Below are 46374 nucleotides of genomic sequence, written 5' to 3' on the forward strand. Positions count from 1 at the left end.
CGGTTTTTGTGTCAATATTAAATAGCAATACGACAGCAAATACGACAATAATTGCCACCAAAGAGGCCGGAACTGCTTTTGTAATCTTTGAAAAAAGCAATACAATACCAATGGTAAGCGCTACTAAAGCCAGCATAATATACAATTGAGATCCTTGTAACCAAGTGGTTTGCCCATTCACCACAATTTTAAATTGCTCCAGCTGCGACATAAAAATAACCACGGCAAGTCCGTTTACAAAGCCATACATAACGGGCTGCGGCACCAATCTGATAAATTTTCCGAGTTTAAAAAGTCCGATACAAATCTGGACGATGCCTCCAAGCGCCACGGCTGCAAAAACATATTCGATACCGTGCGATTTCATTAAAGCAATTAAAACAATAACAGTAGCTCCCGCTCCACCCGAAATCATCCCGGGTCTGCCTCCAAAAACCGAGGTAACCAAACCCGCAATAAAAGCAGCATATAAACCAACCAAAGGTGGAAAACCAGCCAAAATTGCAAACGATAACGATTCTGGAATCATTGTCATCGCAACTGTTAATCCCGCTAAAATTTCGTTTTTATAATTGACCTTTTGAGTAAAGTCAAAAAGAGGAGTCCTTTTTTTCATAAGCACACAAATTTAAAAAATAATGTGCACATACTTCAATAAAGCTTTCCTATACTAAAACTTAATTTAAAAACTGTTTTACCAACAGTAAAAAACAAAAAACAATAAAATTTATCATATTCTAATTATTCTAATTTTACACAAGTATATCCTAAACAATTCATATAATCGATAATATTCTCAGGCTCTAAATCAATGCCTTCTATACGCAATATTTTATCACAATCTTCTAAGTCAAAATTGATTTTATAATCCGGAAACTGGCTTTGAATAACGGCAATGACATAATTTTTATCTGCCTCTTTTTGCACATTTGTTTTAAAAACTTCAACAACCATATCTTTCTACTTTAGTGATACATAAAATGATCAACGAATTACAGAATAAAGCTGAATTATAAACCTACTATAAAATAAATCATGGAAAATCCTCAATCTAAATAATTCGGGAGCTTCCTGATAACTACAAATAACTTAGACGTTCGTTCTTAATTTCTGTTACACGTACATCTAAATTTTATAAACTCTAGCACATAAAAAACGAATAGCTGAGACATAATGCACTCTTTTCAGGCGATTTCAGGTTTAAAATCCGACTGCCTTAACATGTAGATTCTCTTGAGATTTGAGGTCCATAAATGTAAGCAAAAACTTTCTGAATTGGATTCTGCACCTGAAGAAATTATTCTTTTTTCATCAAAAAAATAAAAAAACAAAGCAGCTAAACAAGATTACGGTCAAATACCTGATACAGAAACATATTTTATATTTATGCGATAAAAAAACAAATGCTTTCTCTCGATAAAATTCCCTCAAATTCTCAAAAAAACAATCTGCTTTAAAAATAATTTTCTTACATAAAAAATTTATCTTCGCAAGACCAAACAACTTTAACCTAAATTTTCGGAAAAATGCCTTTTTTTAGTTTTCTATTTAAAAAATCAAATTCAGGATGCCCAAGATGTCTTGGGAAAGGTTTTGTAGACTGGGAAGACATACGACGTTTAAACAAACAATTAAAATGGGCACCGGGTCCTTGTGCTTATTGTAACGCTTCAGGAAAAGCTACCCCAGAAATGCTTTCGAATGTGGCCGTAGATACGACTTACCTCACTATTGATTTACCGGAATCTGAAATAGAAAAAATAAAAAATGGTGACGAAGAAACTATAGAGAAAGGCAAACTGCAAGAACTTTTTGTAGAAAGCATTATTAAATATACCGAATACCATTACGTGAATAAAAATATGGATGCACAAAGTATTGCAGATTTGTATCTGAATACGGAAGATGAAAAAGCACCATTTTCGGTAGAAAAAGAAAATCTGATACAATACATTCAAAAAATAATAGAATTAAAAAATTCCAAACCGGATTAATTTCAAACAAATACCACTTTAAATACATTAGAGAAAATAAGTCGAAAAAAAATGACTCTAAAGCAATAAAATTAAGGAAAAATACACTTTTAATCTCTGATCCTTTTGGACAAAAAAACACAAAAACAGGTATAAATACGTATTGCCAAAACTTTCTTAAGTGGTAGTTTTGCACCAAATAATTTTTATTTTAAATTGTAGTTTTCCTAAGAGAAAATTATAAAATATTGTCATTTTTTTTGGAACAATTAAGCGAGCTTTTTAATCGATGCCAACGATTAAAAGTCTCGTTTTTTTTTAAATCACAGTTTTCAATTGACGAGAAAACACACATTACTTCCTGCCAAAAACATCTACAAAGAATTCTTTCCTGATGATCATCGAACAAATTTTAAAAACCTGTTATGATCAAAACAAAATCACTTTGTATCTTTGAGCCTTAAAAAAAAATATAGCCCCTAAATATCTCTATGACACGAGAACACTATATTCCCTTCAACAAGGAATTTCTATTGGAACAACAATTAACTGCCTTTGCCGAAGATTCGAAGAAAACGGATGATTTCAGAAAACTGTTTGATATTATTGAACACTATTTCCATTACGAAGCTTTTAATCTTAATCGAAATCTGAAGCAAAACTACGCTTTGTTTGATCCTGATTTAAGTCTGAACGAACGCGAAAATTTTATAGGCAAAAGTGATTTCAACGTTTTCAAAGAAACATTACTTACGGTATTAGAACAGGGGAATTATCGTAGAATAGAGCAGGAAACACTGGACAAAGCTTTTGAGGATTCAGACTTAATCGGTTTGAAGCTTTCAATTGATTTCAACGCCTTTAAAGACTACGAATTATACGTTCGGGGACAACATAAGGCAAAAGAAAAGATTCGAAAATATTTTTTCTGGAAGAAAGAAATTGAAATTGAATATTACGATCGTGTCCTGATTTACCTTCATTACAGCGAAGCCGATTATATTAAAGAAAAAAAAGTAAAACTGGGGAAAATGCCTATCGAACCGGGTTCGGTTGCTTTAAAGATCTTTAAACGTGTTCCTAAAAATGATCTCGAAACTATATTCCCAAATGCTATTCCGAGAATGTCTACCAAAGACAAGTTGTTCTTTTGGGTTCCGGGAATTGGAGGCGGAATTTCACTTTTAAGTACAACTGTAATTCCTGCTTTGATTGGCATGTATGGTGCGTATCAATCGGGAGAAACTATCGATTTATTAAACAGCAAAGCTTCTTTAAATCAGGGTTTAATTGCACTGGGTATTTTATCCCTTTATTTGTTTCGTCAGTACAGTAACTTTGTCAATAAAAGAATCAAATACTCTAAAATACTTTCAGACAGCCTTTACTTTAAAAATCTCGGAAACAATAGCGGTGCTTTCTATTCACTGCTAAATTCCTCTGAAGAAGAAGTACTGAAAGAAACGATATTGGCTTATACCTTTTTATACAAAAATGAATATGCAATCTCAGCCGAAGAACTCGACAATCAAATTGAATCCTGGTTTACGACAGCTCTAAATACAAATCTGGACTTTGATGTACAGGATGCTTTGTTGAAATTAAAAACTATGGCGTTAGCTGTTGAATCCAATGGTAAATGGAGTGTTATCCCTTTAGATGACGCATTGGTAACCGTTGACTCATTATGGGACAATGTTTTTGACTACAATCAGAAAGTAGAAGCTTGTGAATGCAATTAATTACAGAATTTAATAATCAACAATGCTATAAATGAAAAGAAAAAAGCAAGGAGAAGAAGTATACTAAAAACTAGTTTTACAATTTCAACTCGATTTTCTGATAGATCATTTTGAATCCAAGTATCATTATATACTTTCAAACCGTCTACCGTTGTTTGACCATCGTTTTCTTTTTCATGATTGATTACATAAATCTTTACAATCTCCTCTTCTTTGTTTTCTATTTGATACATAACTATTTGTTTAATAAGTTATTTAATTATTGACAAAATTAGAAATGAAAAAAAAGACGGCACACCTAATAAAGCCATAAAACTATCATAATAAGACAAATACCCCCATTTTTTGAGTATTTAATCTAAAATTTATCCTTTTTTGATTATTTTTTCTCGAAAACGAAGTACTGCTTTATTGCTAGACTAAAAGCAGATCTACAAAGTTTTTAATTCAAATTTCATATCTGTGCCTTCTTAAAAACTAAGGTTATACATTTTTAAGAATAGCAGAAAATGATAAAACTAAATGTTTTTTTAGTAGATTTACGATACTAAACCCAAAACAATGAGAACATTAGAACAATGGTTTGATGAATATGCTGTAAGTCATCAGAACCCAAAGAATAAGGCGATACATTATATTTGTGTACCAGCGATCTACTTTTCGATAGTTGGACTGTTAATGAGTATTCCAAGTGATTTCATCTCCAATACCTTAAAACTGAATGCTCCTGTTCTGGAAAACTGGGCTGCTGTTGTTTTAATTTTTGTACTTCTTTTTTACCTTCGTCTGTCGGTAACGATGGCTTTGAAAATTGCTGTTTTTTCGGCAATTTGTTTGGTTGTAAATTACTATATCGGACAAGTTTTACCGTTATGGATCTTTTCTATTGGCGTATTTATAATTGCCTGGATTGGTCAATTCTACGGACATAATATTGAAGGAAAAAAACCTTCTTTTTTGAAAGATTTACAATTTCTAATGATTGGCCCGGCCTGGGTAGTCGAGAATTTATTTTCCAGAAAATAATTTGAAAAACGCAAAATAGCTCTTACTTTAATAGGAACACTAATTAACATACTTATAAAACATAAAAAAAATGGAAAACCAAAAAGCATCATCATTTGTCTTTTCGATTATTGCAATCATCTTAGGAGTAGTATTGTACAAACAATTTGACTTTGAAAAACTAACTTTCGAAAAACCGACTTTAGCAGTACTTTATATCATCGTGTTTTTATTCTCTGTTTTTATTTTGATCAAAAACGCAAAAAAAGGATCTGCAAAATAACGGAGACAAAATTTCGTACCTAAGATATCAAATCGTTTTCGAATGAATTATTAAAAAAGGGCCTGAGAATTGATATCCTCAGGCCTTATTTCAAATACCGTCATATGGTTTTAGAAATAATTTATTCTAAAATTAAATTGAAAACCATTAGCTGTAACAGAAAATGTGACAATAAAAGACAGTTTCATAAATTCGAATTTAGAAGTTATTAATCCTATAGTAATTTTATTGGTATATAGATATCGATAATATGAAGATTTTCAGGATGCAATTTAGGATCATTTAAATGACTCAAAAAGAAATTTCTATTATCGGGCTGATAACCATTTTCTTCAAACCAAACTTCGTATATGTAATTCCAGGTTTTAAAACACTCTGACATTGGTCCTTCTTTATGGAAAATGGCATACAACCCTCCACTAATTATGGTATTACCCACTATCCCCTCTCCTACTATTTTCTCAGGAACAGACAAACAAACATCAGCCTGAAGCATTCCTGATAAATTAGCGTTACTTCTGTAAACAGTTAATGCTTTGGTTTCAGGAAAATTCACTAAATTTCTTGGAGTAGCCCAGCTAAAAAGCTTTTTAAACATCTCTTCAAATGTTTCACTATCATGACTGTGAATATTGAGATTTCTGATGTATATAACATTAAATGCCTCAAGATTTTTAACTTCAAAATCAAGTTTCTTAATTTCACTCATTTCAATATTTTTTAAATTATTTAATTTGAGTGCAAGGTAGTTTTCGATTTCAGATTGCATTTTTCCAATATTGCTATCTATTATGCGAATATTGCTATTTTTATACTGTACCCGCCATTCGCTTGGTGTCATCTGTCTGATTTCACGAAAACTCCTTGAAAAAGAGGAAACATTCAAAAAACCACAATCATTGGCTATTTCACTAATTGTCTTTGACGGATTATTCATCAGGAAAAACAGAGCCCTCTCTATCTTTGCATTTTTAATAAATTCATTGATTGTTTTTCCTGTAACAGACTTAAAAATTCTATGAAAATGAAACTTTGAAAAGCTGGAAAGAGCTGCCAATTTTTCTAAAGAAAGCTCTTCATGAAGATTTTCCTTAATGTAATCTATACTCTTATTGATTCTAAAATAATATTCTTTAATAGACTCTTCCTTTGTCATGCTTTTAAGCTATAGTATAAACGTTAAATATCATTTACAAATGCAAACTAATATTAATACAAAGTTATGGATGTATTAGACATTTTTTTATTCTTTTAAAGTCCTTTTCTGAAGCAAAATTATTAATACATTTATCCAACAATAAAGATGAAAAAATGGGTGACAGAATATTAAAAGACATACGCTTTTATGAAAGTGAAAAGCAAAATATTGAAGGGCAAAGCATTCCTCGACAACTAGGTAAGCTTTTCGTACCAACAAAAGATACAAATTTTATAGGACAACGAATTGCCAGAAAATTAAACGAACTAAAATTCACTTATGGAGAATTTGATCATATATACATCAATTTAACAACCGTATTAAAGGAAAATGAAATTGTAGTTTCGAATAGAAACGTTGACAAAAGAATTAAATATTTGGATTTTGGAATTGACGTTGAAAAATTACAATCACTTTCTGATAGTGAAAAAAATGGCCTGATTAAATCAATAACATTCCAATCGCTGAGAAAAATAAGTAATGACTTAAATTTGGCATTAGTAGATCAAACTGAGAAGCTTATTGATGAGTTGGATACCAAAATAAAAATTCATTTTAAAACAAAAGAAACCAAGTCTTTTAAAATTGATATTTATTATCAAATTGAAGTCGAAGAAATTGGAACAATGGCTGTAATTGAATACAAAGACAAGAAGAATAATTTCTACGGTTCAATGAACTATAAGCTTCAATTCTATGAGGATATTTATACCTTGATTGATACAATTAGTATTGCAAAGGGTTTGATAACTTTAAAACCTAAAAAATCTTTTACAGCTGACATAAACAATAAAAGATACGAAACTCCAATACAATTAGAATTGAGCGATTTTACTCCTGTCATATGAACTTCATGGAATGTACAACTCAAAACGTATAAAACAGTTTAAAAAAGACATAAAAAAAACCTATTTCGTTACGAAATAGGTTTTTGTGTTTAGTGACCCCGGAGGGGTTCGAACCCCCAACCCTCAGAGCCGAAATCTGATATTCTATCCAGTTGAACTACGAGGTCAAAATATATTAAATTCTCAATTTTTTGAAATTCCAAATTCCACTTTTAAAATTGGAATTTGGAATTTCTATATTGGAATTTTATTACGAAAGTAATTTTTTTACAATAGTAGAAATGGTTTTTCCTTCAGCTGTTCCGCCTAATTGTGCAGAAGCCAATCCCATTACTTTACCCATTGAAGCAATTCCCGAAGCTCCAGTTTCAGCAATGATTTTTGCTACTACTGCTTCTACTTCTTCTTCACTTAACTGAGCCGGTAAAAACTTCTCAATTACAGCTACCTGAGCTAATTCAGGCTCTGCTAAATCAGGACGATTTTGCTCTGTAAAAATTCTGGCGCTTTCTTTACGGGTTTTCACCAATCTCTGAAGCAATTTAATTTCATCGTCTTCTGTTAATTCTTCTTTAGAACCTGAAGCCGTTGCAGCCAATAACATTTCAGACTTAATAGCTCTTAATGCTTCTAAACTTACTGTATCTTTTGCTTTCATGGCGGTTTTAATCTCGTCCATGATTAGTGTTTGTAAACTCATTTTCTAATTTTATTTAAATAAGCCAAGGCCTATAGATTGATCGATTACATTTAAAATTATATTTTCTCCTTCGCATAAACTGACCCATAAGATTCACTTTAAAAACCTGTTTATGAAGTCAAATTTCAAATTCTGTGCGAAGATAAAAAAAATAACCCGAAAATTAAATCCAATTTTCGGGTTATCCAATTATTATGATTTTAAAACTAGTCTACGTTGTCGTGCAAAAACGAATTGTTTGAACGCAATTGCAAATCGTTGTTACTGTCTGTTCCAACCGAAATTCTTGAGTTTGTGTTGTTTGCTTGTGAATTAGACAAATCAATACCTAATCTTTTGTAAGCAGGCTCTTTCTCCAATTCGTCAATTCTGGACACATTATTATGGAATTTATAATTAAATTCTTTTAATTTTTTTCTTCTTTCTTCGGCTCTTAAACGTAAAGTCTCTTCAATTGTCAATTCCATCGGAGACACATTTGCCGTTGTGGAGTAATCCGGCTCAACAGCGAAATCAGGTCTTGGTTTCATGGTGATATTTAATTCCGCAGGAATTACTTCTTCTACCACTTTTTCAACCGGTTTTGACGTCATTAAATCGTTTTCAACTTCCATGTATTCCTCTAAAGAATATTTGATAACTCCTTTATCAGAAAGCTCAGTTACCGGTACAAATGAAACCGGATCATTTACTTTAATATTACGAGTTTCGTTTGTTAATTCGAATAAAACTTTAGTTTCTTCAACAACCGGCTCTTTCCTAACTTCTGGCTCAGATCTGAAAATTGGCAAATCAAAGGAGAATGTCGTTTGTTCTTCTCTTTCGAATGTTCTTTGCTGCACTTGCTGAACTGGTTTTATATCCTGAAAAGCTTCGGCTTGCGGAGTTGTAATCGTAAAATCGATATCGGTTATAGGCGAAACAATTTCAAACGTAACATCCAGATTTTTGATAAACTCAGACATCACTACCAATTCTTCCTGATTCATTGTTGGAGTAGCTGCCACCGGAGCAACTTCAAATGGTGTTGCTGCAACTGGTACAACCGGAGCGGGAGTTACGGGAGCAACCGTGTCTTCATCGTCCATTAAATCAAAAACAATTTTTTCTTCTGATTTACTGGTTGGTGTATCAATTGTTAAATCAAAAGAAGTAACTGATTTATTGGTTAGATTATGAACACTTCTTTGCTCATCTTCCAAGGTATGAATGATTTTTTTAGGCTCTGTATTAACGATATCATTTTGCTGTTCAACGTCAAAACCTGTCGCAATAATAGTTACGGCAATAGCCTCACCAAGAGTCTCGTCTTCACCAACTCCCATGATAATATTGGCATTGTAACCTGCTTCAGCCTGAATATGATCGTTGATTTCCCCGATTTCATCCAAAGTAATTTCATTAGATCCAGAAACGATAAGCAACAATACGTTTTTGGCTCCTGTAATTTTATTATCGTTCAGCAACGGAGAGTCCAATGCTGCAATAATAGCTTCCTTAGCTCTGTTCTCGCCCTCTGCAACGGAAGATCCCATGATCGCTGTTCCACTATTCGAAAGAACAGTTTTAGCGTCACGTAAATCGATATTTTGAGTATAGTGATGCGTAATTACTTCAGCAATACCTCTTGAGGCTGTTGCCAAAACTTCATCCGCTTTAGAGAATCCGGCTTTAAAACCAAGATTTCCGTATACTTCTCTTAATTTATTATTGTTGATCACGATCAATGAATCGACCTGCTTACGCAATTTCTCAATTCCTAAAAGTGCCTGCTCCTGACGTACTTTCCCTTCAAACTGAAAAGGAATCGTCACAATACCAACGGTCAGGATCTCTCTTTCTTTAGCTAATTGTGCAATTACCGGAGCTGCACCTGTACCTGTTCCACCACCCATACCAGCGGTAATAAATACCATCTTAGTACCACGGTCTAACATTTTTTCGATATCAGCGATACTTTCTATAGCAGATTGCTGTCCTACATCAGGATTTGCTCCTGCACCAAGACCTTCTGTTAAGTTCATCCCTAACTGAATCTTATTAGGAACCGAACTGTTCTGCAGTGCCTGTGAATCGGTATTACAGACGATAAAATCTACGCCTTTAATACCTTGTTTAAACATATGATTGATAGCATTACTACCACCTCCACCTACACCTATTACTTTGATTACATTTGATTGGTTTTTTGGTAAATCAAATGAAATACTTCCAAATTCTGAGTTGCTCATCATCTTTTTGGTTTTTGAAATTCTTATTTAATACATTTTTTACTTCTTGACTTGGGGCCAATAAAGTAATCCTTTTCTTTTATTATCTTATTCAGCGTTGTCTAAAAAATCTTTGATTTTATCTACATATCGGTCAAAAAATGATCTTCTGATTTTTGTTTCTGTAGATTCTTCTTTAGAGACGCTGTTTCTAACTTCTCTGGTTTCTTCGATAGTTTCTACTCTTTCAACGTAGTTTTCTTCAACTTCGTATCGCTGTTGCACCGGCTGTTGTATCGGCGGCGGTACATTTCTGTAAACCACTTTTGGCTGATCATTTACAATCTCCATTCTAACAGCACTTTGCGTACTATTTTCGATACTGTTCATTACTAAACCAACTGCGGTTGCAAATAACGGACTGGAAATTTCTTCACTGGAATTTCCTGCCAAGTGCTCGTTTGGATATCCAATTCTCGTATCCATCCCTGTAATGTACTCTACTAATTGCTTGATGTGTTTTAGTTGAGCACCTCCACCCGTAAGCACGATACCGGCAATTAATTTTTTACGCGGATCCTCGTGTCCGTAAGCCTTGATTTCTGCAAAAACCTGCTCTACAATCTCCACCACACGGGCATGAATAATTTTAGATAAGTTTTTAAGCGAAATTTCTTTTGGCTCTCTTCCTCTTAATCCCGGAATAGAAACAATTTCATTGTCTTTATTTTCTCCCGGCCAGGCCGATCCGAATTTTATTTTTAAAAGCTCTGCTTGTTTTTCGATAATCGAACAGCCTTCTTTAATATCATCTGTAATTACATTTCCTCCAAAAGGAATCACTGCTGTGTGGCGGATAATACCATCTTTAAAAATGGCTAAGTCAGTCGTTCCACCACCAATATCAATCAACGCCACTCCGGCTTCTTTTTCTTCCTGACTTAAAACTGCATCAGCAGAAGCTAAAGGCTCTAAGGTTAATCCGGACAATTCGATTCCTGAACTCTGAATACATCTTCCCACATTTCTGATTGAAGAAGCCTGCCCCACTACAACGTGAAAACTGGATTCTAATCTTCCGCCATACATTCCGATTGGCTCTTTAATCTCAGACTGCCCGTCGATTTTAAATTCTTGTGGCAAGACGTGAATAATTTCTTCTCCCGGTAACATCGCCAGTTTATTTACCTGATCGATCAAAAGCTGAATATCTTTTTCGCCAATTACTTCTTCCGGATTATTACGGCTGATGTAATCGGTATGCTGTATACTTCTGATGTGCTGTCCGGCGATACCTACTACCACATCTTTAATTTTATAACCTGAATTATTTTCTGCTTCAAGTATTGCTTGCTGAATTGATTGAATAGTTTGCGTAATGTTGTTTACAACTCCTCTCGCCACTCCCAAACTTTTGGATTTACCAATCCCCAAAATTTCCAGTTTACCATACTCATTTTTCTTGCCTATCATGGCAACTATTTTGGTTGTTCCAATATCTAGACCTACTGCAATGTTATCTTTTTCCATTTTCTATTATTTTGTGCAAACTACTTGTTCCGTAAACCTAAGGTCAATTTTATTGTATTTGTATAACGAACTATCTAAAACCGCTTTTTGAAAAAAGGCTTTATAGTTATTAAATTTCTTATCAACATTCATCGTTCTGCCAAAATCGATGAAGTAATTATAATTTCTATTAAACATTTTTAAGCTACCATTAGGCATAATTTGTATTGCAATGATGTTTTTTTTCAAAAACGCATCGTCATAAATTGTGCGAAATAAAGCAGCTAAATCTTCGTTATTTTTTTTATTAATTGCCCCCGAAACAAGAGGAACTCTCGCAGTATAATTGTCCGACAAGGGCATTTTATTACCCTCATAGTCAATATAAAAAGATCGATCACCATCATAAACTCTTGCTATTGGTGTCTTCTGTTTTACTACTGCTTTTAGAACGCCATCGATACTTACAAAAACATCTGACTCTTCAATCATGTCTTGCGCATTGAGGGTTTTCTCTATCTTATTCAAATCTAATTCATCTTTTCTAATACTGGAAGCGTCTCTTTTATTTTCTATCAACAATTTATTAACCGTTTCAGGCTTCACAAAAAGCGTATTTTCTCCTACAAAAACAACCATGGATTTCTTTAATTTTCGATCTCCATTTCGATGTTGAGCGAAGGAATATAAAAAAATAACCAGCCCCAAAATAAGTATCAAACGAATATTTGTCCAATTAAATATTTTCATTCAGCATTTTTTTAATTGAAGGAACCATCTCACCAAGATCACCAGCTCCTATTGTTACAATTATTGGCGCATCACTGGCTTTGATCTCCGCTAATAAATCCTCTTTTGCAACAATTTTTTTGTTCGAATTTGTCATTTTTCCCAACAGCCATTCCGATGTAATCCCTTCCATCGGTAATTCACGTGCCGGATAAATATCCATTAAAAATACTTCATCAAACTGAGACAGACTTTCGGCAAATCCATCAGCAAAATCTCTGGTTCTGCTGAACAAATGCGGCTGAAAAATTGCCAGTACTTTACGTCCCGGATACAATTCAGTAACCGCCTGATGTACTGCATTTATTTCTGTTGGATGATGTGCATAATCATCTATATAAACTAAGTTTTCAGATTTAATCTGATATGAAAAACGTCTTCTGATTCCGTTGAATGAAGCAATGGCCTTTGCAATGGAGTCGGTCGGGGTGCCGAACGTTTTAGCCATCGCAATAGCCATTAGTCCATTCATTAAATTGTGTTTTCCCGGCAATCCGAAACGCAGATCTGTCATCACTTCTGATGGCGTCTGCACATCAAAAACATAACTTCCATTATCAATACGAACATTAAAAGCCTTATATACAGCCTCTTCATTTATAGCACACTGAACTCCTTCAAGAGGTAATTCTTTGGTTATAAACAGCTTATTTTTATCTTCTACTTTTGAAGCGAATTCCACAAACGAAGCCTCAATTGCATCACTGGTTCCGTAAATATCCAAATGATCTGCATCCATTGAAGTAATGCAGGCAATATTAGGATGCAAGTGTAAAAACGAACGGTCAAATTCATCTGCTTCCACTACGGTAACTGTTTTTCCTTCTCCAATTAAATTCGAATTGTAATTCTCTACAATCCCCCCCACAAAAGCAGTTACATCTGCTCCGCTTTCATACAGTATATGACCCAAAATACTTGAGGTTGTGGTTTTTCCATGTGTTCCTGCCACAGCAAAACAAAACGTATCTTTAGTGATAATCCCTAAAACTTCAGCACGTTTTTTAACCACATAATCTCTTTCTGTAAAATAATTCCATTCAGAATGTGTTTTGGGTACAGCCGGTGTAATAATCACCAGTGTGTTCTCGGTATAATAATCCTTTGGAATTAAACCAATATTATCTTCAAAATGAATATCAATACCGCTTTCAATCAACTCGCTTGTCAGCATAGATGGTGTCTTATCGTAACCGGAAACCTGTTTCCCTATATTTTTAAAATAGCGGGCCAGGGCACTCATTCCGATGCCTCCAATACCAATAAAATAAACGTTTTGTATTTGATTTAAATTCATTTCTTTTCTCGCTTTAAGCAATAGGCTTTAGGCTTTAAGCCTCCTGCTTTTATCTTTATTTTTTATACTCTTATTATTTTAAACACTTAAGCCGCTTTGTTTCACACAACAGGCTTATAGCCTATTGCTTACAGCCTACAGCTAAATCAGCTTCACAATCTCGGCTACGATATCTTGTGTTGCTTTTGGTTTTGCCAGTTTTTTGATATTTGCACTTAATTGTTTTTGCTTTCCTTCATCTTTAAGCAAGGCTTCAAAAACAATACTAAATTCATTATCTAATTCTGATTCCTTCAATAAAATAGCTCCTTTTGCATCTACAATTGCTTGCGCATTTTTTGTCTGATGATCTTCAGCAACATTCGGCGACGGAATAAATATAACCGGTTTCCCTACAATACACAATTCGGAAACCGACGAGGCTCCGGCACGTGAAATAATCACATTGGCAGCCGCATATACAAAATCCATTCTTTCAATAAAATCAACCACCTTAACATTTTGCTGATTGTATTTTTTATATTCTTCAAAATACAACTTTCCGCATTGCCAGATTATCTGAACGTCCTGCGAAAGAAAATTTTGCAATTCTTTTTCGATTAACTGATTGATTCTTCTCGCTCCTAAACTCCCTCCTAAAACCAACAATGTTTTTTTATTCGGATCTAAACCATAAAAAGCAATCGCCTCTTCATGCTTACTGTCAATATCAATCAAATCCTGACGAACCGGATTTCCGGTTAAAACAATTTTCTCTTCTGGAAAAAAACGCTCCAGATGATCATAAGCTACACAAATTGCATTGGCTTTTTTACTTAGCAATTTATTCGTAATTCCCGGAAACGAATTCTGTTCCTGAATGACTGTTGGAATTCCGGCCGAACCTGCTGCCTTTAATAAAGGTCCACTGGCAAAACCTCCGGTACCAATTACAACATTTGGCTTAAATTGTTTTATGATTCGTCGTGACTCCAGCAAACTTTTTGCCAATTTTAACGGAAACATTAAATTTTGCAACGTAAGTTTTCTTTGCAAACCTGCAATCCAAAGTCCTTTGATTTCATAACCTGCCTGCGGCACTTTCTGCATTTCCATTTTATCTTTGGCACCTACAAAAAGAAATTCAGCGTCAGGGAATTGTAATTTTAATTCATTCGCAATAGCAATTGCAGGATAGATATGCCCTCCTGTACCACCACCACTTAATATGAACTTATATTTTGTCATTTTTTTTTAGTTATGAGTTGTGAGTTATGAATTCTCTCAATACTTCTCAACCTATTTCTCAATTCTCTTTCTTCTATTATCTTGCTTCTATTCTCTCCGCTCTATACTTATTTATTTAAAACTGCATTCATTGGATTTCTGGAATTGTCTTCAATGGAATACATCCCCTCTTCTTCGTATATCTTTTCATCAGCAGGCAGATCTTCTTCTGCTAATTCTTTATCAATTAATCTTTGAAGAGCCTCTCTTCTTCTTTCTTTTTCTTCCTGTTCTTCAGCAATTTCTTCTTCTTTTTTCGTCACACTAATGATAATTCCAAGGGAGAAACAGGTCATCCAAATCGAACTACCTCCACTACTGATCAACGGAAGTGTTTGCCCTGTTACCGGAAGCAGCTCCACTGCAACAGCCATATTGATCATTGCCTGAAAGATCATTGGAAACCCGAGTCCGACGACGACGAGCTTTCCAAATAATGTATTGGCCTTATGTGAGGCGATCACAAATCGGAACAATAACAATAAGTACAAAATCAATATTGCTACCCCACCTACTAAACCGTATTCTTCTACAATAATCGCATAGATAAAATCGGAAGAAGACTGTGGCAAAAAGTTTTTCTGAACACTTTTCCCCGGACCTACTCCTCCTAATCTCCCTGATGCGATTGCAATCTTTGCTTTCTCAATCTGATAATCATCTTCATCCGGTTTATCGGTGGTAAAGTTTTCGATACGACTTCCCCAAGTACTAACCCTGCTAAAGAATCTGGAATCCGGGAATGCCTTTGCTACCAAAAGGAAGAACGCAAACATCGCAATTCCGGAACCGATAATAAAACCAATATATTTTAATGGATACCTGCCAATAAATGTCAGCATAATTACCATTGCAAAAATCAACGCTGTGGTTGAGAAGTTCGCCGGTAAAATAAGTGCCAGTGTTATAAAAACCGGCAGCCAAAGCTGTATCAGCGATACCTGAAAAGGTTCATTTTCTTCTTTCGTTTTCGACAGATAACGCGCCACAAATATGAACAATATACTGGCCGCCAAGGTCGACGTTTGAAACGTAATTCCGATAAAAGGAACCTGAATCCAACGGCTCGCATTTGCACCTGCAATAACAGTTCCTTTCAACAAGGTATAAAGCAGCAAAAACCACACAATAGGCAGTGCAATTTTCGAAATCGCCCTGAAATAGTGATACGGCACTCGATGCACCCAGTAAATGATTAGGAAACCAATACAAACGTGAGCCAAATGCTTTACTAAATAACCTAATGTATTTCCGGTTCCATGACCTATATAGGCCAGATTACTACTCGCACTAAAAACAGGCATAAACGAAAACAATGCCAATAAAGCCACGAATGACCATATTACTCTGTCTCCTTTTAATTTGTTCACCAGCTCTTTCATAATCTTTTGTTTCAGGTTTCTCTCGTTTCAGGTTTCAAGCTTCAGAATTCAAACCTGAAACCTGAAACTTGAAACATTTTTTTTTACAAATTGTGAACGGCTTGCTTAAACTGTCTTCCTCTGTCTTCGTAGCTTTCGAATAAATCGAAACTTGCGCAGGCCGGAGACAATAAAACTGCATCACCTTTTTCTGTTAAACGCTGTGCTGTTTTTACAGCATCGTTCATATTATTTACTTCAACCATGATGTCAACCACATTTCCGAAGGCGTTGATAATTTTATGATTATCAATTCCAAGGCAAATAATAGCTTTTACTTTTTCGCGAACTAATGACATCAGTTCGTTGTAATCGTTTCCTTTATCTACTCCACCAACAATCCAGACTGTTGGAACGTTCATACTGTCTAAAGCAAAGAAAGTCGCATTAACATTTGTTGCTTTTGAATCATTGATATATTGTACATTCTGAATTTTAAGTACTTTTTCTAAACGGTGTTCAACACCCTGAAAATTAGATAAACTTTCGCGAATTGTTGCATTTCTAATTTGCATCAATTTCGCAACAGAGCTTGCTGCCATTGCGTTTTTCATGTTATGTTTTCCTTCTAACGCAATGTGTTCTGTGTCCATTGTAAACTCTTCTTGGTTGATCTTTATTTCCATTTTGTTGTTATTTATAGAAGCTCCTTCATCGAATGATTTCGTCAATGAGAAAGGAATTAATTTTGCTTTTGTTTTGTTGTTTTTTAACCATTCTGTACTTGCTTCATCATCTGCATCGTAAATGAGATAATCACTTTCGGTCTGGTTCATCGTTATTCGAAATTTCGAATTGATATAATTTTCATATTTATATTCATATCTATCGAGGTGATCGGGACTGATATTGGTTATGATCGCAATATCCGGTCTGTAATCTATTATTCCGTCTAACTGAAAACTGCTTAATTCAAGAACGTATGCATCGTATTTATTCTCGGCTACCTGCCAGGCAAAACTCTTTCCTATATTCCCTCCCAAACCTACATTCAAACCTGCTGATTTTAATAAATAATGGGTCAGCATAGTGGTAGTCGTTTTTCCGTTACTGCCTGTGATTCCAATAGTCAGTGCTTCTGTAAAAGGTTTTGCAAATTCTATTTCCGAAATCACTTTTACTCCCGCTGCTAACAACTTCTTTACAATTGGTGACTTTTCAGGAATCCCCGGACTCTTCATAACCACATCAGCATTTAAGATCAGATCTTCGGTATGCTGTTCTTCTTCCCAGGGAATTTTATTAATGATAAGAACTTCTTTGTAACTCTCTTTTATCTTTCCAAAATCTGATACAAAAACATCATATCCTTTTTTCTTTCCGAGAATAGCAGTACCTACGCCGCTTTCTCCTCCGCCTAAAACCACTAACCTCATACTTTATAAAATTAAAAATTGAGAATTAAAAATTAAAAATCTGCTATACTCAAGACCTCTAATTATTTGCATTTTTCCCTTTTAAGGTTAATATAATTTTCGCTAATATTTTACATATTTCCTCTGCTTCCTTATGAATGCTTTCGAATTCAACTGCAGAAATATAATCCGTTGCTTTCAAGAGTTTCAACCAATAAATTGTTTCTCTTGCTTCTTTATATGAGATTTCCAGTTTAAACAGAAACTCCTTATCAGAACGTCCCCCGATTGACTCTTCGATGTTGGCTCCTATAGAATTCCCACATCTTAGAATCTGCTTACTCAAAACAAACTCTTTCTTTTCGGCCGTCAGATATTTATATAAATTGATAATTCTAACCGCGAAAAGAAAGGATTTATCCTGAATAATATTTTCTTTCATTTCTAAGAACTTTTAATTTTTAATTCTCAATTTTTAATTCAAAACTATCTTAGTTTTAAAGTAACGATTGACAATATGGCTAACATTACAGCAACAATCCAGAAACGGGTCACAATCTTACTTTCATGATATCCTTTTTTCTGATAATGATGATGCAGCGGTGACATCAGGAAAATTCTTCGTCCCTCTCCGAAACGCTTTTTCGTATATTTAAAATAAGTGACCTGAATAATTACGGAAGCACTTTCGGCAAGGAAAATTCCGCAGAATAGAACAATCAATATCTCTTTACGAACAGCAATGGCTAAAACCGCTATAATTCCACCAATAGTCAAACTTCCTGTATCTCCCATAAATACAGAAGCGGGAAATGAATTGTACCAAAGAAATCCAATTAAAGCTCCCACAAATGCGGATATAAACACGGTCATTTCTCCCGAATTGGGGATGTACATTATATTGAGATAGTTTGAGAAAATAATATTCCCGGAAACGAATGTAAATATCCCAAGTGCGAGTACCGAAACCGCTGAAGTTCCAGCCGCGAGTCCATCAATACCATCCGTTAAATTAGCTCCGTTTGAAACTGCTGTGATGATAAAAATAACCACCGGAATAAAAACCAGCCAGGCCCATTTTTCATATCCTTCACCTGTCCAGGCTAAAATTTCAGCATAATCAAATTCATTATTTTTCACAAAAGGAATTGTCGTTGCAGTAGATTTTTCTTCTACCGGTGCCGGCAAAACTATCGTTGAATTGTTTGTAGCTGTTTTAAAAACATCAGTTCTGCCTGTATCGGTTCGAACAGTTACCGCAGGATTAAAATACAAAACAGATCCTACAATGATTCCAAGACCAACCTGTCCGATCACTTTAAAAATTCCTTTAAGTCCTTGTTTGTCCTTTTTGAATATTTTGATATAATCGTCCACAAAACCAATACTCCCCATCCAAAGCGTCGTTACAATAAGCAATACGATATAGATATTATGCAAACGAGCGAATAACAAAACCGGTACTAGCGTTGCAAAAATGATAATCAGTCCTCCCATTGTTGGAGTTCCTGCTTTTTCATTCTGACCTGCAAGACCTAACTCACGAACGGTTTCACCAACTTGCTGATTGCGTAAAAAGTTTATAATTCTTTTTCCGTAAATCGTTGACAAAAGCAACGAAAGCATAAATGCCAAAGCCGATCTGAAAGTGATGTACTGAAAAACTCCCGTTCCCGGTACATCTAATGTTTTGTCTAAATATTCAAATAAATAGTATAGCATATATCTTTGTTTATTTGGTTAATCGTTGATTTGTTTATTCGTTTATTCTTGATTTAATAATTATTCGATTAAACGAATAATCAATTCACCGGTTAAACTTTTATTTTCCTAATTGTTCTAAAATTTCCTTTACCGTTTCCATATCATCAAAATGATGACGTACCCCGTTTATCTCCTGATACGTTTCATGTCCTTTCCCTGCAATTAGTATAATATCATTGGGCTGGGCCAACTGACAAGCTGTTTTAATCGCTTGTTTTCTATCTGAAATTCTCAATATTTTTTTATAATTGTGAGCTTCAACGCCTTTCTCCATTTCATCTAAAATCACTTCAGGATCTTCATTTCTTGGATTATCTGAGGTTAAAATGGCCTTATCACTTAAATCTGTAGCAATTTTTGCCATTATAGGCCTCTTGGTTTTATCTCTGTTTCCACCGCAACCAACAACTGTTAACAGCTGCTCGTTTTTGGTACGGATATCATTAATCGTTTTTAAAACATTATCTAAAGCATCCGGAGTATGTGCATAATCAACTATTGCTGTAATGTTTCCTTCTGAAACGATATACTGAAAACGCCCCGAAACACTTTCTAAATCAGACAGTAAGCGCAACGCTTCAAGACTATCCATTCCTAACTCTACAGCCGTTCCGTAAATTGCCAAAACATTGTAAGCATTAAACGTTCCGATTAGCTTTACCCAAACTTCATTGTCATTAACTTTCAATAACAAACCCGACAACTGACTCTCCAGAATCTGTGCTTTAAAGTCGGCATAGGTTTTTAAAGCGTAGGTAAACTTTCTGGCTACTGTATTTTGCAGCATTACCGATCCGTTTTTATCATCGATGTTAGACAAAACGAAAGCTGTTTTCGGCAAAGAATCAAAAAACGATTTTTTCACATCTCTGTATTCCGCAAAAGTTGGGTGATAATCTAAATGGTCGTGTGACAAATTCGTGAAAATTCCTCCAACAAAATGCAGTGCCTCTGTTCGTTTTTGGTGAATTCCGTGTGAACTCACTTCCATAAAACAATGCGTAACACCCGCTTCGATCATTTCGTTCAAATAATAATTAATAGTAATCGAATCCGGAGTGGTATGTGTTGCAGGAAATTCAGTTTCATCGACCATGATTTTTACGGTTGACAATAAACCAACTTTAAAACCTGCTTTTTGAAACAACTGAAACAACAATGATGCAATGGTAGTCTTTCCGTTTGTACCGGTAACTCCAACCAATTTTAACTTTTCGGATGGATTTCCGAAGTAATTGGCCGCCATAAAAGCCAGAGCCGCATTAGTATCTTTTACTTTTATGTAGGTTATTCCTTTTTCAATATTTTCAGGCAACGTATCGCAAATAATCGCAATTGCACCTAATTTGATTGCTTTTTCAATATAATCATGACCATCTGAAAGTGATCCGCGAATAGCCACGAAAACATCATTTGCCTCAATTTTTCTCGAGTCAAAATCAATTTTATGTATATCGATTTCCGTTGAACCTATTACAGACTCAATCGCTACTTTATATAATATGTCTTTCAGTATTTTCACGATAATTCTAATACTATGATTGTGTTTTTACTAATATTTTGTCCGGGCTGAATAGATTGTTTTTTAACCTTTCCTACTCCGATAACTCTCACTTTTAAATCAAGGTTTTCTAACAATGCTACTGCATCCATACCCGGCATACCTTTTAAATTAGGAACCTGATTTATTTTTTTATTGGCTTCTGCCGTATATTTATTATAACTGTCATCTTGTTTTGGAATTCTTGAATCCAGTTTTTTTATTCTATTGGTTGATGGCGCATCTGTAAATATTTTTTGAGCGATTCTTTTAAAAACCGGCCCGGCAACATCTGCTCCATAATAATTGTTTTTTGATGTATTAGGCTTATGCACTACTACTATACAAGAATATTTAGGATGTTCAGCCGGAAAATACCCCACAAAGGAAGAAGCATAATACAAACCTGATTTTCCTTCTTTCCCTCCATAATTCACCTGCGCTGTTCCGGTTTTTCCTGCCATCGAAAAATCTTTCGAATACAGCTTGGAACCTGTTCCTTTTTTAACCACATTGAGCAATACTGCTCTTACTTTGTCAATGGTTTCCTGCGAACATATTTTCGGATTGATCACTTCTACCTCAAACTTATTAATCGTTTTGTTCCATTCTTTAATTTCCGAAACAAACTGTGGCTTAACCATCACTCCATTGTTTGCAACGGCATTATAAAGCGCCAGCGTTTGCATTGGCGTAACCGAAACTCCGTAACCAAAAGCCATCCACGGAAGTGAAACTCCTGACCAATGTTTGTCTCCGGGTTGTGGAATATACGGCCTTCCTTCTCCTTTAAAATGCAATCCTAATGTTTTATTTAATCCGTACGAATTAATATGATTTACAAACTTTGACGGATTGCTTTTGTAATTGTCATAAACCGCCTGAACCATTACGGTATTAGACGAAAGTTCAAATCCTCTAGCCAGCGAAATTTTCCCGTAACCACCTCTGTGCGAATCACGAACAGCACGTCCGTAATACCTCATTTCTCCTCCGTGACTGTCAAAAACGGTACTTGTATCGGCTACTTTATCTTCTAAAATTGCCATTAAATCGACCAATTTAAATGTCGATCCCGGCTCATGAGACTCGGCTATAGCGTAATTTGTAGTTTCATAGTACGATCCGTCTTCTGATCTTCCCAGATTTGAAATCGCTTTTACATGCCCCGTTTCGGTCTCCATCACCACCACACAACCGTGATCAGCTTCGTAATCTTCCAATTGTTTTAATAAAGCATGATGTGCAATATCCTGAATAAAAACATCAATGGTCGAAATCACATCATAACCGTCTACAGGATCTACTTCATTTAAATCCCGAATAGGCTTCCATTGTCCTTTTGCAATTTTTTGCTTTAAAATTTTTCCGTCTTTCCCGTTCAGATAACTTTTATAAGCCCATTCGATTCCTTTACCAACTTCGACTCCGGTTGCAGGGTCAATTCGGTCATAACCAATGGTTCGTTCTGCAATTTTACCTATCGGATGTTTTCTAACAGTTTCCTGTTCAACAATTATTCCTCCTTTAAAAGCGCCTAGATTGAACAAAGGAAAACCTTTAATTTTTACATATTCGGTATAACTCAAATTGCGGGCAATCAGATAATAACGATTTTTATTGGCTCTGGCTTTTCTTAATTCCTGCTGATAATAACCTGCCGGTCTGTCTAAAACGGTAGCCAATGAATCGGATAATGCCTTTACGTATTTTTCAAAAGTTTCCGTTTTCGGCGCTTTAGCATCAAAACGAATTTCATAATTAGGAATCGATGTAGCCAATAAACTTCCATCAGCCGAATAGATATTTCCTTTGTTTGCCGGAATTACAAAATTTCTAACAGTACGTTGTTTCGCCAATTTTCTGTAATAATCTCCTTCTACCCATTGAATATTGGTTAACTTAACAACAATAGCAATTGCCATCACAAAGATGAAAACTGCTACGAGGTAAATTCTGTAGGATATATGTTTATCTTCTACTGCCATATTCTTTTAAAGAAACTTTTTTCTTCTTCTTTTTTTACTTCTATTTTAATCGGAGGAACTGTGGATGGAAAAATTTTCTTCTCCAGCATTTTATCCGATATCGTCGATTCCATTTTTAACTTCATTAACTCTGAACGGCGGTCTACAAATTCAGATCGCAATTCTTTTACTTCATTGTTCAGTTTTGCGATTTCAAAAACCTTCTGTTCGTAACGCTGTGTATTGGCGATCATCAAAATGGCAAGCAGAATAATAAAAACAATGAAACGCCAGTTTTTTACTGCATCATCGTTGATCAGAAACCTTGCTTTTAATATATCAAATACACCACTTTTCATTTTTTCTACCTATATATTATAGTAATCTGTTTAATTGTTGAATCGTTGAGTCGTTTATTGTTTTACTTTCAAAGCCACAACTCACATTTTACATCTCACAAACTATATCTTCTCAGCAATTCTTAATTTAGCACTTCTTGCTCTGTTGTTGATTTTAATCTCAGCCTCATCCGGCACAATCAGTTTTCCTATCGTTTTAAACGGAACTGAAAAGTTTCCGTAAAAATCTCTTTCAGGCTCTCCTTCAAACATTCCGTTTTTGATGAATCTTTTTACCAGTCTGTCTTCTAAAGAATGATAAGAGATTACAGAAAATCTTCCACCCGGATTTAAAATTTCTAACGACTGCTCAATAAACTCTTTTAAAACATCCATTTCCTGATTCACTTCAATTCTAATCGCCTGATAAATCTGAGCCAATATCTTGTTTCTAACTCTTTCCGGTAAATATTTTGCCAGAACTTCTTTCAGTTCATCTGTCGTTTTGATTGGATAACCTTGTCTTGCTTCTACAATTGTTCTTGCTAAAACCGGTGCGTTCTTCAACTCCCCATAATCAAAAAAAACACGACGTAAATCCTGTTCTTCATATTCGTTAACCACCCGATAAGCATTTAAATCATTTTTCTGACTCATCCGCATATCCAGTCCGGCATCAAATCTGGTTGAGAAACCTCTCTCCGGAACGTCAAACTGATGTGATGAAACACCCAGGTCAGCTAAAATTCCATCTACACTTTTAACACCATGAAAACGCAAAAACCTTTTTATGAATCTGAAATTCTCATTAATTAAGGTAAACCGTTCGTCCGGCAATGCATTTGCAAGCGCATCTTCGTCCTGATCAAAAGCAAATAATTTTCCGTTTGGCCCTAATCGTCTCAAAATTTCTTTTGAATGCCCCCCACCGCCAAACGTAACATCTACATAAATGCCATCAGGTTTAATATCTAAACCATCAACTGTAGGATGAAGCAAAACCGGATTATGATATTCCATTGTCGTCGTCATTAATATTTCCCATTACTTCTTCGGCTAAATCTGCAAAATCCATATCTTCGCCGCTTATTGATTTTTCATATAAATCCTTATCCCAAATCTCCACAATATTAACCGCAGATGAAAAAACCACATCTTTAGAAATACCCGAAAAGGTCACCAAATCTTTCGGAACCAGTAATCGTCCCAATGCATCAATCTCTACCACTTTCACACCTGCAGTAAATCTTCGAATGAAATCATTGTTCTTTTTCACAAAGCGATTCAGCTTGTTGATTTTTTGCATCATCAGATCCCACTCGCTCATTGGATACAATTCTAAACACTGTTGAAAAACCGAACGCTTCAAAACAAATCCGTCCTGAAGAGAGGAAGTCAATTGCTTTTTCAAAGGCGCAGGCAACATCAGCCTCCCTTTAGCATCGACTTTACACTCATATGTTCCAACAATTGTGTTCAAGAAAATTCATTAATATGTTATAGGACAAAAATATAAAAAATATTACCACATTTTACCACAATGTACCACTTTGTTAATAAGTTTAACCACTTACGCCCCACTTTGCATAACCGATAGAATATCAATACATTAACTTATTATTAACGAATTATCAATAACACTAATCATTCGAAAAAATTACGCGCTATTTTTCTTAAAAATTTAGCTATTCTGCCGATTTCTTAACATTTAAAAAACCCACAAAAAACACCACTTCTCTCTGATTTTTAATCACTTAGAAATTATACTAAAATTATCTAGTTAAAAAACGACAGCAAAAATCCTTTTTTATTTATTAAACCCTATATTTGTCCAAATTGAAATTGGCATTAAATTAAATGGACAAACACTACAAAAAAGAAGGCAAATACAGCTATTATGAAGCTGGAGAAGGAACTCCTATCGTTATTTTACATGGCTTAATGGGAGGCCTTAGTAACTTTGATGCTGTAGCCGAATATTTTCCAACAAAAGGATACAAAGTTGTGATCCCGGATTTGCCAATCTATACTCAAAGCATTTTAAAAACAAACGTAAAAAGCTTTGCCAAGTATGTAAAAGACTTTATCACATTTAAAGGATTTGATCAGGTTATACTACTAGGTAACTCTTTAGGCGGCCACATTGCACTGTACCACACAAAGCTATATCCTGAAAAAGTTGCCGGACTGGTAATCACAGGAAGTTCAGGACTTTACGAAAGCGCAATGGGTGACAGCTACCCAAAAAGAGGCGATTACGAATACATCAAAAAGAAAGCTGAAGATGTTTTTTACGATCCTGCAATTGCTACACCGGAGCTTATTGACGAAGTGTACGCGACCGTTAATGACCGTATCAAACTCATCAAAACTTTGACAATTGCCAAAAGTGCTATTCGTCATAATATGGCCAAAGATTTACCAAAGATGACTACAGAAACCTGTATCATCTGGGGTAAAAATGATGCCGTTACTCCCCCAAATGTTGCCGAAGAATTTGATAAATTATTGCCTAATTCAACTTTGTACTGGATAGACAAATGTGGACACGCTGCTATGATGGAGCATCCTCAGGAATTCAACAAAATCCTGGAAGAATGGCTCGTTAAAAAGAATTTATAGCATCTAACTTTCGACTTTTAGGAGGTTTTAAAAACAAAAAACATGAAAATTAATACCGCCGAATTCATTGTAAGTAATTCTGAAGTATCAAAATGCCCGAAGGATTTTTTACCGGAATATGCTTTTATCGGAAGATCAAACGTAGGTAAATCCTCTTTGATCAACATGCTTACTAATCATAAGAATTTAGCCAAAACATCAGGGCGCCCTGGAAAAACACAGTTAATCAATCATTTTAAGATTAATAACAATTGGTTTCTAGTCGATTTACCAGGTTATGGTTATGCTAAAGTATCTAAGAAAACCAAATCAGTTTTCCAGCAATTCATCACGGATTATTTTGAAACCCGAGAGCAATTAGTTTGCGCTTTTGTTTTAATTGACATTCGCCATGAAGCACAAAAAATTGACATTGAATTTATGTCATACATGGGAGAAAGCGAAATACCGTTTTGCATCATTTTCACCAAAGCGGATAAAATCAGTAAAGTAAAAATCGATTCTCACGTCGCAGCTTACAAAAAACAAATGTTTGCCAATAACTGGTCTGAAATGCCTCAATATTTTGTAACTTCCTCTACTGAAGCTACAGGAAAAGAAGACCTTTTAGCCTATATTGATGAAGTAAATCAGGAGGTTTTTAAAAATAACTCAGAATTTTAAATTCCAATAAAAGGATACAAAAAAAATAAAAAATCCCAAATTCCAAGTTTTGCTATTGGAATTTGGGATTTTTTATATTGGAATTTTAACTACTATTTCGTCAACTCCAGTTTTTCTGCAAAATAATCACAAAAGTCTTTCATGGTATCTGACATTTTCTCATCGTCAGTGGCACGTTTAAAAGTATCCGCCATAGCCACCAAAGTCTGGTGAAAGAAAATTTTCATTTCGTCTACCGGCATATCTTTGGTCCACAAATCAATACGCATACTTTCTTTCGCTTTACTGTCCCAAATTGACAGCATAATTGCTTTTGCTTCTTCTGCTTCTACTCCACCGTCCTTTGCCGTCCATGATAATCTTTCCGGAACACGGTTTTCGTCTAATTCTATATTGAATTTAATTTCTGATTTTATTGTATTTGACATTATTTCTTAGGTTTATATTTTGACTTTTCAAAGATTACCTTTGCTTCTGTTTTTAATAATTCCGGCAAAGTTACGTTATTATTCTTCATATACGAGCGTACAATTTGCCATCCTAACCAGGCCCCTATTCTTCCCGGAGAATCGTTGTCAATTTCTAAGTAGAATTTAGAAAACGGAGCAGGCACTATAAATCGGGTAGTTAATTTCGGATCATCACTGTACAGCATTTCGCTTTCAATAAAATAGCGCCACATATAGGCTTCATTTTCCTGACTCCATTTTATTTGTTCAGGTGTATAACCTATTTTTTCAGCATCGGTATAATTGGGCAACAACAAATCTTTAGCATACAATTGTTTCCCTTCAAAAATCATTTGGGAAACTAAGTTTTTATCCGGAAATGCCGGGATATTTCGATAAGCGAAACTCGAAACCACGTCGGGCATAATTTGCTTCTCTTCAAAATTTTGTTTTAGATAATTTGGGAATTCATAAAATTTATGATCTTTCCCCAAATACAATTCCAATGCTACAATTACCAGAGTGTCTGCATATATAGCCTTGGCATTATAATCCATTTCCCCAATTACAGTGATAACTTTTGGCGTTTTCGTTTTAGGGAAGTAATATTTTACATGCTGAAAAAGCGCATTGAATTCTTCACGTACAGACTCAAAATTACTGTATTTTTTCTGAACCTCGGTATAAACTTCTTTCCAGATCGGATCCTGCATTTTCTTAAGCCAGACATTATCATCATTTCCTGCCGGAAAAAAGAAAGGATACTGTTTTTTTACTTTAGCCAAATCCTCCGGTTTGGTCTCAAAAAACACCTTATCAAAACGCTCTACTTTAATGTCTACCGGAATTTCTTCTACTGCTTTTTCGACTTTGGTTTTCTGGTCACAAGACAAAAAAAACAAGCACAGAACCACTGCTAAGCGATATATTTTCATTTTATTTTAATTAGATTTGTGTAGCTCATATTTTAAACAAACTATGCTTAAAAATATTTGTGCAAATATACATCCCTGCATCTTAAATCTTGAACTATTATGGCTAAAAAAAGCACTATTCAGACAGAAAAAGTAAACGCCCACATTGTAGAGTGGTTAAAAAATTATGCAACCCGAGCAAAAGTTAATGGTTTTGTAATTGGTATTTCAGGCGGAGTTGACTCTGCAGTGACTTCTACCCTGTGTGCACAAACCGGCTTAACCGTTTTATGTGTTGAAATGCCAATTCATCAGGCTGCTAATCAGGTTTCAAGAGGAAGAGAACATATTGAGCAGCTAAAGAAACGTTTTCCAAATGTTTCAAGCGTAGAAACGGATTTAACCGCCACTTTTGAAGCTTTCAAAAGCGCTGTACCACAAACGAATGATGAAGCAAAAGTAAATTTATCACTAGCCAATACACGTGCCCGTTTAAGAATGACTTCTTTATATTATTTAGCAGGAATTCATGGCTTGCTTGTAGCCGGAACAGGAAACAAAGTAGAAGATTTTGGAGTAGGATTTTACACTAAATATGGAGACGGAGGTGTCGATTTAAGTCCAATTGCCGACTTAATGAAATCAGATGTATATGCTTTAGGGGCATTTTTAACAATTCCGGAGTCAATTTTAAGCGCAGCACCTACAGATGGATTATTTGGCGATAATCGCACCGATGAGGATCAATTAGGCGCCAGTTATGACGAACTTGAATGGGCAATGCTAGCTTCGGAGTCAGGAAATACGGGGGCTGACTTTAGTGAGAGAGAGAAAATTGTCTTCGAAATTTATAAACGTTTAAACACCAGCAACAAGCACAAAATGGATCCAATTCCAGTCTGCATTATACCAAAAACGTTAAAATAATACTTTTTAACATTTGTCTGCAATTAATTACAGAATTTATTTATTAATTTTACAGTTCCAAAAACATGAACAATTCTAAAAAAGGTAAAAATTATGATTAAAGTATGTCTTGCAGACAATCATCCTGTGACTCACTTTGGCGTTAAGTCTTATTTTAAAGACCACGATCAAATTTCAATTGTTGCCAACGTAGGCAATTTTTCAATGGTTAGAGATATCCTTCAGACGAAAGAAATCGATATCCTGATTCTAGACCTAGAACTGGAAGGACTTTCAAGTATCTTCGAAGTAAAATCCATCCTGAAGAATTTCCCAAAAACAAAAATTGTAATTTTTAGTGACCTCGCTGAACAAATGTATGCTCCAAATGCTATTAAAGCAGGAGTTTCCGGTTATGTACACAAAACAGAAAAACTTGAGACTTTAGGTATTTCTATTATTAAGGTACACGAAGGAAAAATTATCATCAACGAAACCGTACGTAAAAACATGGCTCTTATTGCTAAACAAAGCAAAAGCGAGCGTTTGTACAGAAAACTTTCAAATCGTGAGATCGAAGTTTTACGTTATTTAAGCGATGGTAAAAAGAACAATGAAATCTCTAAAATCTTAAACCTGAACGAAAAAACAATCAGTACTTACAAATTAAGATTATTGACTAAATTAAATGTTACTAATTTAGTTGACTTAGTAAACAAAGCTAAGACTTTAGAAATTATTTAATGGTATCGCGACATTACTCTTCCTAGTTTTTTCGCAAATGAATTAACTAATTTTGAGTAATCGACAACCATAGACAAAAGCTCTGTATTATCTGAATTATCAGGTTTTATAGAGCTTTTTAATTCATCAATGATTTTGCCTACCAAAAACCAACGCATTGACATAATCGTTTCAGTAACGTATTGTGCAATCGTTTCATGCTTCATTTTTGAAAAAATATTCTGTCCTTCCCAATCGTGAAGAGCCAATCTTTCATCTTCCATTAAAATATCTGTAACTTCCTGAGCAAAATCAGGCTGCAGGCGCATTAAATATTGTTCGAGACTGAATTTTTCATTCTGATTGTAAAACCCGATTAAGTCTGTAAAAATATCACGGAACAAATTATTAGAAAGTTCCACCTCATCTTCCTGCAAACTCAAATAAATACGCTGATAAACTTTATAATTTTTCATTTCAGAGACCATTATTACTTCGCCCTCTTCATTCGTTTTTAAAAGTACATCTTCAAACTCCTCCGTTTTATCACCATAAAGCAATAAAATCTCAATTACTTTTCGTTCTAAACGGTATAAAATATCAACTTTCTCTGCCGGCTCTTGTGCATACGATGGCTCTCCCGGATAATAATCCTCAGGCGGTCCTGTCCTTGGGTCTTCAGGATCGCCTCCTGAATAACCGGTCTGTTTTGCAGGCTGATTCCTGTGCACTTCAAAGGGTCTTTGCTCCTGCTTTTGCTTTTTGCCTGCTTCTGCAAGATCTTTTTGAATTAATTGCGCCAGAGTACTCACCAATACCTGCTCCGAAATATCCATGATTCGGGCACATTCCTGAGTATAAATTTCACGCTGGATACGATCCGGAATCTTCGAGATACTATTGACCATATCCCGAATTAAATCAGCCTTTTTTATAGGGTCGTTTTTCGCTTCTTTCATTAGGAGAGAGGCTTTAAACTGTATAAAATCTTTACTGTTTTCTTCTAAATAAGCAACCAGATCATCGTGCGAATTTTTTCGTGCAAAACTGTCCGGATCTTCTCCATCAGGAAAAGCACAAACTCTTACATTCATTCCTTCTTCCAAAATCAAATCGATCCCGCGAACAGAAGCACGTAATCCCGCTGCATCTCCATCAAATAAAACGGTTATATTTCTCGTTAATCGGTTGATCAGACGAATCTGGTCCGGTGTTAAAGCGGTTCCTGATGAAGCTACCACATTCTCGATTCCGGCCTGATGAAACTGAATCACATCCGTATATCCTTCCACCAAATAACAGTTGTTTTGTTTCGCAATCGCTTGTTTGGCCTGAAAAATTCCATAAAGTACTTTACTTTTATGGTAGATATCACTCTCAGGCGAGTTTAAGTATTTAGCGGCTTTTTTATCATTGGTTAGAATACGCCCTCCAAAACCCAAAACACGCCCGGACATGCTTTCTATGGGAAACATCACACGCCCCTTGAAACGGTCAAACGGACGATCTTCTCTCGGAATGGTCAAACCGGTACTTTCCAGAAACTCCAACTTGTATCCTTTACCCAGAGCTTCTTTGGTAAGAGCATCCCAGGTTTCAGGTGAATATCCTAAACTAAATTTTTTGATGGTTTCATTGGTAAAACCTCTTTCTTTAAAATATGAAAGTCCTATTGCTTTTCCTTCTTCTGAATTTAAAAGTGTTTTATTAAAATAGTCTTTCGCAAATTCCGAAACCAGATACATACTTTCACGGACATCTGTCATTGCTTTTTCAGCATCCGTCTGTTCTGTTTCTTCAATCTCTATATTGTATTTTCTGGCCAGATATCGAATGGCTTCCGGATAGGTAAACTGTGAATGTTCGATCAGAAACTTAACTGAATTACCTCCTTTTCCCGTACTAAAATCTTTCCAGATTCCTTTTGCAGGCGAAACCATGAACGATGGAGAGCGTTCATCTGAGAACGGACTTAGTCCTTTAAAGTTACTTCCGGCTCGTTTTAAATTAACAAAATCACCAATAACCTCCTCTACCCGAGCAGCATCAAAAACAGCATCAATCGTACTTTGTGAAATCAAAACGTAAAATATTTATAAAATTTGAAGGATGTAAAATTACACAAATCCCCCATGAAATTGGGCAATTTTAAATAAAAAAAAGCACCTCTTTCGAAGCGCTCTTTCCACTAACTAATCAATTGTATTCTTAATTAAAATCGAATCTTAATCCCAATGAAATGTTATTTTCTTTTACAGTATTATTCCTAAACAATGGGTTTAAATCGTATTTTAAATACAAACTCATTTCTTTATAACCAATGTAAGAACTCAATCCGTAAATAAAATTATTCACATTATAATCTCCTTTTATAGTTGTCTTATAATCCAAATCGTCCTGATCGTATTTTAGAATTTGCTTGGATTTTACATTGACTCCTGCGTAACCTCCAATTCCAAAGCGGAAACTATTATGTGTTCTAAAGTACGTTTTTCCGTTATTCACTTTTGGTCTTGAAAAATCAAACTCTAAATGAACTGGCACCGCGATGTACACATTTCTAAAACGAGATTCATCTAAATGGATTGCATTGGTTTGCAATTCTGTCTGGTTTCCATTGACTACAAAATATTTATTATCTCTCGGACGAATATTATTATACATTAAAGACAATCCATATTTAGCATGTAATAAATTATCGTTTTTCATTAATCTGGTGTTATAGGTAAATCCCCATTCGTAAAAATGCGATCCTGTAAACCTATATTTAGAATCCTGCAATTTACCATCAACCATCATATTATTCAAACCTGCCGCAAATACAAACTGCGATGTGGTTCTTCTTTCGCCGCGTATAGAATCTTTTCTTTTTTTATTATCATCCTTCCACTCTATGTCATTCCAATGAACAATCAAAGCACGTCCACTTTTATAATTTCCTTCCTTGATTTTTCCGTCCACTTTTTGCTGTACTAAATCATTTAACTCATTTTGCGCCAGTGTTACTTTTTCTTCGATAATAATCGCTCTGGCTTCTGCTAATTCTTTTTTACGCTTGTCTGCTTGTTCCTGAGTGATTGTCCCTTCAGACAACTGAACATTAATTGCTTCAATTTCTTCTTTCAAAGCTTCTTTTTCCTCTTTCGTAACTTTCTCTATTTTGTTGGCAATTTTTCTCGCTTTTGATTCAAAAGTTTCCTGTCCCATAACTTTACTGACAAATAAAAAGACAAGGATAACGAGGTGAATGGTAAAATTTTTCATGACTGTTTTTTTTTAAAAAATTTGATTGTTGATTGATGTTTTTTTCTAATTGTGAAATGTAAAATGTGAGATGTGAATGGCAAACAATTATTATTTATAATTGGGTTGAAAATTGGCACTAAAAGCCTGCCCGACTACTCTCGGAATTATTTTTTTGATCTTTAATTTTTGATTTTCTCCAACAGCACGTTCCTGATTGGAGTTAAAAACTTTATTCCTGCTGATTTCGATTGGCCAAAGCCATTTTTACCGTTTGGTAATTTTTATTGACTTTTGTAATTACCTTTTCACGAAACGACAACTCTAATTCGCCATCGACCTGTTGAAGTAAATCATTAGCATTAATTTTTACTTTTGATTTTGGCTTGACAGCATTCTCAGCAACGATTACTTTTTCAGCTGTTCCCAGCAACTGATCTACCGTTTCTTTTTCAGGATTTTTAGCCATTAAAGGCTGTGGATTGATTGATTGTTTTTCAGGATTGTTTTTGATGATGATTGAAGACTCCGCTATTGCATTGGATTTACTTGTAATGATTTTATTCGATTTTGATTCCTGATGGTTTTCTTGTTGAACTGACTTTTTAATTGTTTTTTCTTCTGAAACCACTACTGCTTCTTCAACTGCTATATTGGTATCTAAAGTTGGCTGTACAACCGAATCTTTCTTTGCATCTTCCTTAACCACTATGATGCCTTTTGGTGTTACATCTGTATTTTTCTTATGGTTAAAAAAGAAAGTTCCAACCAGTAAAAAACCAACAACACTTGCAGCAACATACATCCATTTCTTTTTCCCGGCTTGTCGTGAACTAAGAGCAATAGTTTTCTTTTCTTCAGCAACGCTCAACATGGCATCCAATCGATCCCAGGCTTTATCACTTGGTTCAATTTTACGTTGATTTAGTTTTTCACGGAAATCCTTTTCAAAATTATTCGGTTCCATTATCTTGTTTTTTTAGACTATTAATTTGTGTTTGCAGCATTTTTCTGGCATGCGATAATTGCGATTTTGATGTACCTTCGTTAATCCCTAACATCTTGGCAATTTCATTATGTTTGTATCCTTCTATGGCGTATAAGTTAAAAACCATTCTGTAACCTTCCGGTAAAGCATCAATTAAGAACTGAATCTGATCGATCGAAAACTGACTGTCAATGGCATTGAAACTCTCTTCGATATAAATTTCTTCTTCACTAAACTTTACTTTTTTATGAACTCTTAAATACGAAATACATTCATTCACCATAATCCGCCTGACCCAACCTTCAAAACTTCCTTTGTGCTCAAACCTGCTTAAATTGGTAAACACTTTCATAAAGGCAGTTATCATCACATCTTCGGCCAATTGAATGTCTTTTATATACTGTCGACAAACACTTAACATTTTTGAGGAAAACCGACTGTAAATTTGTTGTTGTGCTTGCCGATTATTCTCGACAGCCAACTTTATAATTTCGGTTTCTTCCTGATGTAAATGAATAATTTTCATTAATAAGCGGTTGGTTTTGGTTTAGTAACAGACTTCTATTAGCATAGACGCATAACGTTTTGAAATGGTTGCATGAGAATGGAAAAAAAATCAATAAAAAAATTACAAACTCCAAAAAAACACAATTAAACCATTCATTTACAACAAAGTAAATCAATTATCTAATTAACAAATTTTCTAATTATCTAATTTTAAAAAACTATTTTTTTCTTTCAATAACGTAGTTTACCATTAAAACAAGGGCATCTTTAAACTCAGAATCTGAAAAATTATCCAGTAGCAAAAGTGCTTCCTGCTGAAATTGCACCATTTTTTGTTCAGCGTAAGCCAATCCATTATTGCTTTTTACAAATGCAATAACTTCTTTGACACGTTTTTTGTCTTTATTGTGGTTTTTGATGGAGTTTATCAACCACTTTTTTTCTTGCGGGGTACAAGTATTTAAAACATGAATTAAAGGCAAAGTCATTTTTTGCTCTTTAATATCGATTCCGGTTGGTTTACCGATAGCTTCTTCGCTGTAATCAAATAAATCATCTTTGATTTGAAAAGCCATTCCGATCAGCTCGCCAAATTTTCTCATGTTTTCGACCTGAGCATCATCTTCAATTACCGATTTTGCACCAAGTGCACAACAGGCTGCAATAAGCGTTGCTGTTTTCTTTCGGATGATTTCGTAATATACTTCTTCGGTGATGTCCAGTCTTCTTGCTTTCTCAATTTGAAGCAATTCGCCTTCGCTCATTTCGCGAACGGCTACAGAAATGATTCGGAGCAAATCAAAATCACCATTATCGATAGAGAGCAAAAGCCCTTTGGACAATAAATAATCTCCAACTAAAACGGCAATCTTATTTTTCCAAAGTGCATTGATGGAGAAAAATCCACGACGGCGATTGCTATCGTCTACCACGTCATCGTGTACCAAAGTAGCGGTATGAATAAGTTCAATTACAGAAGCTCCGCGATAGGTTCTTTCGTTTACAATACCTTCAGAAACCATTTTAGCGGTCAGAAAAACAAACATCGGACGCATTTGTTTTCCTTTTCGGTTTACGATATAATAGGTAATACGATTCAATAAAGCCACCTTTGAGGTCATCGATTCATGGAACTTTTTTTCAAAAAGTTCCATCTCGTTAAAGATGGGCTGTTTTATTTGAGAAGTAATATTCATTTCGATCCCAAATATACTATTTTAAATAAAAAAATACGGTGTATTTTACATTAGTATATCAATAATTTAAATGCTTATGTAAAAAAAACGAACCGAAAACTTTCTTCTGTCTCAATTTGAATTCGTTATCAACAAAAGTGTCCGCTCTCAGGCAATGCTCTATAAAAAATGCCTTGAAGAACAAGGCATCTTTAAAAAATTATTAAACGGTTTGTTTGCAGTACGAAACTGCAAAACATTATTTATCCTTCTTTATTGGCCAATTGTCCGCAGGCAGCATCAATATCCTTTCCTCGGCTTCGGCGTACTTTTACCACTACTCCGATATTTTCCAATGCTTTTATATAAGCCAGAATTGATTCTTCTGAAGCTTGTTGAAACTCGCCATCATCAATTGGATTGTATTCAATTAAATTGACTTTACACGGAACATATTTACAAAATTTCACCAAAGCATCAATCGAAGCTTTATCGTCATTGATTCCTTTCCAGACTACATATTCGTACGAGATTTTACTTTTGGTTTTTCTGTACCAGTATTCCAAAGCTTCACGCAAATCTTTTAACGGAAAATTTTTACTGAAAGGCATGATTCTCGCACGTACTTCATCAATAGCCGAATGCAGAGAAACCGCCAGCTTGAATTTTACATCATCATCGGCCATTTTTTTTATCATCTTCGGAATTCCCGAAGTCGAAACCATAATACGTTTGGGTGACATCCCTAATCCTTCCGGCGAGGTAACCATATCAATAGCTTTGATGACGTTGTTGTAATTCATCAAAGGCTCACCCATTCCCATAAAAACAATATTCGAAAGCGGATGATTGTGATACAATCGACTCTCTTTGTCTATCGCAATAATCTGATCGTAGATTTCTCCAGGTTCCAGGTTTCGCATTCTCTTTAATCGTGAAGTAGCACAGAAATTACAATCCAGACTGCACCCTACCTGGCTTGAAACGCAGGCTGTTGTTCTGGTTTCTGTTGGAATCAATACAGACTCTACCACTAAACCATCATGCAGACGAACGGCATTTTTTACGGTTCCGTCACTGCTGCGCTGCATAGTATCTACCTTGATATGATTGATTACAAAATTTTCCTCCAGCATCGTACGAGTTGTTTTGGCGACATTGGTCATGTCTTCAAAACTGTGCGCTCCTTTGCTCCATAACCATTCGTAGACTTGATTTCCACGAAAGGCTTTGTCATTATTAGCGACAAAAAAATCGCGAAGCTGATCTTTTGTTAAGGCTCTTATATCTTTTTTCTCCATTTGCATGCTGCAAAGTTAATCACTTTTTAAAACATTTCTCAGAAAATGTATTTTCTCTCTATTATACGCTTTAAATAAAAACCTAACCATGATTTTTATCAGGTCTTTTGCTATTCGTTCGTGATAAATTTGACATAAGAAAAAGACAGTAACTCATTATCAAAAACCAATTGAACCGCAAACTGATCTTAAAATTTAACAAATACCTATACAAATGAAAACGATCCAATCTATTTTATTAGCAGCAGTACTGATGTTATCTTTACAAGTAAACTCACAAAAAAGATATAGTTTATCAAAATCAGCCTTTGAAGTTGCAGGAACTTCCAACATACACGATTGGACGATGAAATCTTCAGACGGAGTGGGAAGTGCTTTCTTAACTGTTACAGATTCGAAAATTACAGATATAAAAAACCTGACCGTTTCCTTATCAGCTGAAAGCTTAAAAAGCGGCAAAGGAAGCATGGACGATGTTGCTTATAAAGCTCTGGAAACCGATGACCATAAAAACATTAAATACGCTCTAAAATCTGCCGAAAAAGTAAACGAAAACACCTGGAATTTTACCGGAACCTATACTATAGCAGGTGTTAGCAAAGATTTTAAAACTCAGATAAGAGTAACAGCCTATAAAGACGGTACTTTTGCGCTGCAAGGCTCCAACCGAATGACTTTTAGTGATTTTGAAATGACAACGCCTTCTGCGGCACTTGGAGTTGTTAGAGCCGGAAAAGAATTAACGGTGATCTTCAACATCACTTTGACTGATTTTACAAAAAATGATAACATTTTAGTGATTAAATAACGATTTAAAAGCAACGAAATAAAAGTATGCAACAATAAATACTTTTCTATTCTAAAAATGAATAAAAAAAAATGGCTCAGCATTTCAAAACTCAAAACTTTGGCACGAGAATTGTCTTGCACTCAAAAGGAAAATAATCTTACAAAGAGCTCAATCATTTTAAAATGTGTATCTTTATTTTTCAGCTTTATAACTTTTAAATTTAATCAATCTAAAAAAATCAATTTCTTATGAAAAAACAAATCTTAAGTCTGGCTGTTATCGCTTTATTAGCATTCGCTGTTCAATCTTGCGAAAAGAAGGAACCAAAACCTGCAGAGGAAGAACTAACTCTTGGAAACAAAGTTGACTCTTTAACTACCGATATTAAAGAAGTAAAAGATAGCGCAGTAAGCAAAACTGAAAGTGCTGCTGAAGATGTAAAAGAAGCTACCAAAAAAGCAGCAGAAGATGTAAAAGACGTGACTAAAAAAGGCGCTGAAAAAGTAGAAAATGCTGCTAAAGCTGCTAAAGACGGTACGGTAAAAACAGCTAAAGAAGTTAATGAGGCTTTGAAAAAATAGTCTCTTCACTTTATGAAACTAAAACCATTCGCTACAACGAATGGTTTTTTTATACTCAAAAAAGAGCCACTATTTTTCGTATTTTTACACTCAAAATTAGAAGATACTACAAGATGCATTTTATTTCTCAAGAACTGGAAGATTATATCGAGCAACATTCTGAAAACGAACCGGAATTGTTGGCCAAACTAAATAAAGAAACATACCAAAAAATACTACTGCCAAGAATGCTTAGCGGGCATTTTCAGGGTCGTGTTTTAAGCATGCTCTCGAAATTGATTCGCCCTGTAAACATTCTCGAAATTGGAACTTATACCGGTTATGCCGCTTTGTGTCTGTGTGAGGGAATGCAGGAAAACGGGCAGCTGCACACCATTGACATCAAAGAAGAATTAGTCGATTTTCAACGTAAATATTTTGATGCATCTCCTTGGGGAAAACAAATTTTCCAACATTTAGGAGAAGCTGTTGAAATCATTCCAACTTTAGACGTCAAGTTTGATTTGGTTTTTATCGATGCCGATAAAGAAAATTACATCAATTATTGGGAAATGATTGTTCCCAAAATGAACAAAGGCGGTATTATCTTATCGGATAATGTTTTATGGAGTGGAAAAATACTGGAACCGGTTCATCCAAATGACGTTAGTACCAAAGTTCTTTTAGAATACAATTTACTCTTGAAAAACGACCCCAGAGTCGAAACGGTTTTATTACCCATTCGTGATGGATTAACGGTTAGCAGGATACTTTAAAGAGAGACTAAGATACTGAGGCGCTAAGGTTCTAAGTTTTCTCAAATAAAAACTTAGAACCTTAGAAACTCAGAACCTTTAAGCATGTTATTTGCCATTGTTTAATTGGGCTAAAGCCTTTTTCCTATTCAATTTTACCTCCAACTGAAGCTGGAGACAATTGAACAAAGTAATTAAAAACTAAACAAATAAGGTCCTAAGTTTTCTCAAATAAAAACTTAGAACCTTAGTATCTTATCCCCTCAGGACCTTCAAAAAAACCTATCCTGGGAAGTATTGTGGTTTTAACCTGCGGTATACCAAATAAAGTAATGATCCGAAAAGGGCTCCAAAGAAATAACCGGTTAAGATATCTCCCGGATAGTGCAATCCTAAGTAAATTCGGCTATAAGCAAAGATTAAAGGCCATAGGAATATAAGCCCTAAAAACTTAATACGGCGTCTTAAAACGAAATATAAAAAGGTCGCTACCGCCATAGTGTTAGCTGCATGTCCGGAGAAAAAACTAAATGATTTTCGGGTTTGCACCACTCGAATAATAGTGTTGATATCAGGATTATTACATGGTCGTAGTCGCTGAACTGTGTATTTAACCAAATTGGTAACCTGATCTGTAAAAGTGATTAGCACGGCAATAAAAAGGATCACATACAAAGTTTGTTTTCCCCCTATTTTTTTGTACATCAAATAAAAAAACAACAGAAAAAGAGGTGTCCAATTTAACTGACTGGTAATAATCAACCAAAGTTTATCGTATGTTTCAGAACCTAAACCGTTAAGGTACACCAATAAGTCGGTGTCTAATTTTTGTATTTTTTCAAGCATATTATCTTTGGCGTTTTACAGGTCCTGAGATTGAATCGATATCTTCTTTTACTTTGTCTATTTCTGCAGTAGTGTCTCCCAATAAATTAGCGGAGTCCCCCATCAGATTGCTTTTGGCGTCATTAATTTGCGCATTGATGTTACCCGTTATATCCGTAAGTGATCTGGAATCAAGACCATTGGCCTCAGCTCCTTTTTGAATTTCACTTTTAATATCATTAGTAGCATTTTTTAATTGCGCCATGGCCTTTCCCATTGTACGGGCAATTTCAGGCACTTTATCTGAACCAAAAAGCATTAGCACTATAAAAAGTATAAAAACTAATTCTCCTCCTCCTATACCAAACATATCTTTTATTTTTGTGTTCACAAAGATATTAAATTTTATAACGGACGGTTTTAAAATTTACTTAAAAAAAGGGAACTGCCTCAAAAGAATTACGCTCCGCTGTAGCTTCTTAAAACTGGTAAATTGTATTTACTATAAAGATTTTGCTCCGCTGGAGCAGTTTCAGAAAAAATAGAAGTAATTCCTTTTAAAAGAAGTTTTATTTTATAAAAAAAGTGCCGCCTCATTTTGAGACAGCACTTTTTTTGATTTATTGCTAATCAAATTTTGATTTTTCTTCTACTTTTGGCCAGCTATTATTGGTAACATCAATATCGGCGGTCATTAATTTCGGATCTATCTGAATGCTCTTGATTGCTTTTTCAGTTGCATACACTTTTTTAGCCGTGTCGTTATTCTTTCTCCAGATCTGTGCCGGATACTGATAATTCTCTTTTGTTCCGTCTTCGTAAGTAATCTCAACCAAAATTGGCATGATCATTCCTCCCGGTTTACTAAACTCTACTTCATAGAAATATTTAGGTGATTTCAGACTTGCTTTTTCTTCTGCAGTAAAGGTTTGACTCACATAATCTGACAATAGTTTTACCTCTTCTACTTTTAGTGGTTTCTTAGTCGAAGCGTTTACCTCGGCATTATCACCGGCAACTAAATACACGAAAGGTCCTTTTTCAAATCCAAAACGTCCTTTTTTCACTTTAATATCTTTGATATCTGCAGTTGGCGTTTCGGAAACATAATATTGTTTTACCTCTTTGATTCCGATATCTACAAAATCTGTAGAATAAAACCATCCTCTGAAAAACCAGTCTAAATCAACCGCCGAAGCATCTTCCATCGTTCTAAAGAAATCTTCAGGGGTTGGATGTTTGAATTTCCATCTGTTGGCATAGGTTTTAAAAGCATAGTCAAACAATTCTCTTCCCATTACGACTTCTCTCAGAATATTAAGTCCTGTAGCCGGTTTTCCGTACGCGTTATTCCCAAATTGATGAATGGTTTCAGAGTTCGACATAATAGGCTCTAAAAACTTCTGATCTCCACTCATATACGGAACGATATTTTTTGCAGGTCCGCGTCTTGAAGGAAAGTTCGAATCCAGTTCCTGCTCTGCCATGTATTGTAAAAAGGAGTTCAAACCTTCGTCCATCCAGCTCCATTGACGTTCGTCTGAGTTTACAATCATTGGAAAAAAGGTATGCCCCACTTCGTGAATTACCACACCGATCATTCCGTTTTTAACCTCTTTGCTGGTCACCCCATTCTCATCCGGACGACCATAATTCCAGCAAATCATTGGATATTCCATCCCCTGATCTTCGGCTGAAACCGATACTGCTTTTGGATAAGGGTAATCAAAAGTATGTGCTGAATAGCTTTTTAAAGTATGCGCTACCACCATTGTGGAAGTTTCTCCCCATAGCGGATTTGATTCTTTCGGATAAACAGATTCGGCCATTACTACTCTGTTTCCGATTTTTACAGCCATTGCATCGTAAATGAATTTTCTTGAAGAAGCAATTCCGAAGTCACGTACATTTTTGGCACTGAATCTCCAGGTTTTTTTCTTTTCCGAAAATCCTTTTTCCGCTGCTTCTGCCTCAGCTTGTGTTACAATTACAACTGGTTTATCAAATGATTTCTGAGCCTGTTCGTAACGTTTTACCTGTTCCGGCGTAAAAACTTCGGCTCTGTTGGTCAGTTCTCCGGTAGCATCAATGATGTGATCTGCAGGAACTGTAATGTTTACATCAAAATTACCAAAAGGCAATGCAAACTCTCCACTTCCCCAAAACTGCATATTCTGCCAGCCTTCAACATCATTATATACGGCCATTCTTGGATAAAACTGAGCAATTACGTATAATTTATTTCCGTCTTTATCAAATGATTCATAACCGGAACGTCCGCCACCTTCTTTTCTGTAGTTGTTAACGTTGTACCACCATTTTATGGCCAGTGAGATTTTTTCACCCGGCTTTAATGGTGTTGCCAGATTAATACGCATCATGGTTTCATTGATGGTATACGACATTGGGTTTCCTTTTATGTCTTTTACCTGTTCAATATTAAAACCGCGCTCTAAATCTTTTTTCAAATATTTACTTGAGAAACCATCCAAAGGCAAAACGGGGCTTATTTTTTCACTTTCCGCCAAAGAGGTTTGCGTTTTGGCTCTGGCCTGATTCTGATCTAGCTGTATCCATAAATACTCCAGAACATCAGGAGAATTATTAGAATAGGTTATCACTTCAGACCCGTCTATTCTTGATTTTTTATCGTCTAATTCAATATCGATTTTATAATCGGCCTGTTGTTGGTAATACGCAGGTCCCGGTGCTCCCGAAGCGGTACGAAACATATTTGGAGTAGCCAGCAGATCATACATCTGGCTGAATTTGTTTGTATCGTACTTCCCTTGTTGCTTTGGAGCAACTGTTTTTTCCTGAGCGACAAGCATCGCAGGAAAAATCAACAATAATGAAAGTTTTTTCATAAAATAGTAATGGTAATTTTGTCAGGGTGTGAAAATAACAATTAAATCAATAATTTTATCGATTCTTTAGTACTTTAACAATTCTTTCCTGGAAGATTCGGTAAAGAGAACACTTTTCTTACTGCCAAATGCCGTAATGTGCGTAATATTCTGTTGCTCAGCATTCCAATCTACTAAAATAGTATTAGAGATTTCAATAGTTTTAAACTTATCGATGTCTTTTATTCGAGAATAACAAACCAAAACATCACCGGCTTCTATCTCTTTAGACAAAAAGGTAATGGGTTTGGACTGACCGTTTATTTTAATAATAAAGTTTTCTGCAAGGTATTTTTTTAACAGCTCTACATCTGCTTCGGTTTCTTTATCGGTTCCTACAAATGTTTTCTTATGGTATTTTTTCTCCATACCATTATTAAGGTCATCAATAAAAATTCGGGAAGTAATCTGAATCATCTTTTTCTCGGCGGCATAATTGACCTGAAAAACACCCACATAAAACTTGTGGAATGCGAAAGCAGAAAGTGATAAAAACAATATTCCTATTAAAGGATAGATTACCTTATTTTTCATTACTGAGAAACTTTCACTTTTTTAAATTCCTTATTTTTATTAACCAGGAAATCAATCAATTCAAATTTTTGGTCCGGACCAAGATGTTTTCTGGATTCCGGATCATTCGAACAATACAATAGAAACAATTCTATATCATCTTCTTTTAACCCCAAAGTACCGGTAAAGAAGTTCGGTTTGAAATTGGCTCTGGAATATTCAATAAAAGCAAGATCCGTAATAACTTCTTCCTTATCATCATCATCTTTAGAAAGCAGCTTTTTAACATCTTTAAAAATTCTGACAAAGTTCATACCGTATTTAATCGTCTGATCAGAGTACATTGTAATATTTTTGGCCGTAGACTGCTTATCATCTTCAAACTGCATGTCGACATATTGTTGTGAACCTCCGCCAAGTGACTTTACTTTTAGATCTTTATGTACCAAAACTTCTTTCAGCTCATTACTTATTAAATCTAATGGCACCGAAAGCAGAACTCCGGCACAGTCTTTTTCTGTCAGCACAATTTTTTTGGACTGAAACGCCAATCCCGTAAACAACAAGGTATCCTTAGGTTTTGCCATGATATCAAACAATCCGCCTGAACCAATAAAGGTTCTCACATTGGCATTTACATTCATCACAAAACCACTTTCAACGGCGAGCGATTTATTGGTAACTTGTCCATGGATGGGTTTTCTTGAATTTTGTCCTAGTGTAATTTGACAAATCAGGCTTATAAGCAATAAGGTTAGGCTATTTTTCATTTTCGAGAATTATTAGATATTTTCTGGCTAGATCGGTTAACAAAAACATACTCATTGTTTTGTTTTTAGTATTCAAAGATACGGCAAAATCAGCATCATCCACACAATATAACTGAAATCCTTTAATATCTGCTACAGGTATTCGTAATCTTTCTGTATAATAATTTTCCTCAAAAAGATATTCCATTTTTCTAAAGAGCGCCTCTTTCTTCTCTACATTAACCTCTTTTTTAAGCATGGCCGTCCTTCCGGAAATTTTGTTAAGCAACTTGTCTACCGAGGTTGAAGTCGCAGTGTACACTTTTCGTTCTGCAGGGGTATATTTTTTCTGTCCGTACGGAATTATCCCTAAATTCTCAGCTGTTATATTGGCATTTTCATTCACCACCACCTCTTTCAACTCCACTTCTTTGGCTGTCATTTTAATCTGAAGCCGACCTGTATTCATATCTTCAGCCGTGATTCGTCTCTTATATCCTTCGAGATTTACTGCCGAAAACACCAAAACATCTCCTTCTTTTGCCACAATCGAAAACCCTCCGTTTGCATCTGAAACAGCCGTAACCTGTGTCGTATTATTAATAATATTCACGGACTCAACTGAAGTAGACTGCTCAAAAATCTGTCCCGAAATTTCTTTTGAAACCTTATTTTGCGCAAATCCCAACTGGACTAACAGTAACAGTAAACTAGTTTTTATAAATCTATTTATTTTCACTTGCAATTATTTCTTTATACTTAACCGCTAATTCCGCCAGCAAAAATTCTGTCGAAGTCTTATTTTTAGAATTTAAAATCACTGTAAATCTATCATTATCTACGACGTAATATTCGAATCCTTTTACATATTCTAAAGGAATCTTCAATTGCCCCACAAAATGTTCCAGCGTAAACATTTTTTCCAACAGCTTCATGAAAGCCTCTTTTTTCTCTACCACTGCCTCTTTTTTAAGCATAGCCGTGCGTCCTGAAAAAAAATTCAACATCGGATCTGCAGAAACAGAACCACCAACCATACCTCCCGCATTTGCCTTTGCATTTAGATCTGTCGCGGTACGTAATTTACGTTCGGCTTCTGTGTATGTTTTTTGCCCGCCCGGAATAATCCCCAAAGAAACCGCATTTACATTATTATAATTTTTAACAATAACTTCCTGCAGCTGGTGCATTACCACATTAAGTTTTACAGTAAAGTTGATATCTGAGAAATTTTCAACTGTTAATACAACTCTGCTTTCTTTGAATTGTATCGAAGAAAAAACAAGTTCATCACCTGCTTTAGCGCCAATAGAAAATGCACCTGAGGAATTGGTTGTTGTCATCCCCTCTGTCCGCGCATTGATTACATAAACCCCTTCGAGATCATTGACATTCGCACTTATTCGCCCGTTTAAAACGGTCTGGTCCTGAGCCTGAGACCAAGCGGTCTGCCCTAAAGCAAAAATCAGAAAACAGACGAACCTGTGCATGGCGACAAAATTTTAAAGATTTTCTTAAAGCTGTAAAAATATCTTAATGTTCTCCAAATTTAATACTAAGGAGTTGGTAAAAATATGTTAATTAAACCCCATAAAGAAGCATTCCAAAGAGAGTTTTTTAATACCTTTAACCAATTCAACCTGAGTTTAAACCATTATGAAAAGCATTATCATTGCCAGCACTTCTACTCTTCACGAAGGCAGCTATTTAGAGTATTTACTCCCTACTTTACAATCTCACTTTAAAAACTGTAAGAGCATTTTATTTATTCCGTTTGCCAGACCCGGAGGTATTTCGCATGACGATTATACCGCAAAGGTTTCGGAAGCTTTTGCTTCCATCGATATCTCTGTTAAAGGAATTCACGAATTTGAAAATGCAGCTGACGCCATAAAAAATGCAGAAGGAATATTTACCGGTGGTGGAAATACCTTTTTATTGGTGACGCAGCTTTACAAGTACAATATTATGCAGCTTCTTTCTGAGACGGTGAAAAACGGAACTCCTTATTTAGGAACAAGTGCCGGAAGTAACATTTGCGGCCTTTCGATGCAAACCACCAACGACATGCCCATCATCTACCCTCCAAGTTTTCAAACCTTAGGACTGATTCCTTTTAATCTGAACCCACATTATCTGGATCCTGACTTACAATCTAAACATATGGGTGAAACAAGGGAAACCAGAATTAAAGAATTCCATGCTTTCAACACAATCCCGGTTTTAGGTTTAAGAGAAGGCAGCTGGCTGGAAGTGAAAGGCGATACAATCACTTTGAAAGGAAACCTGCAAGCGCGTTTGTTTCTGCAAAACGAAACTCCGACAGAACTGGAGACTGGGAGCGACCTGAGCAATCTGAAATAAAAATTCAATCTTTTTAAATTCCAAATTCCAATTTATCAATCAAATTTGGAATTTGGATTTTTTTTACATGAATACGCTTGAATACAGGCAAAAACGAAAAAAGCCTCAAACAAATGTTTGAGGCTTTTTTAAGAGCGAAAGACGAGGCTCGAACTCGCGACAACCAGCTTGGAAGGCTGGAGCTCTACCAACTGAGCTACTTTCGCATTAACAGGG

General features: G+C 35.2%; 47 protein-coding genes and 2 tRNA genes (1 of these 49 cut by a window edge). 13 read left to right on the plus strand and 36 right to left on the minus strand.

What is annotated here, in order from left to right:
• Window positions 1-616 carry the 5' portion of a SulP family inorganic anion transporter gene (locus B0A80_RS14625; RefSeq protein ID WP_089077728.1) on the minus strand. It extends 914 nt beyond the left edge of the window, so 616 of the gene's 1530 nt are visible here — the first part of the coding sequence; the start codon lies at window positions 614-616; its stop codon lies off the left edge, out of view.
• A 125-nt stretch (window positions 617-741) separates the two neighbouring features.
• Window positions 742-954, minus strand: a complete 213-nt coding sequence (locus B0A80_RS14630; RefSeq protein ID WP_070908722.1) for a hypothetical protein — start codon at window positions 952-954, stop codon at window positions 742-744.
• 572 nt (window positions 955-1526) lie between these two features.
• Between B0A80_RS14630 and B0A80_RS14635 the strand changes: the two genes are divergently transcribed.
• Both B0A80_RS14635 and B0A80_RS14640 read left to right on the plus strand, forming a co-directional pair.
• Window positions 1527-1994, plus strand: coding sequence for a hypothetical protein (locus tag B0A80_RS14635; protein ID WP_070908721.1), 468 nt, complete (start codon window positions 1527-1529; stop codon window positions 1992-1994).
• A 470-nt stretch (window positions 1995-2464) separates the two neighbouring features.
• Entirely contained in the window at window positions 2465-3715 is a 1251-nt protein-coding gene (locus B0A80_RS14640) for a TMEM143 family protein (RefSeq protein ID WP_089077729.1), read from the plus strand.
• On the opposite strand, the gene B0A80_RS14645 is transcribed toward B0A80_RS14640, so the two are convergent.
• Window positions 3712-3948 carry a hypothetical protein gene (locus B0A80_RS14645; RefSeq protein WP_089077730.1) on the minus strand — a complete coding sequence of 79 codons (237 nt, stop codon included), beginning with the start codon at window positions 3946-3948 and terminating at the stop codon, window positions 3712-3714. The two genes, B0A80_RS14640 and B0A80_RS14645, sit on opposite strands and share 4 nt — an antisense overlap.
• 328 nt (window positions 3949-4276) lie before the next feature.
• On the opposite strand from B0A80_RS14645, the gene B0A80_RS14650 reads away from it, so the two are divergent.
• Both B0A80_RS14650 and B0A80_RS14655 read left to right on the plus strand, forming a co-directional pair.
• Window positions 4277-4741 (plus strand): Mpo1 family 2-hydroxy fatty acid dioxygenase, encoded by a 465-nt coding sequence (locus B0A80_RS14650; RefSeq protein WP_089077731.1) that lies wholly within the window; start codon window positions 4277-4279, stop codon window positions 4739-4741.
• Between the two features lie 70 nt (window positions 4742-4811).
• Window positions 4812-5003, plus strand: coding sequence for a hypothetical protein (locus tag B0A80_RS14655; protein ID WP_089077732.1), 192 nt, complete (start codon window positions 4812-4814; stop codon window positions 5001-5003).
• A gap of 214 nt (window positions 5004-5217) precedes the next feature.
• On the opposite strand, the gene B0A80_RS14660 is transcribed toward B0A80_RS14655, so the two are convergent.
• Window positions 5218-6159, minus strand: coding sequence for an AraC family transcriptional regulator (locus tag B0A80_RS14660; RefSeq protein ID WP_089077733.1), 942 nt, complete (start codon window positions 6157-6159; stop codon window positions 5218-5220).
• 155 nt (window positions 6160-6314) lie between these two features.
• On the opposite strand from B0A80_RS14660, the gene B0A80_RS14665 reads away from it, so the two are divergent.
• Window positions 6315-7049, plus strand: coding sequence for a hypothetical protein (locus B0A80_RS14665; protein ID WP_089077734.1), 735 nt, complete (start codon window positions 6315-6317; stop codon window positions 7047-7049).
• 93 nt (window positions 7050-7142) lie between these two features.
• Here the strand turns inward: B0A80_RS14665 and B0A80_RS14670 are convergent.
• From B0A80_RS14670 to mraZ, 16 genes are all read right to left on the minus strand, one after another.
• Window positions 7143-7216: transfer RNA gene (locus tag B0A80_RS14670), tRNA-Arg, on the minus strand.
• Window positions 7217-7299: 83 nt separating this feature from the next.
• A complete protein-coding gene (locus B0A80_RS14675; protein WP_089077735.1) occupies window positions 7300-7749 on the minus strand; it encodes a GatB/YqeY domain-containing protein in 450 nt (149 codons plus the stop codon).
• Window positions 7750-7955: 206 nt separating this feature from the next.
• A complete protein-coding gene (ftsZ, locus tag B0A80_RS14680) occupies window positions 7956-9983 on the minus strand; it encodes a cell division protein FtsZ (RefSeq protein WP_026110047.1) in 2028 nt (675 codons plus the stop codon).
• Between the two features lie 84 nt (window positions 9984-10067).
• Complete coding sequence (ftsA, locus tag B0A80_RS14685; protein ID WP_017497013.1) at window positions 10068-11489, minus strand: cell division protein FtsA; 1422 nt, start codon at window positions 11487-11489, stop codon at window positions 10068-10070.
• 6 nt (window positions 11490-11495) lie between these two features.
• Window positions 11496-12218 carry a cell division protein FtsQ/DivIB gene (locus tag B0A80_RS14690; protein ID WP_070908714.1) on the minus strand — a complete coding sequence of 241 codons (723 nt, stop codon included), beginning with the start codon at window positions 12216-12218 and terminating at the stop codon, window positions 11496-11498.
• Window positions 12205-13554 (minus strand): UDP-N-acetylmuramate--L-alanine ligase, encoded by a 1350-nt coding sequence (murC, locus tag B0A80_RS14695; protein ID WP_089077736.1) that lies wholly within the window; start codon window positions 13552-13554, stop codon window positions 12205-12207. Before murC ends, B0A80_RS14690 begins: the two co-directional genes overlap by 14 nt.
• 141 nt (window positions 13555-13695) lie before the next feature.
• On the minus strand, window positions 13696-14781 hold the full coding sequence (murG, locus tag B0A80_RS14700; RefSeq protein WP_089077737.1) for an undecaprenyldiphospho-muramoylpentapeptide beta-N-acetylglucosaminyltransferase: 1086 nt from the start codon (window positions 14779-14781) through the stop codon (window positions 13696-13698).
• Window positions 14782-14888: 107 nt separating this feature from the next.
• On the minus strand, window positions 14889-16202 hold the full coding sequence (locus tag B0A80_RS14705; RefSeq protein WP_017497017.1) for an FtsW/RodA/SpoVE family cell cycle protein: 1314 nt from the start codon (window positions 16200-16202) through the stop codon (window positions 14889-14891).
• 83 nt (window positions 16203-16285) lie between these two features.
• On the minus strand, window positions 16286-17617 hold the full coding sequence (gene murD / locus B0A80_RS14710) for a UDP-N-acetylmuramoyl-L-alanine--D-glutamate ligase (RefSeq protein ID WP_089077738.1): 1332 nt from the start codon (window positions 17615-17617) through the stop codon (window positions 16286-16288).
• Window positions 17618-17675: 58 nt separating this feature from the next.
• Window positions 17676-18038 (minus strand): four helix bundle protein, encoded by a 363-nt coding sequence (locus B0A80_RS14715; protein ID WP_089077739.1) that lies wholly within the window; start codon window positions 18036-18038, stop codon window positions 17676-17678.
• 44 nt (window positions 18039-18082) lie between these two features.
• Entirely contained in the window at window positions 18083-19318 is a 1236-nt protein-coding gene (gene mraY / locus B0A80_RS14720; protein ID WP_017497020.1) for a phospho-N-acetylmuramoyl-pentapeptide-transferase, read from the minus strand.
• A 100-nt stretch (window positions 19319-19418) separates the two neighbouring features.
• Window positions 19419-20882 (minus strand): UDP-N-acetylmuramoyl-L-alanyl-D-glutamate--2,6-diaminopimelate ligase, encoded by a 1464-nt coding sequence (locus tag B0A80_RS14725; protein WP_089077740.1) that lies wholly within the window; start codon window positions 20880-20882, stop codon window positions 19419-19421.
• A complete protein-coding gene (locus tag B0A80_RS14730) occupies window positions 20879-22888 on the minus strand; it encodes a penicillin-binding protein (RefSeq protein ID WP_089077741.1) in 2010 nt (669 codons plus the stop codon). The genes B0A80_RS14725 and B0A80_RS14730 overlap by 4 nt, the downstream gene beginning before the upstream one ends.
• Window positions 22879-23226, minus strand: coding sequence for an FtsL-like putative cell division protein (locus B0A80_RS14735; protein WP_017497023.1), 348 nt, complete (start codon window positions 23224-23226; stop codon window positions 22879-22881). Before B0A80_RS14735 ends, B0A80_RS14730 begins: the two co-directional genes overlap by 10 nt.
• Window positions 23227-23328: 102 nt before the next feature.
• Window positions 23329-24237, minus strand: a complete 909-nt coding sequence (rsmH, locus tag B0A80_RS14740) for a 16S rRNA (cytosine(1402)-N(4))-methyltransferase RsmH (RefSeq protein ID WP_208861488.1) — start codon at window positions 24235-24237, stop codon at window positions 23329-23331.
• Window positions 24212-24685: a division/cell wall cluster transcriptional repressor MraZ gene (gene mraZ / locus B0A80_RS14745; protein ID WP_089077742.1), complete on the minus strand. Its 474-nt coding sequence runs from the start codon at window positions 24683-24685 to the stop codon at window positions 24212-24214. The genes rsmH and mraZ overlap by 26 nt, the downstream gene beginning before the upstream one ends.
• Window positions 24686-25062: 377 nt before the next feature.
• On the opposite strand from mraZ, the gene B0A80_RS14750 reads away from it, so the two are divergent.
• Window positions 25063-25827 (plus strand): alpha/beta fold hydrolase, encoded by a 765-nt coding sequence (locus B0A80_RS14750; protein WP_017497026.1) that lies wholly within the window; start codon window positions 25063-25065, stop codon window positions 25825-25827.
• A gap of 42 nt (window positions 25828-25869) precedes the next feature.
• Entirely contained in the window at window positions 25870-26490 is a 621-nt protein-coding gene (gene yihA / locus B0A80_RS14755; protein ID WP_017497027.1) for a ribosome biogenesis GTP-binding protein YihA/YsxC, read from the plus strand.
• A 92-nt stretch (window positions 26491-26582) separates the two neighbouring features.
• Here the strand turns inward: yihA and gldC are convergent, their stop codons facing one another.
• Together gldC and gldB are read right to left on the minus strand one after the other, a co-directional pair.
• Window positions 26583-26918 carry a gliding motility protein GldC gene (gene gldC, locus B0A80_RS14760; RefSeq protein WP_017497028.1) on the minus strand — a complete coding sequence of 112 codons (336 nt, stop codon included), beginning with the start codon at window positions 26916-26918 and terminating at the stop codon, window positions 26583-26585.
• Window positions 26918-27874: a gliding motility lipoprotein GldB gene (gene gldB, locus B0A80_RS14765; RefSeq protein ID WP_089077743.1), complete on the minus strand. Its 957-nt coding sequence runs from the start codon at window positions 27872-27874 to the stop codon at window positions 26918-26920. The genes gldC and gldB overlap by 1 nt, the downstream gene beginning before the upstream one ends.
• A gap of 99 nt (window positions 27875-27973) precedes the next feature.
• On the opposite strand from gldB, the gene nadE reads away from it, so the two are divergent.
• A complete protein-coding gene (nadE, locus tag B0A80_RS14770) occupies window positions 27974-28780 on the plus strand; it encodes an NAD(+) synthase (RefSeq protein WP_089077744.1) in 807 nt (268 codons plus the stop codon).
• Window positions 28781-28873: 93 nt separating this feature from the next.
• Window positions 28874-29503, plus strand: coding sequence for a response regulator transcription factor (locus B0A80_RS14775; RefSeq protein WP_017497031.1), 630 nt, complete (start codon window positions 28874-28876; stop codon window positions 29501-29503).
• On the opposite strand, the gene dnaG is transcribed toward B0A80_RS14775, so the two are convergent.
• The 6 genes from dnaG to rlmN form a co-directional block, all read right to left on the minus strand.
• Window positions 29500-31563 carry a DNA primase gene (gene dnaG, locus B0A80_RS14780; protein WP_070908710.1) on the minus strand — a complete coding sequence of 688 codons (2064 nt, stop codon included), beginning with the start codon at window positions 31561-31563 and terminating at the stop codon, window positions 29500-29502. The two genes, B0A80_RS14775 and dnaG, sit on opposite strands and share 4 nt — an antisense overlap.
• 127 nt (window positions 31564-31690) lie before the next feature.
• Entirely contained in the window at window positions 31691-32746 is a 1056-nt protein-coding gene (locus B0A80_RS14785) for a hypothetical protein (protein ID WP_089077745.1), read from the minus strand.
• A 211-nt stretch (window positions 32747-32957) separates the two neighbouring features.
• The gene (locus B0A80_RS14790; RefSeq protein WP_089077746.1) at window positions 32958-33692 is read right to left on the minus strand and encodes a hypothetical protein; all 735 of its coding nucleotides are present in this window, start codon (window positions 33690-33692) and stop codon (window positions 32958-32960) included.
• The gene (locus B0A80_RS14795) at window positions 33679-34239 is read right to left on the minus strand and encodes an RNA polymerase sigma factor (RefSeq protein WP_017497035.1); all 561 of its coding nucleotides are present in this window, start codon (window positions 34237-34239) and stop codon (window positions 33679-33681) included. Before B0A80_RS14795 ends, B0A80_RS14790 begins: the two co-directional genes overlap by 14 nt.
• Window positions 34240-34438: 199 nt before the next feature.
• Window positions 34439-35416 carry a polyprenyl synthetase family protein gene (locus B0A80_RS14800; RefSeq protein WP_017497036.1) on the minus strand — a complete coding sequence of 326 codons (978 nt, stop codon included), beginning with the start codon at window positions 35414-35416 and terminating at the stop codon, window positions 34439-34441.
• Between the two features lie 242 nt (window positions 35417-35658).
• A complete protein-coding gene (gene rlmN / locus B0A80_RS14805) occupies window positions 35659-36702 on the minus strand; it encodes a 23S rRNA (adenine(2503)-C(2))-methyltransferase RlmN (RefSeq protein WP_089077747.1) in 1044 nt (347 codons plus the stop codon).
• 208 nt (window positions 36703-36910) lie between these two features.
• On the opposite strand from rlmN, the gene B0A80_RS14810 reads away from it, so the two are divergent.
• The 3 genes from B0A80_RS14810 (at window position 36911) to B0A80_RS14820 (ending at window position 38822) form a co-directional block, all read left to right on the plus strand.
• The gene (locus tag B0A80_RS14810) at window positions 36911-37504 is read left to right on the plus strand and encodes a YceI family protein (protein ID WP_089077748.1); all 594 of its coding nucleotides are present in this window, start codon (window positions 36911-36913) and stop codon (window positions 37502-37504) included.
• Window positions 37505-37734: 230 nt separating this feature from the next.
• Window positions 37735-38067 carry a hypothetical protein gene (locus B0A80_RS14815; RefSeq protein WP_089077749.1) on the plus strand — a complete coding sequence of 111 codons (333 nt, stop codon included), beginning with the start codon at window positions 37735-37737 and terminating at the stop codon, window positions 38065-38067.
• A gap of 113 nt (window positions 38068-38180) precedes the next feature.
• The gene (locus B0A80_RS14820; RefSeq protein ID WP_017497040.1) at window positions 38181-38822 is read left to right on the plus strand and encodes an O-methyltransferase; all 642 of its coding nucleotides are present in this window, start codon (window positions 38181-38183) and stop codon (window positions 38820-38822) included.
• A gap of 261 nt (window positions 38823-39083) precedes the next feature.
• On the opposite strand, the gene B0A80_RS14825 is transcribed toward B0A80_RS14820, so the two are convergent.
• From B0A80_RS14825 to B0A80_RS14855, 7 genes are all read right to left on the minus strand, one after another.
• Entirely contained in the window at window positions 39084-39647 is a 564-nt protein-coding gene (locus B0A80_RS14825) for a phosphatase PAP2 family protein (RefSeq protein WP_089077750.1), read from the minus strand.
• A gap of 1 nt (window position 39648) precedes the next feature.
• Window positions 39649-39996 carry a Sec-independent protein translocase subunit TatA/TatB gene (locus tag B0A80_RS14830; protein WP_089077751.1) on the minus strand — a complete coding sequence of 116 codons (348 nt, stop codon included), beginning with the start codon at window positions 39994-39996 and terminating at the stop codon, window positions 39649-39651.
• A gap of 256 nt (window positions 39997-40252) precedes the next feature.
• Window positions 40253-42493, minus strand: coding sequence for a M1 family metallopeptidase (locus B0A80_RS14835; RefSeq protein WP_070908704.1), 2241 nt, complete (start codon window positions 42491-42493; stop codon window positions 40253-40255).
• Between the two features lie 66 nt (window positions 42494-42559).
• Window positions 42560-43066 (minus strand): DUF6702 family protein, encoded by a 507-nt coding sequence (locus tag B0A80_RS14840; protein WP_017497044.1) that lies wholly within the window; start codon window positions 43064-43066, stop codon window positions 42560-42562.
• The gene (locus B0A80_RS14845; RefSeq protein WP_017497045.1) at window positions 43066-43815 is read right to left on the minus strand and encodes a hypothetical protein; all 750 of its coding nucleotides are present in this window, start codon (window positions 43813-43815) and stop codon (window positions 43066-43068) included. The genes B0A80_RS14840 and B0A80_RS14845 overlap by 1 nt, the downstream gene beginning before the upstream one ends.
• The gene (locus B0A80_RS14850; protein WP_233430754.1) at window positions 43805-44533 is read right to left on the minus strand and encodes a carboxypeptidase-like regulatory domain-containing protein; all 729 of its coding nucleotides are present in this window, start codon (window positions 44531-44533) and stop codon (window positions 43805-43807) included. The genes B0A80_RS14845 and B0A80_RS14850 overlap by 11 nt, the downstream gene beginning before the upstream one ends.
• Complete coding sequence (locus B0A80_RS14855) at window positions 44520-45284, minus strand: hypothetical protein (protein WP_089077752.1); 765 nt, start codon at window positions 45282-45284, stop codon at window positions 44520-44522. The genes B0A80_RS14850 and B0A80_RS14855 overlap by 14 nt, the downstream gene beginning before the upstream one ends.
• Before the next feature lie 166 nt (window positions 45285-45450).
• Here B0A80_RS14855 and pepE point away from each other — a divergent pair, with 166 nt between their 5' ends.
• Window positions 45451-46158 (plus strand): dipeptidase PepE, encoded by a 708-nt coding sequence (gene pepE / locus B0A80_RS14860; protein ID WP_089077753.1) that lies wholly within the window; start codon window positions 45451-45453, stop codon window positions 46156-46158.
• Window positions 46159-46291: 133 nt separating this feature from the next.
• Here the strand turns inward: pepE and B0A80_RS14865 are convergent.
• Window positions 46292-46364, minus strand: a tRNA-Gly gene (locus B0A80_RS14865).
• Window positions 46365-46374 lie beyond the last annotated feature (10 nt).

The sequence above is a fragment of the Flavobacterium tructae genome, from assembly GCF_002217475.1.
GTDB classification, from domain to species: Bacteria; Bacteroidota; Bacteroidia; order Flavobacteriales; family Flavobacteriaceae; genus Flavobacterium; species Flavobacterium tructae.

Excerpts from the sequence above, each read along its gene's own strand:
- B0A80_RS14630 (WP_070908722.1), bottom strand. The coding sequence starts at position 954 with ATGGTTGTTGAAGTTTTTAAAACAAATGTGCAAAAAGAGGCAGATAAA.
- B0A80_RS14635 (WP_070908721.1), top strand. The coding sequence starts at position 1,527 with ATGCCTTTTTTTAGTTTTCTATTTAAAAAATCAAATTCAGGATGCCCA.
- B0A80_RS14640 (WP_089077729.1), top strand. The coding sequence starts at position 2,465 with ATGACACGAGAACACTATATTCCCTTCAACAAGGAATTTCTATTGGAA.
- B0A80_RS14645 (WP_089077730.1), bottom strand. The coding sequence starts at position 3,948 with ATGTATCAAATAGAAAACAAAGAAGAGGAGATTGTAAAGATTTATGTA.
- B0A80_RS14650 (WP_089077731.1), top strand. The coding sequence starts at position 4,277 with ATGAGAACATTAGAACAATGGTTTGATGAATATGCTGTAAGTCATCAG.
- B0A80_RS14655 (WP_089077732.1), top strand. The coding sequence starts at position 4,812 with ATGGAAAACCAAAAAGCATCATCATTTGTCTTTTCGATTATTGCAATC.
- B0A80_RS14660 (WP_089077733.1), bottom strand. The coding sequence starts at position 6,159 with ATGACAAAGGAAGAGTCTATTAAAGAATATTATTTTAGAATCAATAAG.
- B0A80_RS14665 (WP_089077734.1), top strand. The coding sequence starts at position 6,315 with ATGGGTGACAGAATATTAAAAGACATACGCTTTTATGAAAGTGAAAAG.
- B0A80_RS14675 (WP_089077735.1), bottom strand. The coding sequence starts at position 7,749 with ATGAGTTTACAAACACTAATCATGGACGAGATTAAAACCGCCATGAAA.
- ftsZ (WP_026110047.1), bottom strand. The coding sequence starts at position 9,983 with ATGATGAGCAACTCAGAATTTGGAAGTATTTCATTTGATTTACCAAAA.
- ftsA (WP_017497013.1), bottom strand. The coding sequence starts at position 11,489 with ATGGAAAAAGATAACATTGCAGTAGGTCTAGATATTGGAACAACCAAA.
- B0A80_RS14690 (WP_070908714.1), bottom strand. The coding sequence starts at position 12,218 with ATGAAAATATTTAATTGGACAAATATTCGTTTGATACTTATTTTGGGG.
- murC (WP_089077736.1), bottom strand. The coding sequence starts at position 13,554 with ATGAATTTAAATCAAATACAAAACGTTTATTTTATTGGTATTGGAGGC.
- murG (WP_089077737.1), bottom strand. The coding sequence starts at position 14,781 with ATGACAAAATATAAGTTCATATTAAGTGGTGGTGGTACAGGAGGGCAT.
- B0A80_RS14705 (WP_017497017.1), bottom strand. The coding sequence starts at position 16,202 with ATGAAAGAGCTGGTGAACAAATTAAAAGGAGACAGAGTAATATGGTCA.
- murD (WP_089077738.1), bottom strand. The coding sequence starts at position 17,617 with ATGAGGTTAGTGGTTTTAGGCGGAGGAGAAAGCGGCGTAGGTACTGCT.
- B0A80_RS14715 (WP_089077739.1), bottom strand. The coding sequence starts at position 18,038 with ATGAAAGAAAATATTATTCAGGATAAATCCTTTCTTTTCGCGGTTAGA.
- mraY (WP_017497020.1), bottom strand. The coding sequence starts at position 19,318 with ATGCTATACTATTTATTTGAATATTTAGACAAAACATTAGATGTACCG.
- B0A80_RS14730 (WP_089077741.1), bottom strand. The coding sequence starts at position 22,888 with ATGGCAGTAGAAGATAAACATATATCCTACAGAATTTACCTCGTAGCA.
- B0A80_RS14735 (WP_017497023.1), bottom strand. The coding sequence starts at position 23,226 with ATGAAAAGTGGTGTATTTGATATATTAAAAGCAAGGTTTCTGATCAAC.
- rsmH (WP_208861488.1), bottom strand. The coding sequence starts at position 24,237 with ATGACGACGACAATGGAATATCATAATCCGGTTTTGCTTCATCCTACA.
- B0A80_RS14750 (WP_017497026.1), top strand. The coding sequence starts at position 25,063 with ATGGACAAACACTACAAAAAAGAAGGCAAATACAGCTATTATGAAGCT.
- yihA (WP_017497027.1), top strand. The coding sequence starts at position 25,870 with ATGAAAATTAATACCGCCGAATTCATTGTAAGTAATTCTGAAGTATCA.
- gldC (WP_017497028.1), bottom strand. The coding sequence starts at position 26,918 with ATGTCAAATACAATAAAATCAGAAATTAAATTCAATATAGAATTAGAC.
- gldB (WP_089077743.1), bottom strand. The coding sequence starts at position 27,874 with ATGAAAATATATCGCTTAGCAGTGGTTCTGTGCTTGTTTTTTTTGTCT.
- nadE (WP_089077744.1), top strand. The coding sequence starts at position 27,974 with ATGGCTAAAAAAAGCACTATTCAGACAGAAAAAGTAAACGCCCACATT.
- B0A80_RS14775 (WP_017497031.1), top strand. The coding sequence starts at position 28,874 with ATGATTAAAGTATGTCTTGCAGACAATCATCCTGTGACTCACTTTGGC.
- B0A80_RS14785 (WP_089077745.1), bottom strand. The coding sequence starts at position 32,746 with ATGAAAAATTTTACCATTCACCTCGTTATCCTTGTCTTTTTATTTGTC.
- B0A80_RS14790 (WP_089077746.1), bottom strand. The coding sequence starts at position 33,692 with ATGGAACCGAATAATTTTGAAAAGGATTTCCGTGAAAAACTAAATCAA.
- B0A80_RS14795 (WP_017497035.1), bottom strand. The coding sequence starts at position 34,239 with ATGAAAATTATTCATTTACATCAGGAAGAAACCGAAATTATAAAGTTG.
- B0A80_RS14800 (WP_017497036.1), bottom strand. The coding sequence starts at position 35,416 with ATGAATATTACTTCTCAAATAAAACAGCCCATCTTTAACGAGATGGAA.
- rlmN (WP_089077747.1), bottom strand. The coding sequence starts at position 36,702 with ATGCAAATGGAGAAAAAAGATATAAGAGCCTTAACAAAAGATCAGCTT.
- B0A80_RS14810 (WP_089077748.1), top strand. The coding sequence starts at position 36,911 with ATGAAAACGATCCAATCTATTTTATTAGCAGCAGTACTGATGTTATCT.
- B0A80_RS14815 (WP_089077749.1), top strand. The coding sequence starts at position 37,735 with ATGAAAAAACAAATCTTAAGTCTGGCTGTTATCGCTTTATTAGCATTC.
- B0A80_RS14820 (WP_017497040.1), top strand. The coding sequence starts at position 38,181 with ATGCATTTTATTTCTCAAGAACTGGAAGATTATATCGAGCAACATTCT.
- B0A80_RS14825 (WP_089077750.1), bottom strand. The coding sequence starts at position 39,647 with ATGCTTGAAAAAATACAAAAATTAGACACCGACTTATTGGTGTACCTT.
- B0A80_RS14830 (WP_089077751.1), bottom strand. The coding sequence starts at position 39,996 with ATGTTTGGTATAGGAGGAGGAGAATTAGTTTTTATACTTTTTATAGTG.
- B0A80_RS14835 (WP_070908704.1), bottom strand. The coding sequence starts at position 42,493 with ATGAAAAAACTTTCATTATTGTTGATTTTTCCTGCGATGCTTGTCGCT.
- B0A80_RS14840 (WP_017497044.1), bottom strand. The coding sequence starts at position 43,066 with ATGAAAAATAAGGTAATCTATCCTTTAATAGGAATATTGTTTTTATCA.
- B0A80_RS14845 (WP_017497045.1), bottom strand. The coding sequence starts at position 43,815 with ATGAAAAATAGCCTAACCTTATTGCTTATAAGCCTGATTTGTCAAATT.
- B0A80_RS14855 (WP_089077752.1), bottom strand. The coding sequence starts at position 45,284 with ATGCACAGGTTCGTCTGTTTTCTGATTTTTGCTTTAGGGCAGACCGCT.
- pepE (WP_089077753.1), top strand. The coding sequence starts at position 45,451 with ATGAAAAGCATTATCATTGCCAGCACTTCTACTCTTCACGAAGGCAGC.